At 56.6% G+C, this 57,671-nt stretch carries 50 protein-coding genes, 4 tRNA genes and 2 rRNA genes (1 of these 56 running past the window's edge); 21 read left to right on the top strand and 35 right to left on the bottom strand.

The features are described 5' to 3' along the window. The 13 genes from rnr to nnr form a co-directional block, all read right to left on the bottom strand. Positions 1 to 1,693: the 5' portion of a ribonuclease R gene (rnr, locus tag C1Y41_RS09925; RefSeq protein WP_039380621.1), read on the bottom strand. The gene continues 743 nt to the left of window position 1, outside the view; 1,693 of the gene's 2,436 nt are visible here — the first part of the coding sequence; the start codon lies at positions 1,691 to 1,693; its stop codon lies off the left edge, out of view. Positions 1,694 to 1,708: 15 nt separating this feature from the next. Then, positions 1,709 to 2,152, bottom strand: a complete 444-nt coding sequence (gene nsrR, locus C1Y41_RS09920; RefSeq protein WP_039380624.1) for a nitric oxide-sensing transcriptional repressor NsrR — start codon at positions 2,150 to 2,152, stop codon at positions 1,709 to 1,711. 194 nt (positions 2,153 to 2,346) lie between these two features. Next, positions 2,347 to 3,645 (bottom strand): adenylosuccinate synthase, encoded by a 1,299-nt coding sequence (locus C1Y41_RS09915; RefSeq protein ID WP_071669175.1) that lies wholly within the window; start codon positions 3,643 to 3,645, stop codon positions 2,347 to 2,349. Between the two features lie 165 nt (positions 3,646 to 3,810). Next, on the bottom strand, positions 3,811 to 4,011 hold the full coding sequence (locus tag C1Y41_RS09910) for a DUF2065 family protein (protein ID WP_039380628.1): 201 nt from the start codon (positions 4,009 to 4,011) through the stop codon (positions 3,811 to 3,813). Between the two features lie 54 nt (positions 4,012 to 4,065). Then, positions 4,066 to 5,070, bottom strand: coding sequence for a protease modulator HflC (gene hflC, locus C1Y41_RS09905; RefSeq protein WP_039380630.1), 1,005 nt, complete (start codon positions 5,068 to 5,070; stop codon positions 4,066 to 4,068). 3 nt (positions 5,071 to 5,073) lie between these two features. Continuing rightward, complete coding sequence (hflK, locus tag C1Y41_RS09900) at positions 5,074 to 6,309, bottom strand: FtsH protease activity modulator HflK (protein WP_071669173.1); 1,236 nt, start codon at positions 6,307 to 6,309, stop codon at positions 5,074 to 5,076. A gap of 218 nt (positions 6,310 to 6,527) precedes the next feature. Further along, entirely contained in the window at positions 6,528 to 7,808 is a 1,281-nt protein-coding gene (gene hflX / locus C1Y41_RS09895) for a ribosome rescue GTPase HflX (protein ID WP_104085381.1), read from the bottom strand. A gap of 80 nt (positions 7,809 to 7,888) precedes the next feature. Then, on the bottom strand, positions 7,889 to 8,203 hold the full coding sequence (gene hfq / locus C1Y41_RS09890; protein WP_039380637.1) for an RNA chaperone Hfq: 315 nt from the start codon (positions 8,201 to 8,203) through the stop codon (positions 7,889 to 7,891). A 100-nt stretch (positions 8,204 to 8,303) separates the two neighbouring features. After that, entirely contained in the window at positions 8,304 to 9,254 is a 951-nt protein-coding gene (gene miaA, locus C1Y41_RS09885; protein ID WP_094112182.1) for a tRNA (adenosine(37)-N6)-dimethylallyltransferase MiaA, read from the bottom strand. After that, entirely contained in the window at positions 9,247 to 11,136 is a 1,890-nt protein-coding gene (gene mutL, locus C1Y41_RS09880; protein WP_104085380.1) for a DNA mismatch repair endonuclease MutL, read from the bottom strand. The genes miaA and mutL overlap by 8 nt, the downstream gene beginning before the upstream one ends. Before the next feature lie 40 nt (positions 11,137 to 11,176). Further along, positions 11,177 to 12,838 carry an N-acetylmuramoyl-L-alanine amidase AmiB gene (amiB, locus tag C1Y41_RS09875; RefSeq protein WP_094111854.1) on the bottom strand — a complete coding sequence of 554 codons (1,662 nt, stop codon included), beginning with the start codon at positions 12,836 to 12,838 and terminating at the stop codon, positions 11,177 to 11,179. Continuing rightward, positions 12,835 to 13,308 carry a tRNA (adenosine(37)-N6)-threonylcarbamoyltransferase complex ATPase subunit type 1 TsaE gene (gene tsaE, locus C1Y41_RS09870; protein WP_039380649.1) on the bottom strand — a complete coding sequence of 158 codons (474 nt, stop codon included), beginning with the start codon at positions 13,306 to 13,308 and terminating at the stop codon, positions 12,835 to 12,837. Before tsaE ends, amiB begins: the two co-directional genes overlap by 4 nt. Before the next feature lie 6 nt (positions 13,309 to 13,314). Further along, a complete protein-coding gene (gene nnr / locus C1Y41_RS09865) occupies positions 13,315 to 14,829 on the bottom strand; it encodes a bifunctional ADP-dependent NAD(P)H-hydrate dehydratase/NAD(P)H-hydrate epimerase (protein ID WP_071669171.1) in 1,515 nt (504 codons plus the stop codon). Between nnr and queG the strand changes: the two genes are divergently transcribed. After that, positions 14,828 to 15,967: a tRNA epoxyqueuosine(34) reductase QueG gene (gene queG / locus C1Y41_RS09860; protein ID WP_104085379.1), complete on the top strand. Its 1,140-nt coding sequence runs from the start codon at positions 14,828 to 14,830 to the stop codon at positions 15,965 to 15,967. The genes nnr and queG overlap by 2 nt on opposite strands. Positions 15,968 to 16,392: 425 nt before the next feature. On the opposite strand, the gene C1Y41_RS09855 is transcribed toward queG, so the two are convergent. The 4 genes from C1Y41_RS09855 to orn all read right to left on the bottom strand — a co-directional run bounded on the left by C1Y41_RS09855 (position 16,393) and on the right by orn (position 17,490). Continuing rightward, positions 16,393 to 16,468 (bottom strand) — tRNA-Gly (locus C1Y41_RS09855). A gap of 25 nt (positions 16,469 to 16,493) precedes the next feature. Further along, positions 16,494 to 16,569 (bottom strand) — tRNA-Gly (locus C1Y41_RS09850). A gap of 78 nt (positions 16,570 to 16,647) precedes the next feature. Further along, a tRNA-Gly gene (locus tag C1Y41_RS09845) sits at positions 16,648 to 16,723 on the bottom strand. A 218-nt stretch (positions 16,724 to 16,941) separates the two neighbouring features. Next, complete coding sequence (gene orn / locus C1Y41_RS09840; RefSeq protein WP_104085378.1) at positions 16,942 to 17,490, bottom strand: oligoribonuclease; 549 nt, start codon at positions 17,488 to 17,490, stop codon at positions 16,942 to 16,944. A 102-nt stretch (positions 17,491 to 17,592) separates the two neighbouring features. Here orn and rsgA point away from each other — a divergent pair, with 102 nt between their 5' ends. The 3 genes from rsgA (at position 17,593) to mscM (ending at position 22,986) form a co-directional block, all read left to right on the top strand. Continuing rightward, positions 17,593 to 18,642 (top strand): small ribosomal subunit biogenesis GTPase RsgA, encoded by a 1,050-nt coding sequence (rsgA, locus tag C1Y41_RS09835; RefSeq protein ID WP_039380655.1) that lies wholly within the window; start codon positions 17,593 to 17,595, stop codon positions 18,640 to 18,642. 95 nt (positions 18,643 to 18,737) lie between these two features. Continuing rightward, a complete protein-coding gene (gene asd, locus C1Y41_RS09830) occupies positions 18,738 to 19,634 on the top strand; it encodes an archaetidylserine decarboxylase (RefSeq protein ID WP_104085377.1) in 897 nt (298 codons plus the stop codon). A gap of 16 nt (positions 19,635 to 19,650) precedes the next feature. Next, complete coding sequence (mscM, locus tag C1Y41_RS09825) at positions 19,651 to 22,986, top strand: miniconductance mechanosensitive channel MscM (protein ID WP_071669169.1); 3,336 nt, start codon at positions 19,651 to 19,653, stop codon at positions 22,984 to 22,986. A 47-nt stretch (positions 22,987 to 23,033) separates the two neighbouring features. On the opposite strand, the gene mdh is transcribed toward mscM, so the two are convergent. Next, on the bottom strand, positions 23,034 to 23,972 hold the full coding sequence (gene mdh / locus C1Y41_RS09820; RefSeq protein ID WP_039380662.1) for a malate dehydrogenase: 939 nt from the start codon (positions 23,970 to 23,972) through the stop codon (positions 23,034 to 23,036). A 419-nt stretch (positions 23,973 to 24,391) separates the two neighbouring features. Here mdh and argR point away from each other — a divergent pair, with 419 nt between their 5' ends. The 3 genes from argR to yhcN (C1Y41_RS09805) all read left to right on the top strand — a co-directional run bounded on the left by argR (position 24,392) and on the right by yhcN (C1Y41_RS09805) (position 25,951). Continuing rightward, entirely contained in the window at positions 24,392 to 24,862 is a 471-nt protein-coding gene (argR, locus tag C1Y41_RS09815; protein ID WP_039380667.1) for a transcriptional regulator ArgR, read from the top strand. Between the two features lie 465 nt (positions 24,863 to 25,327). Beyond that, complete coding sequence (yhcN, locus tag C1Y41_RS09810) at positions 25,328 to 25,591, top strand: peroxide/acid stress response protein YhcN (RefSeq protein WP_104085376.1); 264 nt, start codon at positions 25,328 to 25,330, stop codon at positions 25,589 to 25,591. Between the two features lie 93 nt (positions 25,592 to 25,684). Further along, positions 25,685 to 25,951, top strand: a complete 267-nt coding sequence (yhcN, locus tag C1Y41_RS09805; protein WP_039380672.1) for a peroxide/acid stress response protein YhcN — start codon at positions 25,685 to 25,687, stop codon at positions 25,949 to 25,951. A 60-nt stretch (positions 25,952 to 26,011) separates the two neighbouring features. Here the strand turns inward: yhcN (C1Y41_RS09805) and C1Y41_RS09800 are convergent, their stop codons facing one another. From C1Y41_RS09800 to csrD, 13 genes are all read right to left on the bottom strand, one after another. Next, positions 26,012 to 26,281: a hypothetical protein gene (locus tag C1Y41_RS09800; protein ID WP_094111849.1), complete on the bottom strand. Its 270-nt coding sequence runs from the start codon at positions 26,279 to 26,281 to the stop codon at positions 26,012 to 26,014. A 14-nt stretch (positions 26,282 to 26,295) separates the two neighbouring features. Next, positions 26,296 to 27,750, bottom strand: coding sequence for an NAD-dependent succinate-semialdehyde dehydrogenase (locus tag C1Y41_RS09795; RefSeq protein ID WP_104085375.1), 1,455 nt, complete (start codon positions 27,748 to 27,750; stop codon positions 26,296 to 26,298). A 105-nt stretch (positions 27,751 to 27,855) separates the two neighbouring features. Further along, complete coding sequence (aaeB, locus tag C1Y41_RS09790) at positions 27,856 to 29,808, bottom strand: p-hydroxybenzoic acid efflux pump subunit AaeB (protein WP_094111847.1); 1,953 nt, start codon at positions 29,806 to 29,808, stop codon at positions 27,856 to 27,858. 11 nt (positions 29,809 to 29,819) lie between these two features. Beyond that, complete coding sequence (aaeA, locus tag C1Y41_RS09785; RefSeq protein WP_039380683.1) at positions 29,820 to 30,749, bottom strand: p-hydroxybenzoic acid efflux pump subunit AaeA; 930 nt, start codon at positions 30,747 to 30,749, stop codon at positions 29,820 to 29,822. 8 nt (positions 30,750 to 30,757) lie between these two features. Further along, positions 30,758 to 30,961 (bottom strand): p-hydroxybenzoic acid efflux pump operon protein AaeX, encoded by a 204-nt coding sequence (gene aaeX / locus C1Y41_RS09780; RefSeq protein ID WP_065648072.1) that lies wholly within the window; start codon positions 30,959 to 30,961, stop codon positions 30,758 to 30,760. A 377-nt stretch (positions 30,962 to 31,338) separates the two neighbouring features. Further along, positions 31,339 to 32,784 (bottom strand): metalloprotease TldD, encoded by a 1,446-nt coding sequence (tldD, locus tag C1Y41_RS09775; RefSeq protein WP_039380688.1) that lies wholly within the window; start codon positions 32,782 to 32,784, stop codon positions 31,339 to 31,341. Positions 32,785 to 32,848: 64 nt separating this feature from the next. Continuing rightward, positions 32,849 to 36,643 (bottom strand): AsmA2 domain-containing protein YhdP, encoded by a 3,795-nt coding sequence (gene yhdP / locus C1Y41_RS09770; protein ID WP_104085374.1) that lies wholly within the window; start codon positions 36,641 to 36,643, stop codon positions 32,849 to 32,851. Between the two features lie 47 nt (positions 36,644 to 36,690). Next, positions 36,691 to 38,160 (bottom strand): ribonuclease G, encoded by a 1,470-nt coding sequence (gene rng / locus C1Y41_RS09765; RefSeq protein WP_071669165.1) that lies wholly within the window; start codon positions 38,158 to 38,160, stop codon positions 36,691 to 36,693. After that, entirely contained in the window at positions 38,150 to 38,743 is a 594-nt protein-coding gene (locus C1Y41_RS09760) for a nucleoside triphosphate pyrophosphatase (RefSeq protein ID WP_104085373.1), read from the bottom strand. The genes rng and C1Y41_RS09760 overlap by 11 nt, the downstream gene beginning before the upstream one ends. Before the next feature lie 8 nt (positions 38,744 to 38,751). Further along, on the bottom strand, positions 38,752 to 39,240 hold the full coding sequence (gene mreD, locus C1Y41_RS09755; RefSeq protein WP_039380697.1) for a rod shape-determining protein MreD: 489 nt from the start codon (positions 39,238 to 39,240) through the stop codon (positions 38,752 to 38,754). Next, positions 39,237 to 40,271, bottom strand: coding sequence for a rod shape-determining protein MreC (mreC, locus tag C1Y41_RS09750; protein WP_039380699.1), 1,035 nt, complete (start codon positions 40,269 to 40,271; stop codon positions 39,237 to 39,239). The genes mreD and mreC overlap by 4 nt, the downstream gene beginning before the upstream one ends. A 212-nt stretch (positions 40,272 to 40,483) precedes the next feature. Then, complete coding sequence (gene mreB / locus C1Y41_RS09745) at positions 40,484 to 41,527, bottom strand: rod shape-determining protein MreB (protein WP_003855260.1); 1,044 nt, start codon at positions 41,525 to 41,527, stop codon at positions 40,484 to 40,486. A gap of 309 nt (positions 41,528 to 41,836) precedes the next feature. Further along, positions 41,837 to 43,783, bottom strand: coding sequence for an RNase E specificity factor CsrD (gene csrD / locus C1Y41_RS09740; protein WP_094111842.1), 1,947 nt, complete (start codon positions 43,781 to 43,783; stop codon positions 41,837 to 41,839). Between the two features lie 297 nt (positions 43,784 to 44,080). Here csrD and msrP point away from each other — a divergent pair, with 297 nt between their 5' ends. The 10 genes from msrP (at position 44,081) to fis (ending at position 52,520) form a co-directional block, all read left to right on the top strand. Continuing rightward, complete coding sequence (msrP, locus tag C1Y41_RS09735; protein ID WP_071669248.1) at positions 44,081 to 45,085, top strand: protein-methionine-sulfoxide reductase catalytic subunit MsrP; 1,005 nt, start codon at positions 44,081 to 44,083, stop codon at positions 45,083 to 45,085. Then, positions 45,086 to 45,688 carry a protein-methionine-sulfoxide reductase heme-binding subunit MsrQ gene (msrQ, locus tag C1Y41_RS09730; RefSeq protein WP_104085372.1) on the top strand — a complete coding sequence of 201 codons (603 nt, stop codon included), beginning with the start codon at positions 45,086 to 45,088 and terminating at the stop codon, positions 45,686 to 45,688. Positions 45,689 to 45,920: 232 nt separating this feature from the next. Next, a complete protein-coding gene (aroQ, locus tag C1Y41_RS09725) occupies positions 45,921 to 46,373 on the top strand; it encodes a type II 3-dehydroquinate dehydratase (RefSeq protein WP_071669162.1) in 453 nt (150 codons plus the stop codon). 21 nt (positions 46,374 to 46,394) lie between these two features. Continuing rightward, positions 46,395 to 46,859, top strand: coding sequence for an acetyl-CoA carboxylase biotin carboxyl carrier protein (gene accB, locus C1Y41_RS09720; RefSeq protein WP_039380716.1), 465 nt, complete (start codon positions 46,395 to 46,397; stop codon positions 46,857 to 46,859). A gap of 11 nt (positions 46,860 to 46,870) precedes the next feature. Then, positions 46,871 to 48,220, top strand: coding sequence for an acetyl-CoA carboxylase biotin carboxylase subunit (gene accC, locus C1Y41_RS09715; protein WP_071669161.1), 1,350 nt, complete (start codon positions 46,871 to 46,873; stop codon positions 48,218 to 48,220). A 71-nt stretch (positions 48,221 to 48,291) separates the two neighbouring features. Beyond that, positions 48,292 to 48,534 (top strand): YhdT family protein, encoded by a 243-nt coding sequence (locus C1Y41_RS09710; RefSeq protein WP_071669160.1) that lies wholly within the window; start codon positions 48,292 to 48,294, stop codon positions 48,532 to 48,534. Continuing rightward, positions 48,524 to 49,969 carry a sodium/pantothenate symporter gene (gene panF, locus C1Y41_RS09705; RefSeq protein WP_104085371.1) on the top strand — a complete coding sequence of 482 codons (1,446 nt, stop codon included), beginning with the start codon at positions 48,524 to 48,526 and terminating at the stop codon, positions 49,967 to 49,969. The genes C1Y41_RS09710 and panF overlap by 11 nt, the downstream gene beginning before the upstream one ends. An 11-nt stretch (positions 49,970 to 49,980) precedes the next feature. Further along, the gene (gene prmA, locus C1Y41_RS09700) at positions 49,981 to 50,862 is read left to right on the top strand and encodes a 50S ribosomal protein L11 methyltransferase (protein WP_039380731.1); all 882 of its coding nucleotides are present in this window, start codon (positions 49,981 to 49,983) and stop codon (positions 50,860 to 50,862) included. Positions 50,863 to 51,233: 371 nt separating this feature from the next. Then, on the top strand, positions 51,234 to 52,199 hold the full coding sequence (gene dusB, locus C1Y41_RS09695; RefSeq protein ID WP_039380734.1) for a tRNA dihydrouridine synthase DusB: 966 nt from the start codon (positions 51,234 to 51,236) through the stop codon (positions 52,197 to 52,199). A gap of 24 nt (positions 52,200 to 52,223) precedes the next feature. Next, positions 52,224 to 52,520, top strand: coding sequence for a DNA-binding transcriptional regulator Fis (gene fis / locus C1Y41_RS09690; RefSeq protein ID WP_003855228.1), 297 nt, complete (start codon positions 52,224 to 52,226; stop codon positions 52,518 to 52,520). On the opposite strand, the gene C1Y41_RS20355 is transcribed toward fis, so the two are convergent. Further along, positions 52,517 to 52,648 (bottom strand): hypothetical protein, encoded by a 132-nt coding sequence (locus C1Y41_RS20355; RefSeq protein ID WP_255402078.1) that lies wholly within the window; start codon positions 52,646 to 52,648, stop codon positions 52,517 to 52,519. The two genes, fis and C1Y41_RS20355, sit on opposite strands and share 4 nt — an antisense overlap. A gap of 377 nt (positions 52,649 to 53,025) precedes the next feature. Between C1Y41_RS20355 and C1Y41_RS09685 the strand changes: the two genes are divergently transcribed. The 4 genes from C1Y41_RS09685 to C1Y41_RS09670 all read left to right on the top strand — a co-directional run bounded on the left by C1Y41_RS09685 (position 53,026) and on the right by C1Y41_RS09670 (position 57,183). Beyond that, positions 53,026 to 54,051, top strand: a complete 1,026-nt coding sequence (locus tag C1Y41_RS09685) for an amino acid ABC transporter substrate-binding protein (protein WP_071669157.1) — start codon at positions 53,026 to 53,028, stop codon at positions 54,049 to 54,051. A gap of 68 nt (positions 54,052 to 54,119) precedes the next feature. Next, positions 54,120 to 55,298, top strand: a complete 1,179-nt coding sequence (locus tag C1Y41_RS09680; RefSeq protein ID WP_071669156.1) for an amino acid ABC transporter permease — start codon at positions 54,120 to 54,122, stop codon at positions 55,296 to 55,298. 14 nt (positions 55,299 to 55,312) lie between these two features. Then, complete coding sequence (locus tag C1Y41_RS09675) at positions 55,313 to 56,413, top strand: amino acid ABC transporter permease (protein WP_071669155.1); 1,101 nt, start codon at positions 55,313 to 55,315, stop codon at positions 56,411 to 56,413. Between the two features lie 8 nt (positions 56,414 to 56,421). Continuing rightward, positions 56,422 to 57,183: an amino acid ABC transporter ATP-binding protein gene (locus tag C1Y41_RS09670; protein ID WP_071669154.1), complete on the top strand. Its 762-nt coding sequence runs from the start codon at positions 56,422 to 56,424 to the stop codon at positions 57,181 to 57,183. 122 nt (positions 57,184 to 57,305) lie between these two features. Here C1Y41_RS09670 and rrf (C1Y41_RS09665) read toward each other — a convergent pair. From rrf (C1Y41_RS09665) to rrf (C1Y41_RS09655), 3 genes are all read right to left on the bottom strand, one after another. Next, positions 57,306 to 57,421 (bottom strand): 5S ribosomal RNA (gene rrf, locus C1Y41_RS09665). A gap of 37 nt (positions 57,422 to 57,458) precedes the next feature. Beyond that, positions 57,459 to 57,534, bottom strand: a tRNA-Thr gene (locus C1Y41_RS09660). Positions 57,535 to 57,549: 15 nt separating this feature from the next. Beyond that, positions 57,550 to 57,665, bottom strand: a 5S ribosomal RNA gene (gene rrf / locus C1Y41_RS09655). Between the last annotated feature and the right edge of the window lie 6 nt (positions 57,666 to 57,671).

Below are 57,671 nucleotides of genomic sequence, written 5' to 3'. Positions count from 1 at the left end.
GGGCGTAAGAAGCCAGCGCCAGACCAAAGTGTCCGCGGTTTTCCGGATCGTAGACCGCCTGTTTCATGGAGCGCAGCAGCATGGTCTGCAGCATCTCAGCATCCGGACGCTCGGCGATCTGATCCAGCAGTTCGGCGTAGTCCACAGGCTGCGGTTTTGCGCCGCCCGGCAGGCTCAGACCCAGCTCGCTCAGTACGGTGCGGAAACTGGTGATGCTGTCTTCACTCGGACGATCGTGATCGCGGAACAGCGCCGGCTCCTGGTGTTTCTCCACAAAGCGGGCAGACGCAATGTTAGCGAGGATCATGCACTCTTCGATAAGTTTATGCGCGTCGTTACGTACCGTGCGCTCAACGCGCTCAATACGGCGCTCAGCGTTGAAGATAAACTTCGCTTCTTCCGTTTCAAATGAGATGCCACCGCGCTGCTCGCGTGCGGTTTCCAGCACCTCGTACATAGCGTGCAGCTCTTCGAGATGTTTTACCTGTGCCGCATACTGCTCACGCAGCTCGGGATTACCCTGCAGGATATTCCAGACTTTGTTATAGGTCAGTCGCGCGTGTGAGTTCATCACCGCTTCATAATGCTTATAGCCGGTCAGTTTACCGCTGGCAGAGATAGTCATCTCACAGACCATGCAAAGGCGGTCAACCTGCGGATTCAGCGAGCAGAGGCCGTTGGAGAGGATCTCAGGCAGCATCGGCACGACCTGCGACGGGAAGTAGACTGATGTTCCGCGCTGATGCGCTTCGTCATCCAGCGCCGTACCCGGCCGCACGTAGTAACTTACGTCAGCGATCGCTACCCACAGGCGCCAGCCACCACCGCGCTTTTTCTCGCAGTAGACGGCATCATCGAAGTCGCGGGCATCTTCGCCATCAATGGTAACCAGCGGCAGCTGACGCAGATCGATACGTCCCTGCTTCGCCGCTTCCGGCACCTCTTCTTTCAGCTTCGCAATCTCTCTTTCGACCTCTTCCGGCCAGGTGTGCGGAATTTCATGCGTACGCAGCGCCATATCAACTGCCAGACCGGTGCCCATATTGTCGCCGAGGATTTCGGTGACTTTACCGATAGCTTTGGTGCGGCGCGTGGCGCGCTGCACAATCTCGACCACGACAACAGAGCCCATCCGGGCATCAAGCGTTGCGTCCTGCGGAATAAGAATATCAAAGCTCAGACGGCTATCGTCCGGCACCACGAAGCCCGTGCCGGCATCGGTAAAGTAGCGGCCGACAATCTGGCTGTTGCGCGGTTCAAGCACCCGCACCACGCGCGCTTCACGGCGACCTTTACGATCGGCACCGCCTGGCTGCGCCAGGATCACGTCGCCATGCAGGCAGAATTTCATCTGTTCGGCGGAAAGATAGAAGTCATCTTTTTGCCCTTCAGCGCGTAAAAAGCCGTAGCCGTCACGATGGCCAATCACTTTGCCGCGCAGCAGGTCGAGGCGTTCCGGCAGCGCATAGCACTGACGACGGGTAAAGACCAGCTGACCGTCACGCTCCATTGCGCGCAGACGACGGCGCAGCGCCTCCAGCTGATCTTCACTGGTGATGTTTAACGCCCCCGCAATCTCTTCGCGGCTGGCTGGTTTTTCCCGCTGCTCCAGCAGCCCGAGAATAAATTCGCGGCTGGGGATCGGGTTATCATATTTTTCAGCTTCTCTGTCCTGAAAAGGATCTTTTGACATTAGGTTCCTCCGATGTCATTTGGAGTGGATTGCCACCGGCGGTTCGGACAATAGGATGTGGTAGAGCGAATCGTTGTTTCTTACCAGATCGGCCAGCGTATAGTTATCCAGCTCCTGCAAAAATAACTGCACGGCGTCATTAAGCGCCTTACGTAAGCGGCAGGCTGGGGTGATGGCGCAGGTGTCACAGTTAACTAACTGCAGCGGCTCCATCTTTCTGACAACGTCGCCAATAATAATTTTTTCCGGGTCCATACCTAAACGAATTCCGCCGTTTTTGCCGCGTGTAGCAGCTACAAAGCCGGCCCGGCTCAGTTGATTGATGATTTTTACCATATGGTTACGCGATACGCCGTAAGTATCGGTGACTTCAGTAATGTTAGTCTGCCTGCCCTCGGGCAGCGTAGCCATGTAAATCAGTGCGCGCAGACCATAATCGGTAAAACTTGTTAGCTGCACATATACCTCAGTAAACCATCAGATTTTTTAGTTTTAGCGCCAGCTGCGCGCTTCGATTAACAATGATGATAAACCAGTGCGGAAAAACCCGGAGCGCTTTTTTCATGCCCGTGTGGTCCTGAGCCGAAAAAAACAGAGTGAGCGGAAGCAGACAGCGGATAAACAGAGGCCGGAACATGTCCGGCCTGAGAAGATTATGCGTCGAAAGGATCGCGCAGAATCATGGTCTCACTACGGTCCGGGCCCGTTGAGATAATATCAACCGGCACACCGGTTACTTCTTCGACACGCTTGATGTAATCACGTGCGGCCTGGGGCAGACCCTCCACGGTTTTGACACCAAAGGTGGTCTCACTCCAGCCAGGCAGAGTTTCGTAAATCGGTTCGATACCTTCCCAGCCTTCAGCTGCCAGCGGCGTAGTGGTCATCTCGCGGCCATCCGGCATACGGTAGCCGACACAGATTTTAACCTCTTTCAGGCCATCCAGCACGTCCAGTTTGGTCATGCAGAAGCCGGAAAGCGAGTTAATCTGTACGGCACGGCGTACAGCAACCGCATCAAGCCAGCCGGTACGGCGACGGCGGCCGGTAGTGGCACCAAACTCATTGCCCTGCTTGCACAGAAACTCACCGGTCTCATCAAACAGTTCGGTCGGGAACGGACCCGCTCCGACGCGGGTGGAGTAGGCTTTCACGATACCCAGCACGTAGTCGACATAGCGCGGACCGATACCGGAGCCGGTTGCCACGCCGCCTGCGGTGGTGTTAGAGGAAGTCACATAGGGGTAAGTACCGTGGTCGATATCCAGCAGGGTACCCTGCGCACCTTCAAACATGATCAGATCGCCACGCTTGCGCGCGCCATCCAGCAGATCGGATACGTCCACTACCATGCTGGTCAGGATGTCCGCTACGGCCATCACGTCGCTCAGCACTTTTTCGTAGTCAACGGCATCGGTTTTGTAGTAGTTCACCAGCTGGAAGTTGTAGAAATCAACAATCTCTTTCAGCTTGGCTGCAAAGGTCTCTTTGTTGAACAGATCGCTGACCCGCAGGCCGCGACGCGCCACTTTATCTTCATAGGCAGGCCCGATACCGCGGCCCGTGGTACCGATCGCTTTGGCACCGCGCGCTTTTTCGCGTGCCAGATCCATTGCAACGTGATATTGCAGGATCAGCGGGCAGGCTTCAGAAATCAGCAGACGTTCACGTACCGGCACACCGCGCGCTTCCAGACCATTCATCTCTTTCATCAGCGCTTCAGGTGACAATACCACCCCGTTACCAATGATGCTGGTAACATTTTCACGCAGGATGCCAGAAGGAATTAAGTGGAGGACGGTTTTTTCACCGTTGATGACAAGTGTATGGCCTGCATTGTGGCCACCCTGGTAACGCACCACATAATTAGCGCGTTCAGTCAGAAGGTCTACGATTTTACCTTTACCTTCGTCACCCCATTGGGTGCCCAGTACGACGACGTTCTTACCCATTTCTAAAATCACCGATTGCTTAAAAATGGATTCTACCATCGGTTTTTCACAGTTTCAGCACTTTTAGCACACGTTTGCGCTGTTTTTTGCCTGCCTTTTGTTCAGCTCACAACATGTTGGGGAGGCTCGGCCCGACAGGCACAACTTAACCGGTAAGCGGCGCGATTATCCCTGCATATGCTGGCTGAACAGGCAGTAAATCACCACGCCCGCCACCACCAGTCCACCGCCAAAACGATGCAACAGGCGGTCAGGCAGCTGCGTCAGAGAAAGGATCATGCGCCGCCAGAGTCGCGGCATTAACATCGGCCCTGCGCCTTCCAGTATCAGCACCAGCGCAAGCGCCATCCAGATGGTTGAATTCATATGTTATCCAAAAAAAAGGGCCGACATCAGTGTCGGCCCTGGCTTTATAAGCGCTTATCGTGAAACGTTGGTCGGTGCTTTCATATAGCGGAAGAAATCGCTATCCGGGCTCAGCACCATGACGTCCTGATTATCCGCAAAGCTGTTTTCATACGCCCGCAGGCTGCGAATGAACGCATAGAAATCAGGATCCTGGCTGAAGGCATCGGCGAACAGCTTGGCGGCTTCACCATCCCCTTCACCGCGCGAGATCAGCGCCTGACGCTGCGCTTCAGCCAGCGTACGGGTTACCTGGTAATCAGCCTGCGCACGCAGTTTTTCTGCCTCTTCCTGCCCCTGTGAACGCTGGCTACGGGCAACCGCTTCACGCTCGGCGCGCATACGGTTGTAGATAGCGTCAGAGACTTCAGTTGGCAGGTTGATCTGCTTAATACGCACATCAACAACCTGAATACCCAGCGCCGCCATACTGTTTGGATTTGGCGCAGGCTCGCTGCTATTGGTTTCGCGCTCAACGCGTGCGGCAGCGCTGGCGATGGCATCATCTGCTGCCGGCGTCTGAACTTCATCATCGTTACCCGCGCTGCCCGTGTTCAGCGCATCGCGTACGTCAGTGGTCAGACGGCCACGCGAATCGGTCACGATATCTTTCACATCGAGACGGCCCATTTCTGAACGCAGGCGGTCGCTGAACTTACGTTTCAGCAGCACCTCAGCCTGAGAGATATCGCCACCGCCCGTTGCCAGGTAGTAGCGGCTGAAGTCGCTGATACGCCACTTGATATAAGAGTCGACGATCAGATCTTTCTTCTCTTTGGTGACAAAGCGATCGGCCTGGTTATCCATGGTCTGGATGCGCGCATCCAGCGATTTCACGGTTTCAATAAATGGGATTTTAAAGTGCAGACCCGGCGAATAAACCTGTGGCTTATTCTCGTCGTCACGCAGGACTTTACCAAAACGCAGCACGATACCGCGCTGGCCCTCCTGCACAACAAACAGTGACGCGTAGAGCACCACCAGCACTACGATAATTACGGCGATGATTGGCTTACGCATCGGTTACTCCCTCCCTTCGCGCTGGGTATCGTTGCGCAGCGCGTTTGCGCGACGCTGGTCCATGACGCTGTCCGGACTATAAGATGAGTTACTGTTGCGATCGGCACTGCTGCCTGGCGACGAAGGCAATTTCATCAGGTTAGTGTTGTTCTGACCGCTCTGGCTGCCTGACTGGCCGTTGCGCAGCAGCTGGTCGAGCGGCAGTACCATCAGATTGTTGCTGCGATCGTTAACCAGCACTTTGCGCGTATGACTCAGCACGCGCTCCATGGTTTCGATATAGAGACGCTCTTTGGTAATTTGCGGAGCCGCCTTGTACTCCGGCAGCAGACGCGCAAAACGGGCAACCTCACCCTGCGCTTCCAGTACGGTACGCTCTTTGTACGCTCGCGCTTCTTCCAGAATACGCTGCGCCTGACCGTTGGCACGCGGCTGCACTTCGTTGGCATAGGCTTCTGCTTCACGCACATACTGCTCACGGTTTTCGCGTGCGGCGATCGCATCATCAAACGCGGCTTTTACCTCTTCCGGTGGACGCGCCGCCTGGAAGTTTACGTCAAGCAGGGTGATCCCCATATTGTAGGGGCGAATCGTTTCGTCAATCTCACGCTGCGTATCGCTACGCACCACGGTACGCCCTTCGGTCAGAATGCGGTCCATGGTGGAACGACCAATCACGCCACGCAGCGCGCTGTCGGTGGCCTGACGCAGGCTGTCATCCGCGCTGGTTACTGCATAGAGATAGCGCTCCGGATCGGTCACGCGATACTGGACGTTCATCTCAACGCGTACCACGTTTTCGTCGGATGTCAGCATCACGCCTGATGCAGCCAGCTCGCGCACGGCTTCAACGTTGACAGCGCGTACGTTATCAATAAATGTCGGCTTCCAGTTGAGGCCAGGCTCAACCAGATGACTGAATTTGCCAAAACGGGTTACAACACCGCGTTCCGCTTCTTTGATGGTGTAGAAGCCGCTTGCCGCCCAGATAATCACTACGGCTGCGCCTGCAATGCCAACCAGTTTGCCACCGCTACCGCCGCTGCGCTGACCGTTATCGTTCTGTTTGCCACCGCCCAGTCCGCCGAGTTTTTTACTCAGCTTACGGAAGATATCATCCAGATCGGGAGGCCCCTGCTCGCGCCCTCCTTTATTCCCCCCAGAGTTGCCGCCTTGATTATTGCTGCTTCCCCACGGGTCGCGGTCCTGTCCGTTATTTCCGGGCTGATTCCACGCCATGTTTCTACTCCATTTATTGTATTTACGTGTTTTACCTTTCACGTCGCCTGCCGCCGCGTGGTGAACTGCCTGCCCGCCGCCGGATCCGCTACAGAGGTAAGCATCCGGTCATGCGCGCAGTTGACGTTGCGCCCGCGAAACCCTGTTCCGGCGCAGACAGCCTGCAGTCATACTTACAGCACCATTCTCATGTGTCAGATAAAGGCGTTTGGGCAATATCAAACAATATAACTGGTTAGCAACGGCTCCTGTTTGCATAAGCGATGCCAGTCGATAATCGGCATACGCACCTGCAAACCCGTACTGCCATCTTCTTCATTCCACTCTTTTTCTATCGCCTGCAGCTGGTAAAAGCGGCTACGCAGACGTCCTGCTTCAGGTGGCAAACGCAGTTCATACTGCGCAATCTCACCTGCCAGCCGTTCTGAGAGCGCCTGCCACAATAGCTCCAGACCGACGCCGTTTTGCGCTGAGAGCCATACGCGCGTCGGGCGCTGCTCTTCATCGCGATCGATACGCGGTTCAAACCCATCCAGCATATCGATTTTGTTCATAACCAGCAGCGAGGGGATCTCATCCGCCTCAATTTCAGCCAGCACTTCATTCACGGCGTCAATGTTGTCGGTAACGCGTAAATCAGCGGCATCGATGACGTGCAGCAGCAGAGTTGCCTGGCGGGTCTCCTGCAGCGTTGCTTTAAACGCCGCGACCAGATCGTGCGGAAGATGGCGGATAAAACCGACGGTATCGGCCAGCACCACCTCGCCTACGTCGGCGACATTAAGACGGCGCAGGGTTGGATCGAGCGTGGCAAACAGCTGATCCGCCGCATACACATTGGCAGACGTTACCGCGTTAAACAGGGTGGATTTTCCGGCGTTGGTGTAACCCACCAGCGAAACAGTAGGCACATCAGCTTTGGCACGCGCCTGACGTCCCTGTTCACGCTGCTTTTCAACACGCTCAAGCCGCGACAGGATCTGGCTGATGCGACCGCGCAGCAAGCGCCGGTCAGTTTCCAGCTGAGTTTCACCGGGTCCACGTAGTCCGATGCCGCCTTTCTGACGTTCAAGGTGTGTCCAGCCGCGCACCAGGCGGGTGGCCAGATGGCGTAGCTGCGCCAGCTCGACCTGTAATTTCCCTTCATGGGTACGGGCGCGCTGCGCAAAGATGTCGAGAATTAAGCCGGTGCGATCGATAACACGACATTCGCACAGACGCTCGAGATTACGTTCCTGAGCAGGAGATAAGGCATGATCGAATAATACGACCGATGCTCCACTCGCTTTTACCGCATCGGCAATTTCAACTGCCTTTCCTTCACCGACAAAATATTTGGGATGTGGCGCTTTACGACTGCCGGTAATGACCTGCAGTGCATCGACGCCCGCAGAAGAGACAAGAGTTTCAAACTCCTGCAAATCTTCCAGCTCTTTGTCTTGGGAGAACCAGATGTGTACCAGTACGGCCTGCTCACCGGCATCATAACGGTCAAACAAGCTATAACCTCGCTAAAATAAAATAACCAGGACGGGAAAACCTGATTGCTCCCCGGCCCTGGCTTTACGGCTACGCAAACTTACTCTGCGCTATCACCGTCTTGTTGTGGCTGCGATTGAGCGCTCTGATTGCTTCCGCCGTGGTGGTAGTTACTGCTACCGCCGCCGCCCGCATTATTACTGTGATGCGAAACCGGACGCGAAGGAACCACGGTAGAGATGGCGTGCTTATACACCATCTGGCTCACTGTGTTTTTCAGTAAAATAACGAACTGATCGAAAGACTCAATTTGTCCCTGCAGCTTAATGCCGTTCACCAGATAAATCGAAACCGGAACACGTTCACGACGCAGTGCGTTCAGAAACGGGTCTTGTAATGATTGCCCCTTAGCCATTCTATCTTTTCCTTATATGCTTGTTGTTTGTTACTTAAGAACCGTGGTTCAGAAAAACTGCGTAAAAATTTGCGCACGCTAACCGATCAATTGTACACAATCAGCCCTGCTTAGCACTAACTACCTGAAGTACCGTGTCGCGGGCTGTTTCAGGCGCATCACTGTCTAACCAGTGCACACCTTCCCAGCCTCGTAACCAGGTCATCTGGCGCTTGGCTAACTGCCGGGTGGCGCAAATTCCCCGATAAACCATATCGTCATAGCTGATTTCGCCTGAAAGATAAGACCACATCTGGCGATAACCGACACAACGAATGGAAGGCATATCCGTATGCAAATCACCTCGCGCAAAAAGGGCACGAGCCTCCGCCTCAAAGCCTGACGCTAACATCTGGTCGTAACGCATTGCAATGCGCTGGTGCAGCATTTCACGATGCGCCGGAGCGATCGCAAACTGGTGCACATCGTAGGGTAGCGCTTCACCGGACGTTTTTGTCAGTTCCGTTAAAGTTTTACCCGAAATAAAAAAAACTTCCAGTGCTCGCGAAAGTCTCTGCGGATCATTCGGATGAATACGACTGCCGGCGACCGGATCGATTTCACACAGCTGGCGGTGCAGGGTTTCCCACCCTTGTTCAGCCGCCGTTTGCTCTATTTGCTGACGTATTTGCGGATCGGCCGGGGGCAGCGGCGACAATCCTTCAAGCAACGCCTTAAAGTAGAGCATGGTTCCACCAACAAGCAGCGGAATTTTACCTTCCCGGGTAATCTCCGCCATTTCTGCCAGCGCATCGCGACGAAATTCAGCGGCAGAATAACTCTCCGCCGGATCGCGTATGTCCAGCAGACGGTGAGGAGCCAGCGCCTGCTCTTCAGCTGAAGGTTTTGCTGTTCCTATATCCATCCCGCGATAGATCAGGGCGGAGTCAACGCTAATCAGCTCTACCGGCAGCTGCTGGCGTAATGCAATGGCCAGCGCGGTTTTGCCGGAGGCGGTTGGCCCCATCAAAAAAATAGCCTTTGGCCGGCCAGCCTGGTTTAGTTCACTCATGCTTTAACGCGTTAATCGCGCTCTCAATATCCAGGGTCTGTAACAGACCTGAAGGCGGCGACTTCAGCAGCTGCGGACAGAGCCGTTCCAGCTCCGCCAGTAGCGCAATCGCCTGCGAGTGATTCCAGTGTGGCTCCTCTGCATCCTCACGACGTGCCAGCCACTGAGCCAGCATGGACGCAGAAACCTCTTGCTGCCGGGCCAGGTAGCCTAACAGTTCTGGAATCAAGATTTGTAAATTTTGTGTTCTTAACGGTAAAGGCACCGCGCGCAGGGTGACATGCTGCCCATCCCGCTGCAAATCAATACCCATCTGCTGCAGCAGCGCAGCCCGGGTGGTAATAACCTCCTGCTCACTGGCGGCAATTTTCAGGCGTACCGGTATCAGTAGCGGCTGCGGCCGCAGCCCCTCCTCCCCCGGCTGAAGCTGCGCCTGCTTTAGCCAGCGCGAAGCGACGGACAGCGAGAGTAGCTGGAGCGCTGCGCCCCGCTCCAGCAGCGCATAGCGCTCGCGGACGACGCTGAGCACGCGACCAAAACTCTGCGCGTGCGCGGCCAGCGGTGCATCAGCTGTGGGCTCGCGCGTTCTCTGTGGGGCTGCCGGAGCCGGTGTCGGTGCCGCGGGTGCGGCTGAGGGCGTCTTCAGCAGCTGCTGATACGCGGCGCCCTCACGAGCGCGATACGCGGGTTCTTTATGCTGCCAGCCTGCGCCCGCGTTTCCGCTGCGGGCAGGCGCACGATCGCGCGGGCTGGCGGCGGCGTCGTCAGGCCGGGATGGGGCAGCGGCAGGCTGAGCAAAATGGTTACCGCCGGCAGCCTGACGGTTCTCTGGCTGCCACGGTGCAGCAGGCTCTTTTACCGCGACTTCCGGCAGCTCCGCACTGCGGCTCGCCTGCAGCACGCTCATCACGCCCTGCCAGATAAAGTCATGCACCAGTCGCGACTGGTGAAAGCGCACTTCATGCTTGGCAGGATGAACGTTGACATCAACCTGATGCGGGTCGATCTCCAGATAGAGTACATAGGCAGGCTGCTGATCGTCGCCCCCCTGGGCCTGCCAGGCCTGGCGGATGGCATGGTTGATCAGCTTGTCGCGCATCATACGACCGTTGACGTAGCAATATTGCAGGTCCGGAGTTTGCCGCGCGCCAGCCGGATCGGCTACCCAGCCGCGTAGCGCGAGATCGTCATGCTGCCAGTCGATACGCAGCGCATGCTGCATAAATGCCGTACCGCAGATCGCGCCCAGACGTCGTTCCTGTTGCGACGTCTGCGTCACGCCGCGGTACTGACGCACCAGTTTACCGTTGTGCGTGAGCGAAATCGCGACGTCAAAACGCGCCAGCGCAATGCGACGGATCACTTCATCAATATGGGTGAACTCCGTTTTTTCCGTGCGCATAAATTTGCGCCGGGCCGGCGTGTTGTAGAACAGATCCAGCACCTCCAGCGAGGTTCCCACCGGATGGGCCGCCGGCTTAACGGTGACCTGCATATCACGCCCTTCGGCGTACGCCTGCCACGCTTCCTGCTGATCGGCGGTGCGTGAGGTCAGCGTCAGACGGGAAACTGAACTGATGCTGGCCAGCGCTTCACCGCGAAAGCCGAGGCTGGCTATCGCTTCGAGATCGTCCAGCGACGCAATTTTACTGGTAGCGTGACGCGCCAGCGCCATCGCCATCTCTGCTTTGGGAATACCGCAGCCATTATCGCGAATGCGAATCAGCCGGGCTCCGCCTTTTTCAATATCGATATCGATACGCGTTGCGCCGGCATCGAGGCTGTTCTCCACCAGCTCTTTTACAACCGATGCCGGACGCTCAACCACTTCGCCAGCGGCAATCTGGTTTGCCAGCTGCGGCGGTAAAATCTGTATAGGCATGGTGGTGATCCTTGTAGCTTGCTGGCCCGAAGGCCAGCGATCAGGATTGAGGAATTTTTAAATTCTGTCCCAGCATTACATTGTCTGACTTCATATTATTGGCCTGCATAATCGCTTTCGGACTCACGCCGTAACGCACGGCAATGGCCGTCAGCGAATCACCGCGAACCACTTTGTGGCGCGCCGGGCGTGCAGCCGTCGTGCTGACGCGGCTGCCGGCAGGTACTTTCAGGCGCTGCCCCACCCAGACCACGTCGCGCTTCAGGTTGTTGAGATCGCGCAGCGTCGCCATGCTGACCCCATACTTTGCGGCGATTCCCGACAGCGTTTCGCCGCGCGTTACCGTGTGGCGCTGCGTCACGCCCGTATACTGTACGGTTCCGCTGGCGGGATTGCTGGCGACGCTAACCGCTGGTGCGCTGTCCAGCGGCCGGTTTTCCTGCTTTGGGACGGACTGTAACGGATGTGCGAGGAAATAACTGCGCAGGCCTTTATGGATCGCCAGCGCAATTTTTTCCTGGTACGCACTGCTGCCAAGCAGCCGCTCCTCCCCGGCGTTACTGATAAAGCCGGTTTCAACCAGTAAAGATGGAATATCGGGTGAACGCAACACGCCAAGGCTGGCGTGCTCTGGCAACCGTTTATGCAGCGGCGTGATGCCGCGTAACTGCTGCAGAACTTTGACCGCTACGTCATAACCGACGCGCTGTGAGTGGCCAAACTGCAGATCCAGCACCGCCTGGCTGAGATAGGGATCGGCCTGGCTGTTCGCCAGCAGATCGCCCGCTCCGCCCAGCAGCTCAGACTGTTTCTCTTTCTGCTCCAGCCAGTTTGCCATTTCGTTATTGGCGCGCCGGTTTGACAGCACCCAGACGGAAGCGCCGGTTGCCGAGTGGTTTGGTGCCGCATCGGCGTGAATAGAGACCAGCAAATTGGCGTTCTCTTTGCGGGCAACCTCTGAACGTCCCATCACCGAGATAAAGTAATCGCCGTTGCGCGTCAGCACCGGTTTAAACATCGGATCCCGATCCAGCAGCGCTTTAAGCTTGCGTGCAATGGCGATAGTAACGTTTTTTTCCCGCAGCCCGCGCTGCCCCATAGCCCCCGGATCCTGCCCGCCATGACCGGCGTCAATGGCCACAATCACCGCATCGTTAAGGGTAACCGCGCCGCCCGGACGTATCGTGGTGTTGCTGTTGGTCACCGCGGTGACCGGATTGCCATCAAACGGATTGCCCTGGCTGCTGGCTACGCTGGCGCTCTGGCGCGCAGCGGTAACCGGCGCGGCTGCGGTGCTGCTGCGGTTTACCGGCCGGGTGCCGCGCAGGGTAAACACCACGCGATAATTATTGCCGTCACGCTGCGTCGCAGCGCGCGTTTTAGTGGACTGGTTTAAATCAAATACCAGCCGGATGCTCTGGGCATCTTTAGGCTGGCTGTTGCGAATGCGCTGCACGATGTTTTCACCGCTGAAGCTCAGCGGCAGCCCTTTGATCGTGCCGCTCTGGCGAATATCCAGCACCACCCGGTCAGGGTTATGCAGCGGAAAAAAACCGTATACCGGCTGGCCGTTGAAGCTGAGCGTCACCGTTGCCTGATTCGCCCCGTTCTCAACTTTAATATCTGAAAGCGTGGCGGCAAATGACGTAGCGGAAAACAGGCAGAGCACGACCAGCACGATGCTTTTTATCCGTGGCTTCATGCCGGATCTCCCTGCTGCATCTGCTCCAGCAGCACGGCGCCGTGTGCGGAAACCGCCGTGATTTCTGCTTCACGCCCCGTTTCTGCATAACGCAGCGTCAGTGACAGATCGGGCTCGGGCAGAAAGCCTGCGCCCTGCTGCGGCCATTCAACCAGACAGAGCGCCTCACCGCTGAAATAGTCGCGGATACCCATAAACTCCAGCTCTTCCGGATCGGCCAGGCGATAGAGGTCGAAATGATAGAGGGTACGATCGCCAATCTCATAGGGCTCAACCAGCGTATAGGTCGGGCTTTTAACATTGCCCTGATGACCGAGCGCCTGCAGAAAGCCGCGGCTGAACGTCGTTTTACCGGCGCCCAGATCGCCATACAGATAAATAACGGCCGCGCTGCTGCAAACGCGAGCCAGTTGCGCACCCATTTTCAGGGTTGCCGCCTCATCGGGCAAAGAAATTACACAGGTTTTCATGCGTTATTATTGCATCATCTCTGGATTAACAAACTGCCACAGTTGCTCAAACAAATCAGTGGCTAACATACCGCGCGTTCCGTGCTGACGGGCAACTGCATCGGCCGCTGCGCCGTGTACCACGCAGCCCGCACAGGCGGCTTCAAACAGCGAAAGCTGCTGGCCCAGCAGGGCCGCAATGATACCGCTCAGCGTATCGCCCATGCCGCCCGACGCCATACCGGCGTTACCGACATCAGCAATGGCAATATCGCCCGCGGCGCTTGCAATGACCGTACCGGCGCCTTTCAGAACCACGACTCCGCCATAACGCCGGGCCAGGTTCTGCGCGGCCTGCAGGCGATCGTGCTCGATCTCACTGGTTTTTACTCCGAGCAGCCGGGCCGCTTCGCCGGGATGCGGCGTAATGATGCGATTCTGACGGTTATCCGGATTGATTGCCAGCAGGTTAAGCGCATCTGCATCCCAAAGCATGGGCTTTTCACAGGCCGCGACCTGCTGCAGCGCCTGCTGTGCCCAGTCGCGTTGTCCCATACCCGGCCCAATCGCCACGACGTCCGCCCACGCCAGCGCGTTATGCAGTTTTTCGCGCGTAAATGCATCAACCATCAGCTCAGGACGTGCGGTAATAAGCGGACCGATATTATCAGCCTGCGTCAGCACGCGCACCAGTCCGGCACCGCTGCGTAGTGCCGCCTCGCCGGTCATACGGATGGCGCCGGCAGTACCGCTGTCGCCGCCAATAATCAGCAGCTGTCCGTGATCGCCTTTATGCGAGGTCGCCTGGCGCGGTTTAAGCCAGCGCGTCAGGTGCTCCGCTGCATAGCGCCGGACAGGCGCCTGTTGCCCGCTGAGCCAGGCATCAAGGCCCAGCGTATCGCAGTGCAGCTCACCGACATGATCGCGTGCTTTTCCCGTCAGCAGACCCGGCTTCAGCGCAATCATGCTCAGCGTGCGACTGGCGACAACCGCCGCACCTGGCGTGGCACCGGTCGTCGCCAGTAAGCCGGACGGCACGTCGATAGCGAGTACCGGCGCGGTGTGCTGATTGATCGCTTCAATCAGGGGTGCATAAGGTGCCGCTGGCGCGCGGCTGAGGCCGGTGCCCAGCAGCGCGTCCACAATCAAATCGACCTGCTCCGGCCACGGGCTGTCTGCGGCATGAATCTCGCCGCCTGCGTCCAGCCAGGCTTCGCGCGCCTGCCGTGCTTCATCAGGTAGCGGCCTGCTGCCTTCACACGCCAGCAGCGTGACCGCCATACCGGCTGCCTGAGCCAGCCGCGCAATGACGTAGCCATCACCGCCGTTGTTGCCGTGGCCGCACAGGATCAGCCAGTGCCCGGCCTCTGGCCAGCTCTGGCGCGCCAGGGTAAAGCTCGCCTGACCGGCGCGCTGCATCAGTTCATAAAGCGTCAGCCCCAGGCTGTCTGCTGCATCCTGCTCCAGCTGCGCCATGGCCTGCGCAGGCCAGACAGAGTGTGGTAAACTGCGCGCGTTTGCATCAACTGCCTGGTTTCTCATGTCATACCCTCTCGATCTTCAACAGCTTGCTCAACAGATTAAACAGTGGGGCCGCGACCTCGGCTTTCAGCAGGTCGGCATCTGCGACACCGATTTACGTGCTGAAGAGCCAAAGCTACAGGCGTGGCTGGACAAGCAGTATCACGGTGAGATGGCATGGATGGCGCGCCACGGCATGATGCGTGCGCGTCCGCATGAACTGTTGCCCGGCACGCTGCGGGTGATCAGCGTCCGCATGAACTATCTGCCCGCAAAAGCGGCTTTTGCCCAAACTCTGAAAAATCCTCAGCTTGGCTACGTCAGCCGCTATGCGCTGGGTCGCGACTATCACAAAGTATTGCGCAATCGTCTGAAAAAGCTCGGAGAAATGATCCAGGCGCACTGCAGTGAACTCAATTTTCGCCCGTTTGTGGATTCCGCTCCCGTAATGGAGCGGCAGCTGGCGGCGAAAGCGGGCCTCGGCTGGACCGGAAAACATTCACTGATTCTGAATCGTGAAGCGGGCTCATGGTTTTTCCTTGGTGAACTGCTGATCGATCTGCCGCTGCCGGTGGATGCTCCCCAGGAGGAGCAGTGTGGCCGCTGCGTCGCCTGCATGACGATCTGCCCGACCGGGGCCATTGTTGAGCCCTATGTTGTGGATGCGCGGCGCTGTATCTCCTACCTCACCATTGAGCTGGAAGGCGCCATCCCTGAAGCGTTGCGTCCGCTCATCGGCAACCGTATTTATGGCTGTGATGACTGCCAGCTGATCTGTCCCTGGAACCGCTACAGCCAGCTGACGGATGAAGCGGACTTTTCACCGCGTGCGGTACTGCATGCGCCAGAGCTGACCGCGCTGTTTGGCTGGGACGAAGCGCGTTTTCTGCGCGTGACGGAAGGCTCGGCAATCCGGCGAATCGGTCATCTGCGCTGGCTGCGCAACATTGCCGTGGCGCTGGGCAATGCCCCCTGGTCAGCTGAATGCGTGGCGGCGCTGCAGCAGCGACGCGGTGAAGATCCGCTGCTGGATGAGCATATTGACTGGGCGCTGGATCAGCAGCAGCAGAAGCGCGCAGCTGAAGTTATTGAGGTGCAGCCTGCGAAAACGCTGCGTTTAGTCCGCGCCGTGGAAAAGGGTCTGACACGTGATGCATGATTGAGCGCATCTGCTGCACACAGGCTTGTCCACACGCTGTGCATAAGATTTTTTCATAAAAATAGTGACGCACAGGCATGCGTGGTCTATAGAGACCATTAACATAATGAAATAGTGATTTATATAATAAAAACAATTACTTGAATGTAAATTGTAAACTTATATTTGCTGAATAACGCGCAGGCGTCGAGCCAGAGCTTGTGGATAACTCTGTTTAAAAGGGTTTTGCATGATGGGTATAACGCCGCCTTTCAGGCGCGGACAAATTGTGGATAACTTGCAGCGGTATGCAGCAAACCATCGGCAATATCGACGCTGACACAGCGTGTGTAATGTTCAGAACAACGCAGACTGCAGAAAGAGCAAAAGCAGTGCTTAATGTCTGATGACGCCCGCAGGCAGGAAACAATCGTGAATAAGAAAACTGGAGCGGGAAACGAGACTCGAACTCGCGACCCCGACCTTGGCAAGGTCGTGCTCTACCAACTGAGCTATTCCCGCAAAGAGGTTACTACAAAACAGATTCTGGAGCGGGAAACGAGACTCGAACTCGCGACCCCGACCTTGGCAAGGTCGTGCTCTACCAACTGAGCTATTCCCGCATTATCGTTGATATTCAGCCTGCTGCTATGCGGCAAAGCAAAACATCTGATATTGGTATCTGACTACATCTTTAAATCTGGAGCGGGAAACGAGACTCGAACTCGCGACCCCGACCTTGGCAAGGTCGTGCTCTACCAACTGAGCTATTCCCGCATCATCATCGCGACTATCTGAACCGGCGTAACTTTCACGCGGAGGGATAAACGCTGATGCTTTACTGCTGCGCACCACACGAAATTCTTCATCGGTACGGGGTGCGCATTATACGAGAATTCGTTTTTGCCGCAAGCCTCTTATCGCAAAATTTTGCGCTTTCAGCGCGTTTGCTGATTTAATCGACAAAATGATGCTTTACTGTGCATTTCAGGCCGTTAAAGCTGCAAAAAATGCTCGCGATAGTACGCCAGCTCCGCGATTGACTCGCGAATATCATCCAGCGCCTGGTGCGTACCCGCTTTTTTAAAGCCCGGCAGGATCTGCGGTTTCCAGCGTCGCGCCAGCTCTTTCAGCGTGCTGACATCCAGATAGCGGTAATGGAAGTAGGCTTCCAGCTCTGGCATATAGTTAAACAGAAAACGGCGATCCTGACCGATGCTGTTGCCGCAAATCGGTGAAGTGTTGGCAGGCACCCACTGCTGCAGAAACGCCAGCGTGGCTTGTTCTGCCGCCCGATCGTCATACTGACTCGTTTTGACCCGCTCAACCAGGCCACTGCCGGTATGGGTCCGCACGTTCCACTCATCCATCAGGGCCAGCTGCTCATCAGACTGATGCACCGCCAGTACCGGCCCCTCAGCGAGCACGTTTAAGTTTGCATCGGTAACGATCGTCGCGATCTCAATAATGCGATCGCGAAGCGGATTGAGTCCGGTCATTTCAAGGTCGATCCAGATCAGGTTATTTTCGTTTCCAGCTGTCATCTATTTTCCATCCATTGCCAGTGTCGTCATTCGACCGCGTTAAGGTGTATCATAGACGTTTTGCCCAGCGGGGCGAAGCCTGGCGAAAGCGTGAGAGGATGCGTGAGCAAAAATAAACTGTCGAAGGGTCAACAACGTCGCGTAAGCGCAAACCATCAGCGTCGTCTGCAGCAACGGAGTGAAAAACCGGAGCCTGATGATAGCCTGTTTGGCGATGCGTCTGAGGGCGTGGTGATCAGCCGCTTTGGCATGCACGCAGATGTCGAAGACCAGGCGGGCGAAGTGCATCGCTGTAATATCCGCCGCACTATCCGCTCGCTGGTTACCGGCGATCGCGTTGTATGGCGTGCAGCGAATGAAAATGGCGGTAAAGGTATCGTTGAAGCGGTACACGAGCGTAAAACCGTGCTGACCCGCCCCGATTTTTATGACGGCGTAAAGCCTATCGCGGCCAATATCGATCAGATCATGATCGTGTCAGCTATTTTGCCGGAGCTTTCGCTCAATATTATCGACCGCTATCTGGTCGCCAGCGAAACGCTGGGTATTGAGCCGTTACTGGTACTCAACAAGATCGATCTGCTGGATAGTGACGCGCGTGCGTTTGTTGATGAGCAGATGGATATCTATCGCCATATCGGCTATCGCGTGCTGATGGTCTCCAGCTACGCACAGGATGGCCTGAAAGATCTGGAAGCGGCACTGACCGGGCGCGTCAGCATTTTTGCCGGCCAGTCAGGCGTGGGTAAATCGAGCCTGCTGAACCGGCTGCTGGGACTGGATGTTGCCGGCAGTGAGATTCTGACCAATGATGTGTCGGATGTGTCCGGACTGGGTCAGCACACCACGACCGCCTCACGTCTTTACCACTGCCCGCACGGCGGCGATGTGATCGACTCGCCCGGAGTGCGTGAATTTGGCCTGTGGCACCTTGAGCCGGAACAGGTTACCCGCGGGTTTATCGAATTCCGCGAATTTCTCGGCAGCTGTAAGTTCCGCGACTGCAAGCACGATACCGATCCCGGCTGCGCAATCCGTGAAGCGGTAGAGAATGGCCTGATCAACGCGTCGCGCTTTGATAATTACCACCGTATTCTTGAGAGTATGGCGCAGGTAAAAACGCGTAAAAACTTTTCTGCCGATGAAGATTGATCGGTAAAACGACATAGTCGCTAACTCACCGGGGCGCTGCTACAATCCGCCCCCCTTTTTTACGTAAACCACAGGTATTAAGCCAGGAGGCAACGGTGTTTGATCGTTTTAAACTCGGCCTGAATCATATTCTGCCCAAGAAGGCGCTGACCGAACTCGCCGGCTGGGGCGCCAGTCGCCGCGGTGGCTGGCTGACCAAAGCGGTCATTGATGCTTTCGTCTGGTTCTATAAAGTTGATATGGCGGAAGCCAGTAAGCCACATACCGGCAGCTATCGCACGTTCAACGATTTCTTTGTCCGCCCGCTGAAAGAGGGTGCGCGCCCTGTCGATCCTGACGCCTCGCTGCTGGCGCTGCCGTGTGATGGCGCGATCAGCCAGCTGGGCCGCATCACCGGCGATCAGATTTTTCAGGCGAAAGGACACTACTATACGCTGCAGGCGCTGCTGGCAGGTAACGACGAGCTGGCAGAGAAGTTTATTGATGGAGAGTTCGTTACCACTTATCTTGCCCCGCGCGACTACCACCGCGTGCATATGCCCTGCAACGGCATTCTGCGTGAAATGATCTACGTGCCGGGCGAACTCTACTCCGTTAACCCGCTCACGGCGCGCAATATTCCTAATCTGTTTGCGCGTAATGAGCGCGTTATCTGCGTATTTGATACCGATCACGGCCCGATGGTGCAGATTCTGGTGGGTGCCACTATCGTCGGCAGTATTGAAACTGTCTGGGCAGGAACCGTGACGCCGCCGCGTGAAGGTGTGATCAAACGCTGGCGCTATCCTTCTGCCGAACATGATGGTGCGGTCGTACTGCTGAAAGGTCAGGAAATGGGCCGTTTCAAGCTGGGTTCAACCGTGATCAACCTGTTCGCTCCTGACCGGGTAAAACTGGCGGAAAGCCTGGAGGCGGAAAGTAAAACGCGTCTCGGCCAGCCGCTGGCTATTGCACTGCCGCAGTCTGGCGACAGCGCCCCGCTGACTCAATAATCAGAGACCTGCTCCCGTGCGCGCTTTCCTTGTTCTACTGCTGAGCCTCGTGCTCAGCAGCCCTCTCTGTGCCGCCTCCCTCCCCTCCACTACGCAGCTGCAGCAGGAGCTGGATGAGGCGAAATCCGCTAAAAACAGTCCTGCACAAACCGAACAGGTGCAGGCGCTGGAAGCGGCCATCAATTTTCTCTCTGAACGCAGCGACTCGCTGGAGCGGGCGAAGCAGTATCAGCAGGTGATCGATGATTTTCCCCGGCTGGCACGCGAACTGCGCCAGCAGATCGCCACGCTGAACGAGACCAGCAAACCCGTACGCAGCAACATGAGCAATGCGGAACTGGATCAGGAAATACTCCAGGTCAGCAGCCAGCTGCTGGAAGAGGGACGGCAGGCGCAGCAGGAGCAGGACCGTGCACGTGAAATCAGCGACTCGCTGGCGCAGCTGCCGCAGCAGCAGACTGATGCGCGCCGTGCCATGACGGAGAATGAGCGTCGCGCGCAGGGCATTTCAAACAACGCGTCACCCCTTGCCCAGGCGCAGGTGTATGCCCGTCAGGCGGAAAGCGCAGCGAGCAAAGCCCGGGTGGATGAGCTGGAGCTGGCGCAGCTTTCAGCCAATAACCGTCAGGAGCTGGCCCGCATGCGGGCAGAAGTGCATCAGCGGAAAGCCACGCAGCTGGATAACTATCTGCAGGCGCTGCGCAGCCAGCTGAACAATCAGCGTCAGCGCGAGGCGGAACTGGCGCTGGAGCGCACGGAGCAGCTGGCGGAAAACAGCGGCGATCTGCCGCCCACCATTAGCGAGCAGCTGCGTATTAATCGTCAGCTCTCTGCCGATCTGAATCAGCAGGCGCAGCGTATGGATCTGGTCGCCTCGCAGCAGCGTCTGGCAACTAATCAGACGCTGCAGGTGCGCCAGGCGCTGAGCACGCTGCGCGAGCAGTCACAGTGGCTGGGCGCCTCTAATTTGCTGGGTGAAGCGCTGCGCGCGCAGGTAGCCCGTCTGCCCGATATGCCAAAAGCACAGCAGATCGATAGCGAAATGGGCGAGCTGCGGGTACAGCGGCTGCACTATGAGTCACTGCTCGAGCGTCAGCAGACATTGCGTAAAGAGAAGCAGGAAGATGGCACGCCTTATACCAGCGAACAGAGCCGGATCCTGGACGCGCAGCTGCGCACCCAGCGTGAACTGCTTAATTCGCTGATCTCCGGCTGCGATACGCTGATTCTGGAGATCACTAAGCTGCGGGTGTCAAACACGCAGCTGCAGGATGCGCTCAGCGAAGTTAAAGAGGCGACGCATCGTTACCTCTTCTGGACGGCAGATGTCAGTCCGGTGGGCCTGAAGTATCCCCTTGAGGTAGCAAGCGCCCTCACCCGCCTGCTGTCGCTGGATACGCTGGGTCAGATGGGCAAAGCGCTGGCCATGATGTTTACCAGTCGTGAAACGGTGCTGCCGATTATGGGTGCCGTGCTGCTGGTGGGTTTCAGCATCAGCTCACGCCGCCACTATAACGCGTTTATGGCGCGCGCCGCCAGCCGCGTGGGCAAAGTGACACAGGATCGCTTCAGCCTGACGCTGCGGACGGTATTCTGGTCCATTCTGGTGGCGCTGCCGCTGCCGGTGCTCTGGGCGGCACTGGGGTATGGCCTGCAGCATGCGTGGCCCTATCCGTTTGCCGTGGCGATAGGGGATGGCATTACCGCCACGCTGCCTCTGCTGTGGGCGTTTATGATCAGCGCCGCCTTTGCCCGTCACGACGGCCTGTTTGTCGTGCATTTTCGCTGGCCGCAGACGCGGGTGGCGCGCGCCATGCGCTACTATTCGCTGACGGTTGGGCTGATTGTACCGCTGATCATGCTGCTGATCGCCTTTGGCAATCTGGAAGATCCGCAGTTTTCCGCGACGCTGGGACGACTCTGTTTTGTGCTGATTTGCGGTGCACTGAGCATTGTCACGGTCAGCCTGAAGCGCGCCGGTATTCCGCTTTATCTTGATAAAGAGGGCAGCGGTGATAATTTTGTCAATCGCATCCTGTGGAACCTGATGATCGCCATTCCGCTGGTGGCCGCTTTTGCATCCTGCATCGGCTATCTGGCAACCGCCCAGGCGCTGCTGGCTCGCCTGGAAACCTCAGTCTGTATCTGGTTCTTCCTGCTGGTGATTTATCACATTATTCGCCGCTGGATGCTGATTCAGCGCCGACGCATTGCGTTCGATCGCGCCCGCCAGCGTCGCGCTGATATGCTGGCCAATCGCGCCCGCAGTGAAGAAGAAAAAGAGCAGCAGAGCGCCACCAATACTGACACCATTGAAATCGATGAGCCGGTGATTGACCTCGATGCCATCAGTGCGCAGTCGCTGCGGCTGGTGCGCTCTATCCTGACGCTGATTGCACTGGTATCGGTGATCCTGCTCTGGTCGGAAATCCACTCCGCGTTTAGCTTCCTCGATAACATTCCGCTCTGGGATGCCAGTACCACGGTTCAGGGCGTTGAGAGCGTGCAGCCTATCACGCTGGGCGCGGTGCTTATCGCCATTCTGGTGCTGATCATCACCACGCAGCTGGTCCGCAATATGCCTGCGCTGCTGGAGCTGGCGCTGCTGCAGCATCTCAGCCTCGCGCCGGGTACCGGCTACGCCATTACAACGCTGACCAAATATGCGCTGATGCTGATGGGGGGCCTGATAGGCTTCTCAATGATTGGCGTGGAGTGGTCAAAGCTGCAGTGGCTGGTCGCTGCACTGGGTCTTGGGCTCGGATTTGGCCTGCAGGAGATTTTTGCCAACTTTATCTCCGGCCTGATTATCCTGTTTGAAAAACCGATCCGCATCGGCGATACCGTCACCATTCGCGATCTTACCGGCAGCATTACGCGTATTAACACCCGCGCGACCACCATTACCGACTGGGACCGGAAAGAGATTATCGTGCCCAATAAAGCGTTTATTACCGAGCAGTTTGTGAACTGGTCTTTGTCAGATTCCGTTACGCGTGTGGTGCTGACGATACCGGCGCCGGCGCGCGTAAACAGTGAAGAAGCCACCACCATACTCAAACAGGCGGCCGAGCGCTGCACCTACGTGCTGGATATGCCGCCGCCGGAAGTTTACCTGGTGGACCTGCAGCAGGGTATTCAGCTGTTTGAGCTGCGCGTGCATGCGGCAGAGATGGGCCATCGCATGCCGCTGCGGCATGAGCTGCATCAGCTCATTCTGCGGGGCTTCGCGGAGCACAATATTGAGATGCCTTTCCCGCCCTTCCAGGTGCGTATGGAAACGCTGGGACGCAAAACGCCTGCCGGCAATGGCACGGCGGCGACGCAGACCTTCAAATCTGGCGGACTGTAACAAAAACGCCCGGCTTCAGCCGGGCGTTTCACACTGCGTAACAGGAGTTACTGCTTCACAAACTCTTCACCCTGCGCAATATCTTTTTTCAGCGTCTCCAGCATGCCGTTCAGCGCCTGCTGTTCAAATTCGCTCAGCGTGCCCAGCGGGCGACGTTCGGCAATCCCGTTTTTACCCAGCAGCAGCGGCTGAGAGAAGAAGCGCGCATATTCACCGTCGCCTTCGACATAGGCGCATTCAACTACATTGGCCTCACCCTGCAGCGCACGGATCAGCGACAGACCAAAGCGTGCGGCGGCCTGCCCCATTGAGAGAGTCGCCGATCCGCCACCCGCTTTGGCTTCCACCACTTCGGTGCCGGCGTTCTGAATACGCTTTGTAAGATCGGCGATCTCCTGCTCGCTGAAGCTGACGCCCGGCACCTGCGACAGCAGCGGCAGAATGGTCACGCCAGAGTGGCCGCCCACGACCGGCACCTCTACTTCTCCTGGCTGTTTACCCTTGAGCGCAGCGACAAAGGTATTAGCACGAATGACATCCAGCGTGGAGACGCCAAACAGTCGGTTTTTATCGTAAACGCCGGCTTTTTTCAGCACCTCTGCGGCGATCGCCACGGTGGTATTAACCGGATTAGTAATGACGCCAATCAGCGCTTTGGGCGCCGTGCTGGCTACCTGCGCGATCAGGTTTCGGACAATGCCCGCGTTAACGTTAAACAAATCCGCGCGATCCATGCCGGGCTTACGCGCTACCCCGGCAGAAATCAGGACCACGTCGGCCCCCTTCAACGCAGGGGTGGCATCTTCACCGCTGAAACCTTCAACCGTCACAGCGGTAGGGATATGGCTGAGATCGACCGCCACGCCAGGCGTGACCGGTGCAATATCATAGAGAGAGAGGGCGGAACCCGCGGGTAACTGCGTTTTGAGCAGCAGAGCCAGCGCCTGGCCAATACCGCCAGCGGCTCCGAGAACGGCAACTTTCATCCTGAACTCCTTATTAAGATGGGGCAAAGATATGCCAGAAATCCATCAGCTTACGAGTTTAGTCAACATCTCAGGCGATAGCGACATAGCCGTTGCGCACAGGCAGCCTGCTGCTATCTGCTTCCGATACCGCTCTGTTTCAGAAGCGCCTGAATGATCTTATCGCAGCCAGCAGAGATATACGGCTTTGATCGTCGATCTGGTTGTTACCACGTCAATAGTATAACAACTTTGCAACCTCTGCTTTGCGCGTCAGCGCGCGATTTTGGTGCTTAGCCAGTTTCTGCTAGAATGCCCGTCCCGCGCGGACGTATGGCGAAAGTCGCCGCTGACGCATTGCATAAAAATTCATCTAAATGCATAATAATTTATCAGCTGCAGGCTTGTTGCCTGCTGCGCCTCTTATTCATTGGTAGCTTATGCGTAATCCTTCAAAACAAGACGACCTTATCAAGGCATTTAAAGCCTTGCTTAAAGAAGAAAAATTCAGCTCTCAGGGCGAAATCGTGCAGGCGCTGCAGGAAGATGGCTTTGAAAATATCAATCAGTCAAAAGTCTCCCGCATGCTGACAAAGTTTGGCGCGGTGCGCACGCGCAACGCGAAAATGGAGATGGTTTACTGCCTGCCCGCTGAACTGGGCGTCCCTACCGCTACCAGCCCGCTGAAAAACCTGGTGCTGGATATCGATTACAATGAAGCGCTGGTCGTGATTCATACCAGCCCGGGCGCCGCGCAGCTGATTGCCCGCCTGCTCGATTCTCTCGGCAAAGCAGAAGGAATTCTGGGTACTATCGCCGGCGATGACACCATTTTCATCACCCCGGCGCGTGCTTTTACCGTTAAGCAGCTCTATGACGCGGTACTGGTGCTGTTTGAGCAGGAGCTGTAACACTTCTTTGCCGGTGGCCAGTCTGCCGGCACCTTCTGGCGTTCAGATACCTGATGTCCTCTGTTACTTCGCCCCGCCTTTATCGCTAAAGGTTATCAGGCTGGCTGATATAGGTCAGACCTTTAAGCTCCTGTTACTCTCAGCCATATATTCTCCTGCCTGTAACCGCTCTTTCGCCCGTTTTAACTAATTTTCTCGCCAGCGTGCAGCGGCATTGACCATAAACTTTGGCACGAAAAGTTAATTTGACGCAGATCACTGTTTTTGCGAAAAAAAAGCGCTTAACGGATGAAAAATAGCCGATTTTAATAACTTAACGTTATAAAAAGGTGGCATAAGGATAAAGGATAACAACGAAACATTATTAGCGAAGTATTAATTTCCCGCGTGATTAGATCTATACTTCTTTTCGTGACGCAAATCACACTAACTAAAAAGATAAAAATCACAGACGAGGAAAATACCATGAACATTAAAGCGGCTATCGCCACCCTAAGCATTCTTTCTGCACTCTCATTTGGCGCTTCTGCAGCAGATTCTATTTCTGCCGATCAGGCAGCGAACCTGCAGTCTGCCGGCACCATCAGCGTCAGCGGCGTGGGCGGCTCGCCAATGGATATCCACCAGCAGCTGAATGCGAAAGCCGATGCGCAGGGCGCAAAAGCGTATCGTGTTATCGAGGCTTATAACGACAACACATACCACGCTACAGCTGAACTCTATAAATAACTGTCAACCGGCGTGATACAACGCCGATGCTAATCGACGACCCGCTTACTCTGGTGTAGCTGCAGGTTGTTGATGCTAACGAGGAGATACATTATGAAAATCAAAACAACTCTTGCAACGGCTGGCCTGCTCTCTCTGTTTGCCTTTGGCGCCTCTGCGGCTCAACTGGTTACCAGTGAATCAGCACAAAATCTGCAGCCTGCTGGCAGCACCATCTCAATCAGCGGTACCGGCGGTTCACCAATGGATTATCGCGAACAGCTTTCTCAGAAAGCTGATGCGCAGGGCGCCAGTGCTTACCGCGTCATCGAAGCGCGTACCGGCGACAGCTATCATGTGACCGCCGAACTCTATAAGTAATTCCTCGTCACCCCTGACGAACCCTTTGGCCCCGCTTTGCGGGGCCCTTTTTGGGTTGTATTACTGAGCGGTAAAGCGGAGCTGGCCCTCCAGCTCCTCTTCTGCCTTTTCAAATAGCAGGATCAGTGCGCTATACCGGCGTTTCTGCCCTCTCCCCAGATTAACGAAGACAATTTCCAGCGGCAGCGGAAGCTGTTCACCGGTCATCACCCGCCAGAGATCGTCCGGATCGCGAATAGCGGCCTCGTTCAGCATAAAACGCTCGCCAAACTGACTGTAGAAGTGGGCCTGATCGACGATTTCATCAAAATCGAAACGCTCGGTTCGCATGCTGTATCCTCCTGCTAAGAGAGACCGCCCAGATGCAGCGCTTTGACTTCCAGGTACTCTTCAATACCCAGCACTGAGCCTTCGCGTCCCAGACCTGATTCTTTAATCCCGCCAAACGGCGCCACCTCAGTAGAGACCGCGCACTCATTAATACCGATCATCCCCGCTTCCAGCGCGGCAGCGACGCGGAACACCCGCTGCAGATTCTGCGTATAGAAGTAGGCAGCCAGACCATATTCGGTATCATTCGCCCGCCCGATTACCTCCTCTTCACTGCTGAAGCGGAAGCAGGCCGCAACCGGACCAAATGTCTCCTCCTGCGCCAGCATCATGCTCTCCTGCGCCCCGGCAATAACCGTGGGCTGCCAGAAATTGCCGCCCAGCGCATGCCGTTCGCCACCGGTGACAATTCGGCCACCTTTACGCACCGCATCCTGCACATGCTCTTCAACTTTTTCCAGCGCGGAGGCAGCGATCAGCGGCCCGACGATTACGCCTTCATCCATACCGTTCCCGACTTTGAGCTGCTTAACCGCTTCTGCCAGCTGCGTAACAAAGCGATCGTAAATCTGCTCATGGATATAAAAACGATTCACGCTCACGCAGACCTGACCGGCATTGCGGAATTTATTGGCAATCGCACCCTGTACCGCAGCGTCAATATCCGCATCTTCAAAGACGATATATGGCGCGTTGCCGCCCAGCTCCATGGAGACCTTTTTCATCGTCTCAGCCGCATTGCGCATCAGCGTTTTGCCCACGGCAGTGGAACCGGTAAACGAGATTTTGCGCACCGCGCGTGAGGCCATGATAGCGTCGCTGATCGCCTGGGTATCGCCCGCGACGGCATTGAGCACGCCGTCCGGCACGCCAGCCTGCTGCGCCAGGGCTATCAGGGCAAAGGCGCTGAGCGGTGTATTGTTCGCCGGTTTAATAATCCCGGTGCAGCCTGCGGCCAGCGCCGGCCCAAGCTTACGGGTCAGCATCGCCATCGGGAAATTCCAGGGGGTAATCGCCGCGACCACGCCAACCGGTTCACGCGTGGCCAGAATACGCGAGCCGGGTTTAGCGGGCGGAATAATCTCGCCGTTAGCGCGCTTTGCCTCTTCTGCAAACCACTGAATAAAGCTCGCGGCATACTCTACTTCGCCTTCCGCCTCTTTGACCGGCTTACCCTGCTCGGCGGTCATCAGCTCTGCAAGCCAGCGTTTGTTTTCCACGATCAGCTGATACCAGCGCATCAGGATCCCGGATCGCTCTTTGGCCGTTTTATCCCGCCAGCCGGGGAAAGCGCGCTGCGCGGCAGCGATCGCCTGTTCGGTTTCCGCTTTACCCGCTTTGGCGACGCGGGCAATCACCTCGCCGGTCGCCGGATTGGTTACGTCAAACGTCGCGGAGGCGGCATGCCATTGACCCGCAGCGAAGAAGCCGGTTTTGAAGAGTTCATGTTGCTGCAAAGAAGCGGACATCGATATTCTCCTGTCAGTATGCATCCGTCAGGAAAGTATAGATGGCAACGCGCAGCCGATTTGTGTCAGCGTGGCATAAACCCGCCGCCGCCCGGGGCGGCAGGCTTAAATCTGGATGAGGGTGTTCTGATATTTGTCCAGCATCTGCGTCAGGCGGGCGACCGGCTCCGTGACGCTGGCAGGGGCACTATAATGCGCCAGCTTCTCCTGATAGCCAGCCAGCTCCTGCAACAGCGTTTTGAACGCGTCGCGTCGCTTATCATCGCTGCTGGCTGAGATAACCCGGTCCGCGGTGTGTCGCAGCTGCCGGTGATAAGCGGAGAGCTCCGCATTGACCGGCACTTCTGCATTACGCAGCCGCTGATGACCAATAATCAGCGTCAGGGCGATACGGTATTTATCGATATCGCCCGGAAACAGATTGAGCAGCAGAAAAAGCTGCTGATAAAGCGCCGGCAGATGGTTTTCCCGGCGCCGGGCCTGATTCGTCGTCAGCGCTGCAACAGCAGCATACATCAGGCGATTCAGCAGTTTGCGGCCGGTACGCGCTTTGGATTTATCGCGAATCAGCAAAATCACCATCATGGCGACAAAGCTGCCGATCCACTGCCCCAGCGCGTTATCCAGAAACACGTTGAATTCAAACTTCATCGGGTTATCCAGCACCAGCACATTGATTGTGCCGATCAGCGCGCCCAGCGTGCCAATCTGCCGCCGCTGCACAAAGATACCGCCGACAAAGCCGAGCAGGCCGATGGCGATGCAAAGCAGCAGCGCACTCTGCTGCGTGGCAGGCAGAACCCAGGTGAAGTAGAACAACCCGAGCGGCACGGCGACCGCCATACCGTAAAAGAAATCTTTGGCCATCATCAGCGGATTGGGCATGCGCATCGCCAGTGCGGTGATCACCCCCAGCATGACCATGCAGCCGCTGCCGGAGGTCCAGCCGGTATAGAGCCAGAACAGGGCCCCCAGCGCGGTGGCGACAAAGGTGCGAATACCGTTGATCATCGCATGGTGAGTTTCAGCCGAACGGGCCTGAACGATAATCTCCCGCTGCAGGATGTTCTCTTCAAGGGCGCTGATACGGCTGTTGCATTTAATCCCTTTGATCAGCAGCAGATATTCAGTCGCTGCTCCGGTCCAGCTCGCCAGCGTGACCGGAACCGTTTTGCTGCTGTCGCTGATAACGCGACGCAGCACTTTCATGCGCTTATGCACCTCACCGGCGCTGTTTGCCTCTTTTTCCAGCAGCAGCCGGAACTGCGGCGGAATATAGTCGGGCCGGGAGTTCTGGATAAGAAACGTCTCAGCGGCCTGCGTAATCAGCGTCAGCGACAGCGTATTAAGCATCTTTAGCCGGCGACTGCTGTTCTGCCAGCGAGACGACTCCATCATCAGCTGGCTGCGCATGCCGTTCAGGGCAGTGGTGCGGCGTACCAGCGCGCTCCAGGCTTTGTCCACCTCATCTTTATCTTCATGCGCAACGCAGAGCTGCAGCAGTTTATAATGCGCCACCAGCAGCGCATCCACTTCGGCATCGATGACTTTTTTAATGGAACGCGGTGAAAACAGCATATCTGCCAGAATCGCACAGAGGATCCCGAGCACAATTTCGCTGCAGCGCTCAACGGCAAACTGGGGGGCGAGCGTCAGCCCGCCGGTTGCGTCAGCGGTTACGACGATAATCAGTGCCGTGTAGCCTGCCAGCCCAAGCGCATAGGAGTTTTCGACTTTGATCAGCGAAGAGAGCCAGACGCAGAAACCGGCCCACATGCAGCACAGCAGCAACATCACGACCGGCGCACGCACGGTGGTGATCATGATAGTCAGCGCAGCGATACAGCCGATAAAGGTGCCGATGATGCGCAACACGCCGCGATAGCGCAGCGCGCCGGAGTAGGGATCGCCGCCGGCAGCAAAGGCGGTACCGCCAGCGACAATACCGGCCGTCATCACCGCCCAGCGCGGCGTTTCCAGATGAAAGTGAAAGCCAATCATCAGCGCGGCCACCAGCGCAAACGTCAGCTTGATCGGGAAACGCAAAAACTCAATCATCACGCCCCCGCTTAACCAAACTCACGCAGGCGATTGAAGAATTGTGCCAGCGGCGAGGCGTTGGTCTGCCGATCCTGCTCACCGGTGATCACCACGGTCGCGGTTGTGCCTGCCGGGAAGCGGTTGCCAGGCTGGGCATCAAGACGGATACGCACCGGCACGCGCTGCGCCAGGCGCACCCACTCCAGATTAGAGTCCACCGTTGCCATACCTTTATTATCAATGCTGCTGCTGCTGTTGGTCACCCCGGCAGCCACGCTGTCCACCGTGCCGCGTAACACGGTATTGCTGCCCAGCGGCGTGACTTCAGCGCGAAAGCCCGGACGCACGCCGCTGAGTTTGGTCTCTTCCATATAAGCCAGCACGTAGAAAGAGTGCTGCTGTACCAGCGCGACCGCCACGGAGCCGCGCGTAATGAACTCACCCTCATAGACATTGAGGTTGGTCACCCAGCCATCAGAGGGGGCTTTGATCGTGGTACGGTCGAGATCGATAACCGCCAGATCGCGGGTAGCGATCGATTTCGCCAGCTGATGTTCACTGGTCTGCAGATCGCTGTTAGCCTGTTCAATCGCCTCACGCGACATCGCGCTGGTACCGAGCTGATTACGGCGTCCCGCCTCGCGGCGTTTTTCACTCACCAGCGCCTGATAGTAGTCCACGTCTGCCTGCGCCTGCGCCAGCGCTTTCTGATAGCGCGGCCGGTCGACGATAAACAGCGTATCGCCCTTTTTCACCAGCTGGTTATCATGTACCGGCACGTCGGTGATCAGACCGGTGACATCAGGTGCGATAGCCACCACATCCGCAGAGAATTTAGCATCGCGTGTCCACGGGGATTCGGTGTAGAACACCCAGGCGCGGAAGACAATCACGACGGCGATGATAACCAGCAGGAGCGTAATCGCGTAACGCGCGATTTTTCTTATGAGCGCTTTCACTTAAAACCTCAGATGAATAGACGGGATACAAGATAAAACACACAGCAATACAGGGCCGTGTTAAACAGGGCCGGATGCCAGACCAGATCGTAGATCCCGCTTGGCGTCAGCACACGTTTCACCAGCCAGAACAGCGCCAGCGAAACCAGTAGTTCAATGAAGATGGGCGGGAAAGATAGCCCGAATACGACAAATACCGGAAGCACACTCATTTCGGTTCCTTAGTTCGACCTTGCCGGGATCGCACCGCTTTTACCCCCACGCTGTGCCGCACCGGGAATGGTTAAGCAGGCAGCAGAAAAATGGCAGTAACCTTCAGGCCGCCCTGCGCTAATCATAGCGTATCATCAGCCTGTCTGGTCCGTAACGGAATGCAGTGCATAAACCCAGCGCGCGTATAATAACGTGCCTGACTATATGTTTTCTACAAATCGTGACATAAATCACTTTTTAATCCGAATAAATAATCGCACGACTTAGCGCGATGTCTGTTTTTGCCAAAGTGGCTGAATCGGAGGCATTTATAGCTGACGCAGCCACAAAAAAGGCTGCCCGCAGGCAGCCCTTATAGTGACAGAGGTTCAGCACCTCAGGCGGTGCCGCCTACGGTGATTTTGTCCAGCTTCAGCGTCGGCTGGCCCACGCCAACCGGGACGCTCTGTCCCTCTTTACCGCATACGCCGACGCCTTTATCCAGCGCCAGATCGTTACCGACCATTGAGATTTGCTGCATCGCTTCAATGCCGGAACCAATCAGCGTAGCGCCTTTGACCGGCCGGGTAACTTTACCCTTCTCAATCAGATACGCCTCTGAGGTAGAGAAGACAAATTTGCCCGAGGTGATATCGACCTGACCACCGCCAAAGTTAGGCGCATAGAGGCCATATTCCACGCTTTCGATGATCTCCTGCGGCGTGGACTTGCCCGCCAGCATGTAGGTATTAGTCATGCGCGGCATCGGCAGATGCGCATACGATTCGCGCCGGCCGTTACCGGTTGGCGGCACACCCATCAGGCGGGCGTTAAGCTTATCCTGGATATAGCCCTTCAGGACGCCATTTTCGATCAGCATGTTGTACTGACCCGGAACGCCCTCATCATCCACCGCCAGCGAGCCACGCAGCCCCTCCAGCGTGCCATCATCCACCACGGTGCAGAGTTCCGAAGCAACCAGCTGCCCCATCTTGCCGCTGAATACCGACGTTTCACGACGGTTAAAGTCGCCCTCAAGGCCATGTCCTACCGCTTCGTGCAGCAGCACACCCGGCCAGCCAGCGCCCAGCACGACCGGCAGCGCGCCAGCTGGGGCTGCAACTGCAGAGAGGTTAACCAGCGCCATACGCACCGCTTCGCGCGCCCAGGCGTCAGCCCGGACGTCACCGCTCTCATCGGCGAGGAAAAATTCATAGCCGGTACGCGCGCCGCCGCCGCTTGAGCCGCGCTCGCGCTTGCCCTGATCTTCCACCTGCACGCTGATTGACAGACGCACCAGCGGACGAATATCGGCTGCCAGCGTCCCATCGGTTGCCGCAACCAGCACCTGTTCATAAACGCCGCTCAGGCTGGCATTGACCTCCTGTACGCGCGGATCGGCCGCGCGCGCCACGCGGTCTACGCGATGCAGCAGGGCGATTTTATCTTCGCGCGTCAGGCTGTCGAGCGGGTTAACCGGCGCATAGAGCGAACGTTGCATTACTGCCTGCAGCGTATGTGCGGTGCCATTGCCCTGCTCGCGTACGATACTGCGCGCGGCTTCCGAAGACTGCCGTAGCGCATTCAGGGTGATCTGGTCTGCATAAGCGAAGCCGGTTTTTTCACCGCTTACGGCACGTACGCCAACGCCCTGATCGATATGGTAGGAGCCATCTTTAATAATTTTATCTTCCAGCACCCAGGATTCATGGAAGCTGGACTGAAAATAGAGATCGGCATAATCCAGACGACGTTCTGAAAGCTGCCCTAACAGGGAATGGAGGTCCTGCTGATTAATGCTGTTCGCAGCTAGTAACTGCTCACTTACCAGATTCAGAGTCATCGTTTCTCACTCATTATGTGCTCAGATAGTCATAGCCTGCGGCAATTCCCCGACGGCGTCAAATTCACTTGCTGCCGGCGTCGCGCGCTTTGCGCAGCACTTCACTGATTTCCGGTTTATCCAGCGGGCCACTGATGTGATAGCGCAGCAGGGAAATCTTGTTCCAGAGCGGTCCCAGTACCTTGCTGGCGGCAAAAACGGCGGCCCCAACCACCGGATTGATTGCAAACGCCGTTGCCACACCGACCGACGCGGAGATCTCCGGCGCCACAACCGCTTCCATATCAATTTTTCGCTGTACCAGATCGATCCGGCCCTGCATCGCGATATCCGCCTCCAGCCCATCTACCAGCAGGTTATCAGTGCGCATGACGCCGTTTTCGATCCAGGCGGTGCCGTTGATTGAATCAAAATAGAAGCCATCGCTGAAGGTGTCGCTGAAATCCAGACGCAGCTTGCGCAGCAGCGCATCAAAACTTACCAGACGCAGCAGCTGTCCTGCCCGTCCGGTATTAACGTCGGCAATCTCTCCTTTGCCAAAGTGCGTTTTCAGCGTGCCGCTCAGCGACGCCTCAGCAGGCTGCCAGGGCGCGGCGCGCCAGTGCAGGTCATAATCCACGTTAAACGGCGCGTCGCGCAGCGGCGTGTTCATACCGAACCAGTTAGTGGCGTCATTGATATTGCTGCCGCTCAGGCGTCCCTTCAGCGAGGTGCGCGGATTGCCCGGCGAGTTAACCCATTCGCCACTGATGCTGAGCCGGGCGCTGCCGCTGTCCACAATTCCGTTAGTGAGTGCTAACGTCTCTCCGCGCGGCGTCAGCGTCGCAGCCATCTGTCCGAACTTCTGTCCGCGCAGCCAGCACTCATCGCAGTTAAGCTGCAGCGCAGGCCACTGGCTGAAATCGATCCCGCTGTCGCCGCTGAACGGTGATGACGCCTGTTTGCTGCCGGTCTCTTTCCATTGCGGATTGTAATAAAGGTAGTTCAGATTGATGCGCCACGGTGCACGCTGCGCTGTTGTCAGCGTGCCGCGCGCTTCACGACTCTCCAGCTTCAGCTGCGCATCACCGCCCGCGCCCTGCAGCAGAGTGGCGCTGACATCGTGCCACTGCTGCCCGCCCAGCGTCAGGGCTGGCGTATGCAACGTGACATCGCCAGGTAAGCCGACCCCGCCCACCTGCGTGGCGCCCTCTCCGCTGCCGCCCGCTCCGGCCAGAACACCGAGCCAGGCTTCTCCATCCAGCGGCGGCAGGTTTAATACCATACCGCGCTGCGCCGGGAGCGCAGGCGTTGCCGTGGTCTGGTTCTGCCAGATGCCGCGTTCGACGCGCAGCTGCGGCTCCAGCAGCCAGCGGCTGTTAAAGCGGTGCATCTCGCCCACGCTGCCGCTGAGCATAAAGCCGTTCAGATCGCCTTTAGCCTTAACCGTCACCGGCAGCGCCTCACCGGCAGATTTGGTCAGCGGCGCAGGTAAGTGACTGCTTACTGCTTTGCCATCGCCTCTGAGATCGACGCTGTAGTTCGCACCTCCGCTATGCGGCAGCGTAATAGCCACATCGCCCTGCCAGGCGAGTGAACCGCTGAGCTGACGCGCTACCGCCGCTGGCATCACGCTGAGACGCGCGGGCTGCCAGTCGCCCAGCAGGTGGACGTTAACGCCAAAATCCTGCGGATTCTCCTGCGTGCTGAAGGTCACGCCCAGCGGCTGACCAAACCAGTTTGCCTGCATCTCTTCGCTTTCAAGGTTGCCGTTGTTATAGCGGAAACGCCCTGTCAGCTGCGTCAGCGTGCTCTTCAGCGGTTTAATATGCAGCGTGTTGTTATTCATCACCACGTTGCCGCTGGCGTGTACCTGTTCGCCATCCAGCGGGATCTCCAGGTTGAGCGTGCTTTTGACGTTGCCCCCAACCTGCAGCTGCTGCAGCGCCGCGCCGAGCGACGATTTCAGCGGCGTCTCATTAAAGTAGGCGCCGATATCCGCCCCCTGCCCGCTCAGATCGCCGGCGATCAGCAGTTTCTCTTTAAGATAATCCGGAATAACGGCCGTGACGTTACGCGCTTCGACCTTGCCCAGGCGCGCGTTATCGGCGCGCATCCACAGGCCGTCATTCACAAAATCGAGATCGATATCCAGATCCTGCAGGGCCGGCCAGCCCGGCTGAAAGCGAAACGCGGCATTGCGCAGCGGCACTTTAACTTCAAACATGCCGTCGTTATGCTTAAACGGGAACAGGCGCGGATCGCCGGCGAACAGCAGCGTGGCGTTATCGGTCTCCCCGCCTTTTATCGCTTCGCTCAGGTAGTGCGTCAGGTTATGCCCCATCAGCGGTTCCGGCAGATAGCGCCAGGCATCACCCGCGTCGGTTACGCGGATGCCGGCCAGAATATCGAGCCGTGGTGCAGCGTCACTGTTTTGCTGATAGCGGAAATCTCCGCGCGCCCAGAGCGACCGCGCCTGCACATCCAGCTGATGTCCGGCCAGCGTCAGGCCGTGACGGTCGCGCAGCCAGCTCAGCTGGCCACTCAGCTGATGAATATCCAGCGGCGCCTGGAACATATCACCATAGGGCACTTCAGCCTGCCCCATGCTGAGATAAACCTGACCATTGCTGACGCTGCCGCTGGCGCGCCCGCTGAGATTGCTGATGCCCGGCAGCAGCTTCCAGTTATGCCATGCCAGATCGCGCCACGTCGCCTGCAGTCGCGTCTGTTCCGGCTGCGCCAGTGGAATATCCAGTGCCAGCGTATCGATATAACCGCGCGGCTGCAGCGCACGCCAGGTATCCAGCAGCGTCGGCGAGAGCGGGCCAATCAGCGGCACCAGCGGCGCAAACCGCTGCAGGTCCAGCCGGGTAGCGCGCACGCGGATCTCCGCTGCCGCTTTATCTTCAGGCTGCCACAGCAGCGCAATCCGGCCGGGCGCCCAGGCCACGCCATCGGTGCTGAGCCGGGTCTGCGGTATATTCAGGCTCCAGCCGTCGCGGAAGCGCGCCAGGTGTGCGGTCAGTCCGTCAATCTGCAGCTGATGGTCGCGCTGCTCGCCGCGCCAGCGCGCCCCACCCTGTTTGATCAGCACATCGCCCGCATAGAGTTCGCCATCGCGCAGGCTGGCCCACGCCGCCAGGCTGATACGCGCGCTCTCCAGACTGGTGTTATCACGCAGCCAGCGGCCAATCCAGGGACGCACATCCACATCGTCTGCCTGCATCCAGATGCGACCGTCGTTCAGCAGGCCACGGGTATCCTTTAAATCCAGCCTGACCTGCACCACGCCATGCTGGCCGGTAAAGCTGCTGAGGCTGACCTCGCCTTCAGCGCGATGCCGGCTGGCTTCATTCAGCCAGGTAAGGCGCGGTATCGCCAGCTCGGCATGCTGGCCTGAAGGCGTCAGAAAGCGGATAGTGCTGTCGCGCAAATCGAAGTGATCGAACTGGCGCAGGAAGAGGTCGTTAATCTGAGCAGGCTTGATGCTGGTGGTATCGCTGTCGCGGGTAAACAGCGGCCGCTCCGTCGCCAGACGCAGCTGCCAGAAGGTGAGATCGCGGAACTGCCAGCGCCAGTGCAGCAGCGACTGCCAGACATCCAGCGCAAGAGTGACGCGGCCAATGTGCAGTTCGCCATCCTGCTTCATATCAATGCGCAGATCGCGTACCTGCAGCGTCGGGCCAAAATTCTGCCACGTTCCCTGCAGTTCGCTGGCGTCTGCGTTGACGCCGCTGATGCGTGAAATCGTCTGCAGAATGTCGCTGCGATAGCTGTTGAGATGCGGCATCACCAGACGCAGCCCGCTCACCAGCAGCGCCACAATGACAATCACTGTGGCGATCAGCAGTAACAAAATCCCTGGCAACCGCCTCACACATCTCTCCTTGCTGGTCACTGGATAATAACGTCTGGCCGCAGGCCTTACATCATGACGACGTCAAACTGCTCCTGAGTATAGAGCGGTTCAACCTGAACTTTGACCTGTTTGCCGACAAAGATTTCGACTTCGGCCAGCGCATGCGACTCATCTGTTTTCAGCGCCTCGCCTACCGCCGGCGAGACGTAAACCAGAAAGCGGTCGGAGTCATAGGCGTGATGCACGCGTACAATTTCACGCATGATTTCATAGCAGACGGTCTCTACGGTTTTCAGCGAGCCGCGTCCTTTACACACCGGGCAGTCGGCACAGAGCACATGCTCAATGCTTTCACGCGTTCTTTTACGGGTCATCTCCACCAGACCCAGCGCTGAAAAGCCATGGATCCCGGTTTTGACCCGATCTTTACTCAGCGCACTCTCCAGCGAATGCAGCACGCGACGGCGGTGATCGTCATTACTCATGTCGATAAAGTCGATAATGATAATACCGCCGAGGTTACGTAACCGCAGCTGACGGGCAATAGCCTGCGTCGCTTCGATATTCGTATTAAATATGGTTTCATCCAGGTTACGGTGGCCAACAAACGCTCCGGTGTTGATATCTACCGTGGTCATCGCCTCCGTCTGATCGATAATCAGGTAGCCACCCGATTTAAGCTCGACCTTGCGCTCCAGCGAACGCTGAATCTCATTTTCTACATCATAGAGATCGAAAATAGGCTGCTTGCCGCTGTAATGCTCTATTTTGCCCGCCATTTCAGGAATATATTCGCTGGTAAATTCCACCAGCAGATCGCAGGTCAGACGCGAATCGACGCGAATGCGATCCAGCGCGGCGCCGGCAAAATCGCGCAGCACACGCTGCGCCAGCGCCAGTTCGCCATAGAGCAGGCAGCGCGTCTGGTTACGCTTTTTGCGCTCGCTGACTTTGGTCCACAGGCGTTTGAGAAACGCCGCATCCTGCGCCAGCTCTTCTGCGCCGATGCCTTCCGCAGCGGTACGAATAATAAAACCGCCCAGATCGTCACAGTAGGCAGCCACCACCGCTTTCAGCCGTTCGCGCTCCGCCTCACTTTCAATACGCTGTGAAACACCCACGTGTGATGCGCCGGGCATAAAAACCAGATAGCGGGACGGCAGCGTGATATCGGTGGTCAGGCGTGCGCCCTTGGTGCCGAGCGGATCTTTCACTACCTGCACCATCAGATCCTGCCCCTGGCGTACCAGCTCGGCGATGTCGCGTACAACAAAATTTTTCTTTTCATCGCCGGCAACACACTCGGTGTGCGGCATGATGTCGGAGGCGTGCAGAAAGGCGGCTTTATCCATGCCAATATCGACAAAGGCGGCCTGCATACCCGGCAGCACGCGGCTGACCCGGCCTTTGTAGATGTTGCCAACAATGCCGCGTCGCGCTTCGCGCTCAATATGAATTTCCTGCAAAATGCCGCCATCAATATAGGCAACGCGCGTTTCCGAAGGTGTCACATTTACCAGCAGTTCAGCCGTCATTCTGTCCCCTTAATGCACGCAGCGACTGAAAATGGCTCAGCAGCTCTGTGGTTTCCACCAGCGGTAGTCCCACTACGGCGTAGTAGCTGCCATTAATCGTGCGCACGAAATTGCCGCCCAGGCCCTGAATGCCATAGGCGCCCGCCTTATCCATCGGTTCGCCGCTGGTTATATAGTGCGCGATTTCATCAGCGGTCACGTTGCGGAAGGTCACATCGGTAAGCACCAGGCAATCCAGCAGCGTCTCGCTGTCAGCCAGCGCTATCGCGGTCATCACCTGATGCGTCTGTCCGGAGAGCCTTGCCAGCATCTCTGCGGCGTGTTCTGCATCACGCGGTTTTTCCAGTACGTCACCATTCAGCACCACAATCGTGTCCGCGCCCAGTACCGGCAGATCCCGGGGCGCCATAGCGACACCGGCGCGGGCTTTGTCCGCCGCCAGTCGGCGAACGTAATGTTCAGCCGCTTCGTCGGGCTGACGCTGCTCTTCGGTATGGGTTAACAGACGCTCAAACTGCAGCCCAAGCTGCGTAAGCAGCTCGCGCCGGCGGGGCGAGCCGGAAGCCAGATACAGGGTAATCATTGTGTTCCTTACTGAACGGCAAACTGCCGGCGGATCTTTCTCATCAATAAGAATAGCCAGGGCCAGAGGATGCCGTCGACCACGCTACTCCAGAAAATTTCTGGCCGGAATGAGACGTCTATGACCAGGAATTCAGCCCAAAAAACAATGACATCTACTGCCAGTGAAAGAACCATAACCATTAACGCCTGCTGCCACAATGCGAGGTTGCGGAACAGCTGGAATTTAAAGGCGACCAGGTAGGCGATGATACTGAAGGCCAGCGCGCGTACGCCCAGCGTGGAGCCGGCAATCAGATCCATAACGGCACCGAGAAAGAACCCGGTGCCGACGTTGACCCGATGCGGCAGCGCCAGCACCCAGTAGATCAGAATAAGCAGCAGCCACGACGGCCGGAACATATAGAACTGCTCCGGCCACGGCATGATTTGCAGAATTAATGCCAGCAGAAAAGAGAGCCAGATTACCCACCGTCCCTGACTGCGATATCGGCTCAAGGCTGGCCCCCACGCGTGTTCGCCGGCGTGCTCTGCGCACTCCCGCTGGCCGCAGAGGATGGCGGTCCCATCTGCTGACTCTGCTGCATCCCCGCGGGCGCCGGCGGCCCCATTTCACCCGCCGGTGGCAGCACCTGAGGCATCATCTGCATCAGACGCTCGTTCGCTACGCGATGTACCTCATCCGGTGCCATCGGCATATCGCCATTTTTATCTGCTCCCCACAGCAGCAGCAGGTAGCGCAGACGCTGCAGCCCGGCAGTCGGACGCGCCTGAATGACCGTATAGGCGCGCTGGGTATCAACTTTGACTGACGACACGACGCCGACCGGATAACCTTCCGGGAACCGGCCGCCGAGGCCGGATGTCACCAGCACGTCGCCGACGCGAATATCAGTATTGCCTGGCAGATGCTCCAGCTGCAGATCTTCGCTGCAGCCGTTACCGGCAGCAATAACGCGAATATCGTTACGCAGCACCTGAATCGGCAGCGCGTGAGAGGCGTCGCAGATCAGCAGCACGCGGCTGGTCAGCTGGCCAACGGCCACCACCTGCCCGACAACGCCTTTATCGCTGATCACCGGCTGACCTTCGTAAACGCCGTTTACGCTGCCCTTATCGATCACCACCTGATCGGTATAAGGATCGGTGCCGGTTGAGATCACCTGCGTCACCATTTTGTGCTCATCCTGACGCAGCGGCGATCCAAGCAGCTCGCGCAGGCGGGCATTTTCCTGCTTATATTGCCCCAGCATCAGCAGATCGCTGTTTTTCAGGAAAAGCTCGCGGCGCAGCGCTTTGTTCTCCAGCTCCAGCTGCTGACGGGATGCCAGCGTATCCGACACGCCGTCAAGCAGCTGTCGCGGGCCGTTGGCCAGAAAATAAAATGGGCTGACTGACGTGTCCAGATAGTTGCGGATCCGGGAGAAAGTACTTACGCGGCTGTCGGCGATGATAATCGCAATTGCCACGATAACGGCCAGAAAGAGACGCAACTGCAGGGAAGGCCCCCTGCTAAAAATCGGCTTCATAAATTCTGCGAATTCCTCGACATCAGGGAAGAAGCACCAGTCCGCAGACCCGCGCCTCCAGGGCTGGACGCACTATGCCGTCATACGCAGCCGCGTCATTTACCCATGCCTGAACCGCCGCTGCATAATACAACGCTGCGTGCGGTTCAGTTTATGATGAGTATTGTCGCGATTCCCTGCGCAATATGACCATGGTCGCAGCCAGTGAGGAATTACTCCTCGCTGAACAGATCGCCACCATGCATGTCGATCATCTCCAGCGCTTTACCGCCGCCACGCGCTACGCAGGTCAGCGGATCTTCCGCTACCACGACCGGAATACCTGTCTCTTCCATCAGCAGGCGATCCAGATTACGCAGCAGTGCGCCACCGCCGGTCAGCACCATGCCACGCTCTGAAATATCAGAAGCGAGCTCTGGCGGACACTGCTCCAGCGCAACCATAACCGCGCTGACGATGCCGGTCAGCGGCTCCTGCAGCGCTTCAAGAATTTCATTTGAGTTCAGCGTAAAGCCACGCGGCACGCCTTCTGCAAGGTTACGGCCGCGCACTTCGATTTCGCGCACTTCGTCGCCCGGATAGGCTGAACCGATTTCATGCTTGATACGTTCTGCGGTGGCTTCACCAATCAATGAACCGTAATTGCGGCGCACGTAATTGATGATAGCTTCATCAAAGCGATCGCCACCGATACGTACAGAAGAGGAGTAGACCACGCCGTTCAGGGAGATCACGGCGACTTCAGTCGTACCGCCACCGATATCCACGACCATAGAACCGGTTGCTTCAGAGACCGGCAGGCCGGCACCGATAGCCGCAGCCATCGGCTCTTCAATCAGGAATACTTCGCGTGCCCCTGCGCCCTGCGCAGATTCACGGATAGCGCGACGCTCAACCTGGGTCGCGCCGACCGGTACACACACCAGTACGCGCGGACTCGGGCGCATAAAGCTGTTGCTGTGTACCTGCTTAATAAAGTGCTGGAGCATTTTTTCAGTCACGAAGAAGTCGGCAATCACGCCATCTTTCATCGGACGAATAGCGGCAATGTTGCCCGGCGTACGGCCAAGCATCTGCTTTGCGTCATGACCAACAGCCGCTACGCTCTTTGGGGAGCCGGCGCGGTCCTGACGGATAGCAACCACTGAAGGCTCGTTCAGCACGATGCCCTGTCCTTTTACATAAATCAGGGTATTCGCAGTACCCAGGTCAATGGACAAGTCATTGGAAAACATGCCGCGAAATTTTTTAAACATACTAAGGGATAATCCTGCAAGCTGGGGGCGGAAAATAAAATCCGCTTACTTTACCAACCACACGAAGCCGCTACAAGGCGCAAAAACGTTCGGCTAAGGTGAAAAAATAGACCATATAATTTTTCCGGCCGGTACTGTTCGCTACTGGCAGCGCCAGATAGCGCTAAACGGCCCTCTTTAACGCAAATTGCCCGGACCTGCGGCGGGGTTATCGACATAAAATTTAACATTTCATGCCTCTGGCTCTGCCCGCTCCCGCTGGTTAACGCCAGAAAAACATCGATTGCCGGGACAAACCCTGCCAGCGCATCAAATGCGGTAACGTTGCGAGTGTTTTTTAACGTTACTGTTAACCGGTAAGGAAGGCGCAAACAGATCGCCCTGCCCGCCCGCTACCCCAAGTGCAGTCAGGGTTTGCCATTCAGCCCGGGTACGCACGCCAGCAGCAAAAACATAGCTGGAGGTGGATTTACACACCTCCAGCAGGCTTTGCACAAAAAGCTGATTCTCTGTGCGGCGGTCAATATTCCGTACCAGCCCCGGATCCAGCTTAATCACATCAACAGGAAGCTGGCGGATATAGGCGCTGCTGACCACCGTCATTCCCGCCTGATCGACTGCGATACGGCAGCCAAACGTGGTGAGCATGTGAAAGACCGGCAGCAAACGATTGATGTGTTGACACACATCCGCCTCGGCAAGTTCAAATAAAAATCGCCGGCGCTGGGATTTATTACACTGCAGCAGCAATTTTTGCAGCCAGCGCTGGAACGGGCGCTGCAGCAGTGAATCGATACTTACCGGCAGCGCCAGCGTCTCATCCGGCCACACTTCTGTCAGCGCGGCGATGCGCGTCACCAGCTGGCGATCCCAGCTGTCGGTCAGCCCCAGCTGCATGACCAGCGGCATAAACTCGGCGGCAACCACTTCTTTATCACCATCAAATATGCGCGCCAGCATCTCTCGGTGGTGCACTTTACCATCCAGCAGTACCGCAGGCTTTTGATAAAGACGGGGACCACCGCGATTGAGCGTATTCTCCAGCAGCGTACGCCAGCGCACGCTGCCGCGGCCCATCTCCAGCGGATTACCCTCGCCCACTGACCAGGTGTTGCCTCCCTGCAGCACGGCGCGCCGCGTGGCCAGCTCTACGCTCTCCATCACCTGCAGTGCGCTCTGTCCGCTGCACCAGGCGTTGATGCCGATATGGATTAAATCATCACGATCCACCCTGCGCATCGGCGGCAGCGAGTCCACCGCATTGATAAGCTGCTCGGCGATGCTGTTCGCCTCTTTCAGCGTCCGGTGCGGCAGCAGCACGGCAAAATCGCTGCGAAAATAGCGGGCCAGCAGCGCCCCCGGATAGCGCAGCACAAACGTAGAAAACATATTGATGATATCAAACAGGTACTCTTCGGCCAGCGTCGGACCAATTATCTCATGCAGATTGTCGAAGTCAGGCAGGCGGATCATCATTACCACGCCATGCGTACCGACATCCTCCTGATCTTCCAGCAGCGTCGCCAGCTGGTTATCAAAAAAGAGGCGATTATTGAGACCTGTGCGCGCATCCTGAGCCGCAAACGTGCGGATCAGCGTATCGATTCGCAGACGCTGTTCTCCTGCTTCCTGCAGATCGCTGAGCAGCGTATCCAGCGCGCGGCTGGCTTTAGCCGGCCATTCAGTGGTGCCCGGAACGCGGGCAATGCGCTCGCCGGCAATAATGCGTTCCGCGCGCGCCTCCAGCCGATCCATATTGCGCCAGCGGCGATTAAGCCAGTGGTGCGTCATCGCCAGCAGCGCCGCCATAATGGCAACCACGCTCAGCAGCACCACCAGCGTATAGGCGCCGGTAAAGGAGCGGAACCAGGTTTTTGCCGGATCGAGAACCACGACGCGCAGCTGCATTTCGGGCGCATGCACCAGGGGCAGCTCAAGCTGAATAAACCGGTTAGGCTCATCTTCCAGCATCGGATTCTCATGGCGGGTAAGACGGAATACTTCGCCTTCGTCATTGAGCAGCGTGACCTGCTCAGCGTTGATCACCGGCATCAGCCGCGTCAGCCACTGTTCAACCTCCTGCGGCGACTGAGTCATCAGCGCTTTGTCAACTTCGGTCGCCAGCGTATCGATACGGCTCTCAACGCGCTCCTGCGACAGCCAGATAAAACTAAAAGCGCAGCCTACCAGCATCAGTAACATTGCCAGTAAGCTTAATAATGTAATAAACGCAGAAAACTTCGTTGTTAATCGCATCCCTGTGCCTGTACCACTGCGGTTATAAACGGGCAGCCAGCCTGTGCGTCATTCAGCTGACGCAATCCTGAGCAAAGTACCATAAATAGCTGTCTGAATCAGCGCCAATGCTCCGGCAAGCACGCTGTCGCGCGAGTATAACGGTAAAGTCACGGCGCCTGACTGCCGGGCCGACTTTTTCGTCCTATTCTCAACAGAGGCTGTCTGCCAGGAAATTTCATATTTTCCCCGGCAAAGTGGCATCGCCGATGGGGTTTACGCATCTTAATGATCACTGCTTATCTGCCGGAGAACACCATGAAGTTCAAGCACACTCTCACTGAAGCTGATGTTACCCCGGAAAACATCTTTGCGCTGCGCCGGCGTCAGGTGCTGAAGGCGCTGGGGATTGGCGCTGCCGCTGCGACGCTGCCGGGTAGCGCGCGGGCGGACATTCTGAGCTGGTTTAAAGGAAACGATCGACCGCCGGCACCCGCAGGACGCGATTTGACGTTCACCAAACCCGCACAGTGGCAGGCGGATTTGCCCCTGACGCCTTACGATAAGGTTGCGGGCTACAACAACTTTTATGAGTTTGGCCTGGATAAGGCCGATCCCGCAGCTAACGCCGGCTCACTAAAGACTGAACCCTGGCAGCTGCGTATTGATGGCGAAGTGGCTAAGCCCATGACGCTGGATATGGATGACATTTTTAAACGCTTTGCCATGGAGCAGCGTATCTACCGTATGCGCTGCGTTGAAGCCTGGTCAATGGTCGTGCCCTGGGTGGGCTTTGAACTCAGTAAGCTGCTGAAGCTGGCTGAACCCACCAGCCGCGCACGCTATGTGGCGTTTCAGACGCTCTACGACCCTGAACAGATGCCAGGTCAGAAAGATCGCTTTATTGGCGGCGGGCTCGACTATCCCTATGTTGAAGGATTGCGGCTGGATGAAGCGATGCATCCGCTGACGCTGCTCAGCACCGGTGTCTACGGCAAAGCGCTGCCGCCGCAGAATGGTGCCCCGATACGCCTGACGGTGCCGTGGAAATATGGATTCAAAGGCATTAAATCGATTGTGAAAATCACGCTGACCGCTGAACAGCCGCCGACCACCTGGAGCCAGATTGCCGCCAGCGAATATGGGTTTTACGCCAATGTGAATCCGCACGTTGACCACCCGCGCTGGTCACAGGCGACAGAGCGTTTTATCGGCGCGGGCGGCCTGCTCAACGTAGAGCGGCAGCCTACGCTGCTGTTTAACGGTTATGCACGTGAGGTTGCGTCACTCTATCGCGGGCTCGATCTGCGGGAGAATTTTTAAATGCGACTGACCCTGCGACAGGTTACCTGGCTTAAAGTGGTGCTGCACCTGGCCGCCCTGCTGCCGCTGGTCTATCTGGTGCTTTCGGCTGCTCAGGGCTGGCTGAGTGCCGATCCGGCCAAAGATATTCAGCACTTTACCGGCAGAATGGCGCTGAAGCTGTTGCTGGCAACGCTGCTGGTCACTCCGCTGACGCGCTATCTCAAACAGCCACTGCTGATCCGCACCCGCCGGATGCTGGGTCTCTGGTGCTTTGCCTGGGCCACGCTACATCTGATCAGCTACTGGCTGCTGGAGCTGGGCTTTACGCATCTGCGCCTGCTCGGCAGTGAAATTTTCGCCCGCCCCTATCTGCTGCTGGGTATGATCAGCTGGGTGGTGCTATTTGCGCTGGCGATAACCTCATTTCAGCGCGCGCAGCGCAAGCTGGGCAGACGCTGGCAAACGCTGCATAACGCTATCTATCTGGTAGCGATCCTCGTTCCCATTCACTATCTCTGGTCAGTCAAAGTCCTGTCACCACAGCCGTGGCTCTATGCGCTGGCAGCCGCGCTGCTGCTGGCGTGGCGCTATAAAAAGTTACGCAAAAGCTTCAGCCGCTGATTTTCCTGAGGTTGTTTTCTCCCCCCGCTTTCTGTTAAAACGTGTGGCCTTCGGGCCGCACCGGATCAACTTCGCAGATAAGACCAGTATTTTGCTGCGAATTGTCCCGAAACGGATATAATGCCCGGCTTTATTGCAAGCAAACCCTTCTTTTTCACTCTCAAGGGTGACAAATGAAGGATGTCGCGGTATTTTACGCGATGCCCTAATGATTGCAGGAGATAGCCGCAAGATGGCGCATAAATTTCACATACTGTTGTTGAACGGTCCCAACCTGAATTTGCTGGGAACGCGCGAGCCTGACAAGTATGGTCACGCCACGCTGGCTGATATCGTCAGCGATCTGGCGCAGCAGGCTGACCAGCACCATGTGAAATTGAGTCATTTGCAATCGAACGCAGAATATCAGCTGATCGATCGTATTCACGCCGCGCGCAGCGATGTGGATTACATCATCATCAATCCGGCTGCGTTCACGCACACCAGCGTTGCGCTGCGTGATGCTTTGCTGGCGGTAAGCATACCTTTTATCGAGGTGCATCTCTCCAACGTGCATGCACGCGAGCCGTTCCGGCACCACTCCTATCTTTCCGATGTATCTGCCGGCGTCATTTGTGGACTTGGCGCGGATGGGTACGCGTGGGCTTTACAAACGGCGATAAAACGCCTGTCACATTCCAATTAAACAGAGTACGGAACCACACTCATGGATATTCGTAAAATTAAGAAACTGATCGAACTGGTTGAAGAGTCCGGCATTGCTGAGCTGGAAATCTCTGAAGGCGAAGAGTCAGTTCGCATCAGCCGTTCACCTGCCAATGTCGGTTATCCTATGATGCAGCAGGCTTATGCTGCACCTGCTCCGCAGCCTGCACTGGCCGCTGCCGTTGCGCCGGTTGCTGCCGCTCCGGTTGAAGCCGCTAAGCCTGAAGTCAGCGGTCACATTGTCCGTTCACCGATGGTCGGCACCTTCTACCGCACCCCAAGCCCGGACGCAAAAGCGTTTGTGGAAGTGGGTCAGAAAGTGAACGCTGGCGATACCCTGTGCATCGTTGAAGCGATGAAAATGATGAACCAGATCGAAGCCGATAAATCCGGCGTTGTGAAGGCGATCCTGGTAGAAAGCGGCCAGCCGGTTGAATTTGACGAGCCGCTGGTCGTCATCGAATAACGAGGCGAAGCATGCTGGATAAAATTGTCATTGCTAACCGTGGTGAAATCGCGCTGCGCATTCTGCGTGCCTGCAAAGAGCTGGGCATCAAAACCGTAGCGGTCCACTCCACGGCAGATCGCGACCTCAAGCACGTGCTGCTGGCAGATGAAACTGTCTGCATCGGCCCGGCGCAGTCGGTCAAAAGTTACCTGAATATTCCGGCCCTGATCTCTGCCGCTGAAATTACCGGCGCAGTTGCGATCCATCCGGGATATGGCTTTCTGTCTGAGAACGCTGATTTTGCTGAGCAGGTTGAACGTTCAGGCTTTATCTTTGTGGGTCCGAAAGCGGATACGATCCGCCTGATGGGCGACAAAGTTTCTGCTATTACCGCGATGAAAAAAGCGGGCGTACCGACCGTTCCGGGTTCAGATGGCTCACTGACTGATGATATGGATAAAAACCGCGCTATCGCGAAGCGTATCGGTTATCCGGTTATTATCAAAGCCTCTGGCGGCGGCGGCGGACGCGGTATGCGCGTTGTACGCCATGAAAAAGATCTTGAGCAATCCATCGGCATGACGAAAGCGGAAGCCAAAGCGGCTTTCAATAACGACATGGTCTACATGGAAAAATTCCTCGAGAACCCGCGCCATATCGAAATTCAGGTGCTGGCCGATGGCCAGGGCAACGCCATCTATCTGGCGGAGCGCGACTGCTCCATGCAGCGTCGCCACCAGAAAGTGGTGGAAGAAGCACCTGCACCAGGCATCACGCCGGAACTGCGTCGCTTCATCGGCGAGCGCTGCTCTAACGCCTGCGTGGAAATTGGCTATCGTGGAGCCGGTACTTTTGAGTTCCTGTATGAAAACGGCGAGTTCTACTTTATTGAGATGAACACCCGTATTCAGGTTGAACATCCGGTTACCGAAATGATCACCGGCGTTGACCTTATCAAAGAGCAGCTGCGTATTGCTGCCGGTCAGCCGCTGTCGATCAAACAGGAAGATGTGGTCGTACGTGGTCATGCGGTGGAATGCCGTATCAACGCCGAAGATCCTAATACCTTCCTGCCAAGCCCGGGTAAAATTACGCGTTTCCACGCGCCGGGTGGCTTTGGTGTACGCTGGGAATCGCACATTTACGCTGGCTACACCGTGCCGCCGTACTACGATTCCATGATTGGCAAACTCATTACTTACGGCGAAACCCGTGAAGTGGCGATCGCCCGCATGAAAAATGCACTGGCTGAGCTGATCATCGACGGCATCAAAACCAACGTCGAGCTGCAGATGAAAATCATGTCCGACGAAAACTTCCAGCAGGGTGGCACCAACATCCACTATCTGGAGAAAAAACTCGGCCTGCACGAAAAGTAATCGCAGCGCAGAGCACGACAGAGGCCGGTTAATCCGGCCTTTTTTATTGTTATCGCCTGTGAGGTTATCTGATGGATGGGCGTTTTCTACAAGCGAACAAAGAGGCGCGCTGGTCGCTGGGCCTCGCTCTCGCATATCTGCTGGTGTGGGCCCTGTCTGCCTGGCTCGGCGGGACGCAAAGCGGAATATCTGGCCTGCCCCGCTGGTTCGAACTCTCCTGCATATTTGCACCGCTACTGTTTACCGGACTCTGTGCGCTGATGGTCCGCGTCATTTTCCGTGATATGTCACTGGAGGACCGTGATGGAGAGTGAGATCCTTCTGCCGCTGCTGGCTTACCTGGTTCTGATCGCCGTGCTATCGGTAATCGCCATGCGCAAACAGCGCCAGGGCAGTTTTCTGACCGAATATTTTCTCGGCAGCCGCTCCATGGGCGGGTTTGTGCTGGCCATGACGCTGACCACAACCTATATCAGCGCCAGCTCATTTATAGGGGGGCCCGGTGCCGCCTATAAATATGGTCTGGGCTGGGTACTGCTGGCGATGATTCAGGTGCCTGCCGTCTGGCTATCACTGGGCGTGCTCGGCAAGAAATTTGCCATTCTGGCCCGGCGCTATAACGCAGTAACGCTCAACGATATGCTTTATGGTCGCTATCGCAGCCCGCTGCTGATCTGGCTGGCCAGTATCAGCCTGCTGGTGGCATTTATCGGTGCCATGACCGTGCAGTTTATCGGCGGCGCTCGCCTGCTGGAAACGGCGGCGGGCATTCCTTACGATACGGGCCTGCTGATTTTTGGCGGAACTATCGCCCTTTATACGGCTTTCGGGGGCTTTCGCGCCAGCGTGCTGAACGATGCGATGCAGGGGCTGGTAATGCTGGCTGGCACGTTTCTGCTGCTGTTTGCTGTTATTCATCATGCCGGCGGGCTGAGTCACGCGGTCAGCACGCTGCGCGCTATCGATCCGCAACTGGTGTCGCCGGAAGGGGCAGGCAATGTGATTACACCTGCCTTCCTCAGCTCATTCGCCGTACTGGTCTGCTTTGGCGTTATCGGTTTGCCACATACCGCCGTACGCTGCATCTCTTACAAAGACAGCAAGGCGATGCATCGCGGGATCATTCTCGGCACCATCGTGGTGGTGATCCTGATGCTGGGGATGCATCTGGCTGGCGCGCTGGGACGTGTGGTATTGCCTGACCTGACCATACCTGACCAGGTGATCCCGACGCTGATGATTACCGTACTGCCGCCGATGGCAGCCGGCATTTTTCTTGCCGCGCCGATGGCGGCCATTATGTCGACCATTAACGCGCAGCTCCTGCAGGCATCCGCTACGCTGATCAAAGATCTCTATCTGCGTCTTGCGCCCCGGCAGAGTGAAAATGAAGCGCGGCTGCGCATGCTCTCCGGCACGATTACTTTTGTGCTGGGCATCCTGCTGCTGCTGGCGGCCTGGAATCCGCCGGATATGATCATCTGGCTTAATCTGCTGGCGTTTGGCGGGCTGGAAGCGGTCTTTCTGTGGCCGCTGGTGCTGGGTCTCTACTGGGAGCGCGCCAATGCTGCCGGAGCCATCAGCGGTATGATCGCCGGTGCCGTAAGCTATACGCTGCTCGCCAGCCTGAATATTGAGTGGTGGGGACTCCACCCTATTGTTCCCTCGCTAACCCTGAGCCTGCTCGCTTTTCTGGCAGGTAACCTGTTTGGCAGCGCGTCTGCGACGCACGACGCTGCACTGAAATAAAGAGAAACGCTATGCCATGGATTCAAATCAAGATTAACAGCACCGGAGAACAGGCTGAGCCGCTGAGCGATGCTCTGATGGAAGTGGGTGCCGTCTCGGTGACGTTTCAGGACACGCACGACAATCCGGTGTATGAACCTCTTCCGGGTGAAACCCGACTGTGGGGTGATACTGATGTCATTGGCCTGTTTGACGCCGAAAGTGATATGGATGAGGTGGTAGCCGCACTGCGTCTGCAGCCGGTGCCGGGATCGACCTTTCACTACAAGATCGAGCAGATCGAAGATAAAGACTGGGAGCGCGAGTGGATGGACAACTTCCATCCGATGCGCTTTGGTGAACGCCTGTGGATCTGTCCAAGCTGGCGGGATGTTCCCGATCCGGACGCGGTCAACGTCATGCTCGATCCCGGCCTGGCCTTCGGCACCGGAACTCACCCTACCACGTCACTCTGCCTGAGCTGGCTGGATGGTCTCGATCTGCAGGGCAAAACGGTGATCGACTTTGGCTGCGGCTCCGGCATTCTGGCGATCGCCGCGCTCAAGCTGGGTGCCGCACAGGCGATTGGGATCGATATCGATCCGCAGGCCATTCAGGCGAGCCGTGATAATGCTGAACGCAACGGCGTGGCAGATCGCCTGTCGCTCTACTTGCCACATCAGCAGCCTGAAAACCTGCAGGCTGACGTGGTGGTCGCCAACATTCTGGCGGGCCCGCTGCGCGAACTGGCACCGCTGATTGGCGTTCTGCCAAAAGCAGGCGGCTACCTTGGTCTTTCTGGCGTACTGGCCAGTCAGGCAGAAAGCGTTTGTGAAGCTTATGCTGAGCGCTTCGCACTTGATCCGGTCGCGGAGAAAGAAGAGTGGTGCCGTATTACCGGACGCCTGCGTTAGTTTTTACCCCAGGTCTGCAAGCGCAAGCCTGGGGTTTCTTCGGAACAGATAGCATGCGGTACCGGCACTGCCTTCGGACAGAATAATTTTGTATTAAATTTGCGCAAATAGCCGTTAATTCTGTGGTTAATTCGTTAAAATCGCGGCTTTTATATCGCGTTTTGCGGTCTGAATTCAGAAAAATGTTTGTTCACAATTTCGCCTTAAATATTTAACCTAATGATTTTAAAAGACTATTATGAGAGGCGGGTTGATGGCAGCGCAGACGCTTTAATGTTAAGAGGCTGTTGTTCAAAGTTTGGCCTTTCATCTTCCGGAAAAAATGCGTAATATACGCCGCCTTGCGAACAGTTAGGGTCACTTCTTTTTTCATGCGCATTGGACACCACCAGCTACGTAATCGCCTCATTGCTGCGCCTATGGCCGGAGTAACCGACAAGCCATTTCGCACACTCTGTTACGAGAACGGCGCCGGTATGACTGTCTCCGAGATGCTGTCATCTAACCCGGAAGTCTGGGCCAGTGACAAATCCCGGCTGCGTATGGTGCATAGTGACGAGCCCGGCATTCGTGCCGTGCAAATTGCTGGCTGCGATCCCGATGAGATGGCTGCCGCCGCGCGAATTAACGTTGCGTCTGGCGCGCAGGTTATCGATATCAATATGGGTTGTCCGGCTAAAAAAGTGAATCGTAAGATGGCTGGCTCCGCGCTGCTGCAGCATCCGCAACTGGTAGAATCGATTCTCCGTGCGGTCGTTAATGCAGTAGACGTACCGGTTACGCTGAAGATTCGCACCGGCTGGGACAAAGAAAATCGTAATTGTACAGAGATTGCCCAATTGGCTGAACGTTGTGGCATTCAGGCTCTCACCATTCATGGACGCACCCGCGCCTGTTTGTTTGAGGGGCAGGCTGAATACGACAGCATTCGGACAGTTAAGCAGAGCGTTTCCATTCCGATTATCGCGAATGGGGACATAACTGACCCGCATAAAGCCAGGGCAGTGCTCGACTACACCGGGGCAGATGCTCTGATGGTAGGACGTGCTGCTCAGGGAAGACCGTGGATCTTCCGGGAAATCCAGCATTATCTGGACACAGGGGAGCTGCTTGCACCAAAGCCGCTGGCAGAGGTGAAGCAAATGCTGATTGGACATATACGGGAGCTGCACGACTTTTACGGTCAGCGCAAGGGATACCGTATTGCCCGAAAACACGTTTCCTGGTATTTGCAGGAAAGTGCCCCTGACGACCAGTTTCGGCGCACATTCAACGCCATTGAGGATGCCAGCGAACAGCTGGAGGCGTTGGAGGCATACTTCGAAAATCTTGCGTAAACGAAATAAAGAGCTGAAAGAACTATGTTCGAACAACGCGTAAATTCTGACGTACTGACCGTTTCTACCGTTAACTCACAGGATCAGGTGACCCAAAAGCCACTGCGTGATTCGGTTAAACAGGCACTGAAGAACTATTTTGCTCAACTGAATGGTCAGGATGTTAGTGATCTGTATGAGCTGGTACTGGCTGAAGTTGAGCAGCCTCTGTTGGACATGGTAATGCAGTATACCCGTGGCAACCAGACCCGTGCAGCCCTGATGATGGGTATCAACCGTGGTACTCTGCGTAAGAAGCTGAAAAAATACGGCATGAACTAATTGTTCGTTGCTGCGATAACGCCAGCCTCCGGGCTGGCGTTTTTGTTTCTGTCGCCGCTTCCGCTCATCACCTCAGGTGAAACAGTTACCGCCTGAATGGTAACTATCGTTGCAATCTCCTGCGTCATTTTTACTGCTCCCTCTCCTGCGTAAATCTGCGGGCTGTTCACACGTGCCTGCCACTATCCCCGGTCACTGCTGCGTTTACCCATAGCGGCATTAACTGGTCCGGCTAATGAGCGGTAGCTCACACTGCGCTCCAATAGTGAAACTATTTGCACTATTTGTGATCGCGGCGACTCGTCATGCCGCCTTTTGGTGCGCGATAGTAACCGCACGTTACTTCCTGCCCTTTTCTGACGCTCTTTCCTGAAGAATTCAGCCCGCTGCAAACCTGGCATCAGCTTTGCAACAGGCTGGATGGCTAATTGCCACCGACAGACAGCAGTGCACTACAAAGTGCGCACCACAATAACAACAGACGAACCGCCACACAGGATGCTTTATGAAAAAGATGATGCTCTCCACCCTGATTGCCGCTGCCACGCTGCTGAGCGTGACTCAGCAGGCGCATGCAGGTACCACTCTGGACGCAATTAAAAAGAAAGGGTTTGTGCAGTGTGGGATCAGTGATGGACTGCCTGGTTTCTCGTACGCAGATGCCAGCGGCAAATTCACGGGTATTGATGTGGATGTCTGCCGCGCCGCCGCCGCTGCCGTGTTTGGCGATGCCGGCAAAGTTAAATATACCCCGCTGACGGCTAAAGAGCGCTTCACTGCGCTGCAGTCGGGCGAAGTGGATATCCTGTCGCGTAATACTACCTGGACCTCTTCACGCGATGGCGGAATGGGCTTTCTGTTTGCCGGCGTAAACTACTATGACGGCATTGGCTTCCTGACGCATAAGAAAGCGGGACTGAAAAGTGCCAAAGAGCTGGATGGCGCAACGGTCTGTATTCAGGCGGGTACCGATACCGAACTCAATGTCGCCGACTATTTCAAAGCGAATAAAATGCAGTACACCCCGGTCACCTTTGACCGCTCCGATGAGTCAGCCAAAGCACTTGATAGCGGCCGCTGCGATACACTCTCCTCCGATCAATCCCAGCTCTATGCGCTGCGTATCAAGCTGGGCAAGCCTGACGAATTTATTGTACTGCCGGAAGTGATCTCCAAAGAGCCGCTCGGGCCGCTGGTACGTCGCGGTGACGACGACTGGTTTACGATTGTTAAGTGGTCGCTGTTTGCCATGCTGAATGCCGAAGAGATGGGCATCAGCTCAAAGAACGTCGATCAGATGGCAGCAAAACCGACCACGCCTGACATGGCGCATCTGCTGGGTGCAGAAGGCGACTTTGGTAAAGACCTGAAACTTGATAACAAGTGGGCCTATAACATCATCAAGCAGGTGGGCAACTATCAGGAAATTTTTGACCGCAACGTCGGTAAAGATAGCGCGCTGAAAATCGCACGCGGACAGAATGCGCTCTGGAATCAGGGCGGTATTCAGTACGCACCGCCGGTGCGCTGATTTACTGCTGTGCCAGTCGGGCACCGCGTCCTGCGGTGCCCACGCGTATCTATCATTGAGGTTTCAACATGTCGCAACGCCCAACCGTGAAAAGGGATTTTTCATTCGGTAACCCTGCGGTTCGCGCCTGGCTTTACCAGTTTGTCGCGATTATTGCGGTAGTGGCCGTGGTGGGATATTTAATCCACAACACCATTATCAATCTGGCTAACCGCGGCATTACGTCAGGTTTTGGCTTTTTGGAGCGCAGTGCCGGTTTTGGTATTGTTCAGCATCTGATTGACTACACCGAGGGAGATACATACGCCCGGGTCTTTATGGTCGGGCTGACCAATACCCTGCTGGTCTCTGCACTTTGCATCGTCTTTGCATCCCTGCTTGGCTTTGCGGTAGGCCTGGCGCGCCTGTCCGATAACTGGCTGCTGCGTAAGCTCTCTGCCATTTATATTGAGACGTTCCGTAATATTCCGCCGCTGCTGCAGATTTTCTTCTGGTACTTTGCCGTACTGCGTAATCTGCCGGGTCCGCGCCAGGCGCTAAACGCCTTTGACCTCGCCTTTGTCAGCAATCGTGGCTTGTATATTCCATGGCCCCAGTATGCACCTGGTACGCTGCCGTTTCTGGTTGCGCTGGCGTTAAGCATTATCGCCAGCCTGGCGCTGTTTCGCTTTAATCGTAAACATCAGCTGAAAACCGGTCAGCTGCGTCGTACCTGGCCCGCTGCAGCCGGGCTCATTGTGCTGCTGCCGCTGATTGCTCATACCCTGTTCGGCGCGGGCGTGCACTGGGATGTGCCTGAGCTACGCGGATTCAATTTCCGCGGTGGCTTTGTGATGATCCCGGAGCTGGCGGCGCTGACGGTGGCGCTCTCTATTTATACCTCTTCATTTATTGCTGAGGTGATCCGCGCCGGTATTCAGTCAGTACCACATGGCCAGAGTGAAGCAGCGCGCTCGCTGGGACTGCCGAATCCCGTGACGCTACGTCAGGTCATTATTCCTCAGGCGATGCGCGTCATTATTCCTCCGCTGACCAGTCAGTATTTAAACGTAGTCAAAAACTCGTCGCTGGCCGCCGCTATCGGCTACCCCGATATGGTGTCGCTTTTTGCCGGTACGGTGCTGAATCAGACCGGCCAGGCAATAGAAACCATTGCGATTACCATGGCGGTTTATCTCATCATCAGCCTGACCATTTCCCTGCTGATGAACCTCTATAACCGCAAAATTGCGCTGGTTGAGCGTTAAGAGAACGAAACACTATGTCTGTGACAACGCATGAAACGCCGCCGGTAAGCAGTAATCTGCTGCAGAAGAGCTGGAGCTGGGCGCGCAAAAATCTCTTTTCCGGCTGGCTGAATACCCTGCTTACGCTGGTCAGTCTGTGGCTCATCTGGAGTGTTATTCCACCGGCACTGAACTGGCTGATATTTCAGGCAAACTGGCTGGGTGAAACCCGTGCTGACTGCACTAAAGCGGGGGCCTGCTGGGTGTTTATCCATGCGCGCTTTGGTCAGTTTATGTATGGACTCTATCCGCACGAACTGCGCTGGCGAATCAACCTGGCTCTGGTTATCGGTTTACTGTCAGTCATTCCGCTCTTTATCCGCGCCATGCCGCGCCGTGGCCGCTATCTGGCCTGCTGGGCGGTGCTCTATCCGATCGCGGTGTGGCTACTGCTTTATGGCGGCTATTTTGGTCTGGAGCGGGTGGAAACCCGTCAGTGGGGCGGCCTGACGCTGACGCTGATTATCGCATCCGTTGGTATCGCCGGCGCATTACCGCTGGGTATTCTGCTGGCACTGGGCCGGCGCTCAAACCTGCCTGTGGTGCGTACGCTATCCGTTATTTTTATTGAGTTCTGGCGTGGCGTACCGCTGATCACCGTGCTGTTTATGTCCTCTGTCATGCTGCCGCTGTTTATGGCGGAAGGCACGACTATCGACAAACTGGTTCGGGCGCTGGTTGGCGTGATTCTGTTTCAGTCCGCCTATGTGGCGGAAGTGGTGCGCGGCGGTCTGCAGGCACTGCCAAAAGGCCAGTATGAAGCGGCTGAATCGCTGGCACTGGGATACTGGCGGACGCAGGCGCTGGTGATCCTGCCGCAGGCACTTAAGCTCACGATCCCCGGACTGGTGAATACCATTATCGCACTCTTCAAAGATACCAGTCTGGTGATCATTATCGGCCTGTTTGATCTGTTCAGCAGCGTGCAGCAGGCCACGGTCGATCCTGCATGGCTGGGCATGTCCACAGAAGGCTATGTCTTTGCTGCACTGGTCTACTGGATTTTCTGTTTTAGCATGTCGCGCTATAGCCAGTATCTGGAGAAGCGTTTTCACACCGGGCGTAAAGCGCACTGAGGTTTACTATGACATCCACAATAACGACGGCGGCTAACGCTATGATGATTACGCTCGAAAACGTGAACAAGTGGTACGGACAGTTTCACGTGCTTAAGGATATTAATCTGCAGGTTAAACCGCGTGAGCGCATTGTACTCTGCGGCCCGTCAGGCTCAGGAAAATCGACCACTATTCGCTGTATCAACCATCTGGAAGAGCATCAGCAGGGACGTATCGTCGTGGACGGTATTCATCTTAACGATGACGTGCGTAACATCGAACGGGTACGCACCGAAGTCGGCATGGTGTTTCAGCACTTTAATCTGTTCCCGCATCTTACCGTTCTGCAGAACTGCACGCTGGCCCCTGTCTGGGTGAGAAAGATGCCGAAGAAGGAGGCGGAAGCGCTGGCGATGCACTACCTTGAGCGGGTGCGCATCGCCGAACATGCACATAAGTTTCCGGGTCAGCTCTCTGGTGGTCAGCAGCAACGTGTGGCGATAGCCCGTTCGCTCTGTATGAAACCCAAAATTATGCTGTTTGACGAGCCGACTTCAGCCCTTGATCCTGAGATGGTAAAAGAGGTGCTGGATACCATGATTGGCCTGGCAGAAGATGGCATGACCATGCTGTGTGTGACGCATGAAATGGGATTTGCACGTACGGTGGCTGACCGGGTGATATTTATGGATCGGGGAGAGATCGTAGAGATGGCGCCGCCAGAGGAGTTCTTCGCTAATCCACGCTCAGAGCGTACCCGCGCGTTTCTGTCGCAGGTTATTCACTGATCTCAGCGCCCTTAGCTCTGCCCCTGCCATGCAGCAGGGGCTTTTTTATGGCTGCGCGTTTTTATCCTGCCAGGCAAAAACAAAAAAGCCCTGAACTTTCGTTCAGGGCTTCTGTGTTTGGTGCCTGGCAGTTCCCTACTCTCGCATGGGGAGGCCCCACACTACCATCGGCGCTACGGTGTTTCACTTCTGAGTTCGGCATGGGGTCAGGTGGGACCACCGCGCTAGTGCCGCCAGGCAAATTCTTTTACCCGAACTCATGCTTTTTTTAAAACTGGTGCTGATACCCAGAGTCGAACTGGGGACCTCACCCTTACCAAGGGTGCGCTCTACCAACTGAGCCATATCAGCACGCTTTAATTGGATGCCTGGCAGTTCCCTACTCTCGCATGGGGAGGCCCCACACTACCATCGGCGCTACGGCGTTTCACTTCTGAGTTCGGCATGGGGTCAGGTGGGACCGCCGCGCTGTGGCCGCCAGGCAAATT

The sequence above is a fragment of the Pantoea sp. ICBG 1758 genome (assembly GCF_002928325.1).
In the GTDB taxonomy this organism is placed as follows: Bacteria; Pseudomonadota; Gammaproteobacteria; order Enterobacterales; family Enterobacteriaceae; genus Pantoea; species Pantoea eucrina.
The sequence above is the reverse complement of the archived record's forward strand: the minus strand, read 5'-3'. Positions and strand labels throughout refer to the sequence as shown.

What these genes read in the sequence shown, in the direction of transcription:
- tsaE (WP_039380649.1), bottom strand. Translation starts at nt 13,308, where the DNA reads ATGAAAACCTGTGTAATTTCTTTGCCCGATGAGGCGGCAACCCTGAAA.
- argR (WP_039380667.1), top strand. Translation starts at nt 24,392, where the DNA reads ATGCGTAATCCTTCAAAACAAGACGACCTTATCAAGGCATTTAAAGCC.
- mdh (WP_039380662.1), bottom strand. Translation starts at nt 23,972, where the DNA reads ATGAAAGTTGCCGTTCTCGGAGCCGCTGGCGGTATTGGCCAGGCGCTG.
- accC (WP_071669161.1), top strand. Translation starts at nt 46,871, where the DNA reads ATGCTGGATAAAATTGTCATTGCTAACCGTGGTGAAATCGCGCTGCGC.
- amiB (WP_094111854.1), bottom strand. Translation starts at nt 12,838, where the DNA reads ATGAAGCCACGGATAAAAAGCATCGTGCTGGTCGTGCTCTGCCTGTTT.
- C1Y41_RS09795 (WP_104085375.1), bottom strand. Translation starts at nt 27,750, where the DNA reads ATGTCCGCTTCTTTGCAGCAACATGAACTCTTCAAAACCGGCTTCTTC.
- C1Y41_RS09800 (WP_094111849.1), bottom strand. Translation starts at nt 26,281, where the DNA reads ATGCGAACCGAGCGTTTCGATTTTGATGAAATCGTCGATCAGGCCCAC.
- orn (WP_104085378.1), bottom strand. Translation starts at nt 17,490, where the DNA reads ATGACAGCTGGAAACGAAAATAACCTGATCTGGATCGACCTTGAAATG.
- hflC (WP_039380630.1), bottom strand. Translation starts at nt 5,070, where the DNA reads ATGCGTAAGCCAATCATCGCCGTAATTATCGTAGTGCTGGTGGTGCTC.
- C1Y41_RS09760 (WP_104085373.1), bottom strand. Translation starts at nt 38,743, where the DNA reads ATGATTACCCTGTATCTGGCTTCCGGCTCGCCCCGCCGGCGCGAGCTG.
- panF (WP_104085371.1), top strand. Translation starts at nt 48,524, where the DNA reads ATGGAGAGTGAGATCCTTCTGCCGCTGCTGGCTTACCTGGTTCTGATC.
- yhcN (WP_104085376.1), top strand. Translation starts at nt 25,328, where the DNA reads ATGAACATTAAAGCGGCTATCGCCACCCTAAGCATTCTTTCTGCACTC.
- C1Y41_RS20355 (WP_255402078.1), bottom strand. Translation starts at nt 52,648, where the DNA reads ATGACGCAGGAGATTGCAACGATAGTTACCATTCAGGCGGTAACTGTT.
- accB (WP_039380716.1), top strand. Translation starts at nt 46,395, where the DNA reads ATGGATATTCGTAAAATTAAGAAACTGATCGAACTGGTTGAAGAGTCC.
- prmA (WP_039380731.1), top strand. Translation starts at nt 49,981, where the DNA reads ATGCCATGGATTCAAATCAAGATTAACAGCACCGGAGAACAGGCTGAG.
- C1Y41_RS09680 (WP_071669156.1), top strand. Translation starts at nt 54,120, where the DNA reads ATGTCGCAACGCCCAACCGTGAAAAGGGATTTTTCATTCGGTAACCCT.
- rng (WP_071669165.1), bottom strand. Translation starts at nt 38,160, where the DNA reads ATGACGGCTGAACTGCTGGTAAATGTGACACCTTCGGAAACGCGCGTT.
- msrP (WP_071669248.1), top strand. Translation starts at nt 44,081, where the DNA reads ATGAAGTTCAAGCACACTCTCACTGAAGCTGATGTTACCCCGGAAAAC.
- miaA (WP_094112182.1), bottom strand. Translation starts at nt 9,254, where the DNA reads ATGAGTGAACTAAACCAGGCTGGCCGGCCAAAGGCTATTTTTTTGATG.
- mreB (WP_003855260.1), bottom strand. Translation starts at nt 41,527, where the DNA reads ATGTTTAAAAAATTTCGCGGCATGTTTTCCAATGACTTGTCCATTGAC.
- msrQ (WP_104085372.1), top strand. Translation starts at nt 45,086, where the DNA reads ATGCGACTGACCCTGCGACAGGTTACCTGGCTTAAAGTGGTGCTGCAC.
- C1Y41_RS09910 (WP_039380628.1), bottom strand. Translation starts at nt 4,011, where the DNA reads ATGAATTCAACCATCTGGATGGCGCTTGCGCTGGTGCTGATACTGGAA.
- C1Y41_RS09710 (WP_071669160.1), top strand. Translation starts at nt 48,292, where the DNA reads ATGGATGGGCGTTTTCTACAAGCGAACAAAGAGGCGCGCTGGTCGCTG.
- yhcN (WP_039380672.1), top strand. Translation starts at nt 25,685, where the DNA reads ATGAAAATCAAAACAACTCTTGCAACGGCTGGCCTGCTCTCTCTGTTT.
- csrD (WP_094111842.1), bottom strand. Translation starts at nt 43,783, where the DNA reads ATGCGATTAACAACGAAGTTTTCTGCGTTTATTACATTATTAAGCTTA.
- mutL (WP_104085380.1), bottom strand. Translation starts at nt 11,136, where the DNA reads ATGCCTATACAGATTTTACCGCCGCAGCTGGCAAACCAGATTGCCGCT.
- C1Y41_RS09685 (WP_071669157.1), top strand. Translation starts at nt 53,026, where the DNA reads ATGAAAAAGATGATGCTCTCCACCCTGATTGCCGCTGCCACGCTGCTG.
- hfq (WP_039380637.1), bottom strand. Translation starts at nt 8,203, where the DNA reads ATGGCTAAGGGGCAATCATTACAAGACCCGTTTCTGAACGCACTGCGT.
- mreC (WP_039380699.1), bottom strand. Translation starts at nt 40,271, where the DNA reads ATGAAGCCGATTTTTAGCAGGGGGCCTTCCCTGCAGTTGCGTCTCTTT.
- queG (WP_104085379.1), top strand. Translation starts at nt 14,828, where the DNA reads ATGTCATACCCTCTCGATCTTCAACAGCTTGCTCAACAGATTAAACAG.
- C1Y41_RS09670 (WP_071669154.1), top strand. Translation starts at nt 56,422, where the DNA reads ATGACATCCACAATAACGACGGCGGCTAACGCTATGATGATTACGCTC.
- nnr (WP_071669171.1), bottom strand. Translation starts at nt 14,829, where the DNA reads ATGAGAAACCAGGCAGTTGATGCAAACGCGCGCAGTTTACCACACTCT.
- fis (WP_003855228.1), top strand. Translation starts at nt 52,224, where the DNA reads ATGTTCGAACAACGCGTAAATTCTGACGTACTGACCGTTTCTACCGTT.
- C1Y41_RS09915 (WP_071669175.1), bottom strand. Translation starts at nt 3,645, where the DNA reads ATGGGTAAGAACGTCGTCGTACTGGGCACCCAATGGGGTGACGAAGGT.
- dusB (WP_039380734.1), top strand. Translation starts at nt 51,234, where the DNA reads ATGCGCATTGGACACCACCAGCTACGTAATCGCCTCATTGCTGCGCCT.
- tldD (WP_039380688.1), bottom strand. Translation starts at nt 32,784, where the DNA reads ATGACTCTGAATCTGGTAAGTGAGCAGTTACTAGCTGCGAACAGCATT.
- C1Y41_RS09675 (WP_071669155.1), top strand. Translation starts at nt 55,313, where the DNA reads ATGTCTGTGACAACGCATGAAACGCCGCCGGTAAGCAGTAATCTGCTG.
- aaeX (WP_065648072.1), bottom strand. Translation starts at nt 30,961, where the DNA reads ATGAGTGTGCTTCCGGTATTTGTCGTATTCGGGCTATCTTTCCCGCCC.
- aaeB (WP_094111847.1), bottom strand. Translation starts at nt 29,808, where the DNA reads ATGATTGAGTTTTTGCGTTTCCCGATCAAGCTGACGTTTGCGCTGGTG.
- aroQ (WP_071669162.1), top strand. Translation starts at nt 45,921, where the DNA reads ATGGCGCATAAATTTCACATACTGTTGTTGAACGGTCCCAACCTGAAT.
- hflK (WP_071669173.1), bottom strand. Translation starts at nt 6,309, where the DNA reads ATGGCGTGGAATCAGCCCGGAAATAACGGACAGGACCGCGACCCGTGG.